This is a genomic window from Acidimicrobiales bacterium, from assembly GCA_035294085.1.
In the GTDB taxonomy this organism is placed as follows: domain Bacteria; phylum Actinomycetota; class Acidimicrobiia; order Acidimicrobiales; family Bog-793; genus DATGLP01.
Window position 1 is genome coordinate 1 of sequence record DATGLP010000007.1, and the last position, 57,671, is coordinate 57,671.

The 57,671-nt window shown below is 71.8% G+C and carries 54 protein-coding genes (1 of these 54 running past the window's edge); 37 read left to right on the top strand and 17 right to left on the bottom strand.

Annotation, left to right across the window (positions count from 1 at the left end; translation table 11 throughout):
• Positions 1-143 (bottom strand): ferredoxin (locus VKV23_02060; protein HLI14822.1); only part of this gene is annotated, 143 nt, incomplete at its 3' end.
• Positions 144-443: 300 nt separating this feature from the next.
• Between VKV23_02060 and arc the strand changes: the two genes are divergently transcribed.
• From arc to VKV23_02135, 15 genes are all read left to right on the top strand, one after another.
• A complete protein-coding gene (arc, locus tag VKV23_02065) occupies positions 444-2,213 on the top strand; it encodes a proteasome ATPase (GenBank protein HLI14823.1) in 1,770 nt (589 codons plus the stop codon).
• Positions 2,214-2,356: 143 nt separating this feature from the next.
• Positions 2,357-3,856, top strand: coding sequence for a depupylase/deamidase Dop (gene dop, locus VKV23_02070; GenBank protein ID HLI14824.1), 1,500 nt, complete (start codon positions 2,357-2,359; stop codon positions 3,854-3,856).
• Positions 3,857-3,875: 19 nt separating this feature from the next.
• A complete protein-coding gene (locus tag VKV23_02075; protein ID HLI14825.1) occupies positions 3,876-4,073 on the top strand; it encodes a ubiquitin-like protein Pup in 198 nt (65 codons plus the stop codon).
• Between the two features lie 13 nt (positions 4,074-4,086).
• Positions 4,087-4,902: a proteasome subunit beta gene (gene prcB, locus VKV23_02080; protein ID HLI14826.1), complete on the top strand. Its 816-nt coding sequence runs from the start codon at positions 4,087-4,089 to the stop codon at positions 4,900-4,902.
• A 2-nt stretch (positions 4,903-4,904) separates the two neighbouring features.
• Entirely contained in the window at positions 4,905-5,597 is a 693-nt protein-coding gene (prcA, locus tag VKV23_02085) for a proteasome subunit alpha (protein HLI14827.1), read from the top strand.
• The gene (acs, locus tag VKV23_02090) at positions 5,594-7,567 is read left to right on the top strand and encodes an acetate--CoA ligase (GenBank protein ID HLI14828.1); all 1,974 of its coding nucleotides are present in this window, start codon (positions 5,594-5,596) and stop codon (positions 7,565-7,567) included. Before prcA ends, acs begins: the two co-directional genes overlap by 4 nt.
• Before the next feature lie 52 nt (positions 7,568-7,619).
• Positions 7,620-8,978: a Pup--protein ligase gene (gene pafA / locus VKV23_02095; protein ID HLI14829.1), complete on the top strand. Its 1,359-nt coding sequence runs from the start codon at positions 7,620-7,622 to the stop codon at positions 8,976-8,978.
• Positions 8,979-9,093: 115 nt separating this feature from the next.
• The gene (locus VKV23_02100) at positions 9,094-9,528 is read left to right on the top strand and encodes a twin-arginine translocase TatA/TatE family subunit (protein ID HLI14830.1); all 435 of its coding nucleotides are present in this window, start codon (positions 9,094-9,096) and stop codon (positions 9,526-9,528) included.
• 33 nt (positions 9,529-9,561) lie between these two features.
• Positions 9,562-10,320 (top strand): twin-arginine translocase subunit TatC, encoded by a 759-nt coding sequence (gene tatC / locus VKV23_02105; protein ID HLI14831.1) that lies wholly within the window; start codon positions 9,562-9,564, stop codon positions 10,318-10,320.
• Entirely contained in the window at positions 10,317-12,431 is a 2,115-nt protein-coding gene (locus tag VKV23_02110; GenBank protein HLI14832.1) for a DEAD/DEAH box helicase, read from the top strand. The genes tatC and VKV23_02110 overlap by 4 nt, the downstream gene beginning before the upstream one ends.
• A 31-nt stretch (positions 12,432-12,462) precedes the next feature.
• Positions 12,463-14,088 carry an FAD-dependent thymidylate synthase gene (locus tag VKV23_02115; protein ID HLI14833.1) on the top strand — a complete coding sequence of 542 codons (1,626 nt, stop codon included), beginning with the start codon at positions 12,463-12,465 and terminating at the stop codon, positions 14,086-14,088.
• Positions 14,089-14,450: 362 nt separating this feature from the next.
• Entirely contained in the window at positions 14,451-14,927 is a 477-nt protein-coding gene (locus VKV23_02120) for a DUF4193 family protein (protein HLI14834.1), read from the top strand.
• Positions 14,927-15,412, top strand: a complete 486-nt coding sequence (locus tag VKV23_02125; GenBank protein ID HLI14835.1) for a hypothetical protein — start codon at positions 14,927-14,929, stop codon at positions 15,410-15,412. The genes VKV23_02120 and VKV23_02125 overlap by 1 nt, the downstream gene beginning before the upstream one ends.
• A 148-nt stretch (positions 15,413-15,560) precedes the next feature.
• Positions 15,561-15,869 (top strand): GNAT family N-acetyltransferase, encoded by a 309-nt coding sequence (locus VKV23_02130; protein ID HLI14836.1) that lies wholly within the window; start codon positions 15,561-15,563, stop codon positions 15,867-15,869.
• Complete coding sequence (locus tag VKV23_02135; protein ID HLI14837.1) at positions 15,866-16,279, top strand: NUDIX domain-containing protein; 414 nt, start codon at positions 15,866-15,868, stop codon at positions 16,277-16,279. The genes VKV23_02130 and VKV23_02135 overlap by 4 nt, the downstream gene beginning before the upstream one ends.
• Here the strand turns inward: VKV23_02135 and VKV23_02140 are convergent.
• Positions 16,214-17,641, bottom strand: a complete 1,428-nt coding sequence (locus VKV23_02140; protein ID HLI14838.1) for a hypothetical protein — start codon at positions 17,639-17,641, stop codon at positions 16,214-16,216. The genes VKV23_02135 and VKV23_02140 overlap by 66 nt on opposite strands.
• 110 nt (positions 17,642-17,751) lie before the next feature.
• Here VKV23_02140 and VKV23_02145 point away from each other — a divergent pair, with 110 nt between their 5' ends.
• The 5 genes from VKV23_02145 (at position 17,752) to VKV23_02165 (ending at position 23,975) form a co-directional block, all read left to right on the top strand.
• Positions 17,752-19,635 (top strand): ABC transporter ATP-binding protein, encoded by a 1,884-nt coding sequence (locus VKV23_02145; GenBank protein ID HLI14839.1) that lies wholly within the window; start codon positions 17,752-17,754, stop codon positions 19,633-19,635.
• A gap of 811 nt (positions 19,636-20,446) precedes the next feature.
• Positions 20,447-20,890, top strand: coding sequence for a pyridoxamine 5'-phosphate oxidase family protein (locus VKV23_02150; protein HLI14840.1), 444 nt, complete (start codon positions 20,447-20,449; stop codon positions 20,888-20,890).
• A gap of 126 nt (positions 20,891-21,016) precedes the next feature.
• Complete coding sequence (locus VKV23_02155; GenBank protein ID HLI14841.1) at positions 21,017-21,487, top strand: Hsp20/alpha crystallin family protein; 471 nt, start codon at positions 21,017-21,019, stop codon at positions 21,485-21,487.
• 144 nt (positions 21,488-21,631) lie between these two features.
• Complete coding sequence (locus VKV23_02160) at positions 21,632-23,434, top strand: MFS transporter (GenBank protein HLI14842.1); 1,803 nt, start codon at positions 21,632-21,634, stop codon at positions 23,432-23,434.
• Positions 23,427-23,975 carry a MerR family transcriptional regulator gene (locus VKV23_02165; protein ID HLI14843.1) on the top strand — a complete coding sequence of 183 codons (549 nt, stop codon included), beginning with the start codon at positions 23,427-23,429 and terminating at the stop codon, positions 23,973-23,975. Before VKV23_02160 ends, VKV23_02165 begins: the two co-directional genes overlap by 8 nt.
• Here VKV23_02165 and VKV23_02170 read toward each other — a convergent pair.
• On the bottom strand, positions 23,942-24,292 hold the full coding sequence (locus VKV23_02170) for a carboxymuconolactone decarboxylase family protein (GenBank protein HLI14844.1): 351 nt from the start codon (positions 24,290-24,292) through the stop codon (positions 23,942-23,944). The genes VKV23_02165 and VKV23_02170 overlap by 34 nt on opposite strands.
• 422 nt (positions 24,293-24,714) lie before the next feature.
• Here VKV23_02170 and VKV23_02175 point away from each other — a divergent pair, with 422 nt between their 5' ends.
• The 5 genes from VKV23_02175 to VKV23_02195 are packed head-to-tail and all read left to right on the top strand — an operon-like array spanning position 24,715 to position 31,311.
• On the top strand, positions 24,715-25,563 hold the full coding sequence (locus VKV23_02175; GenBank protein ID HLI14845.1) for a sigma-70 family RNA polymerase sigma factor: 849 nt from the start codon (positions 24,715-24,717) through the stop codon (positions 25,561-25,563).
• Between the two features lie 56 nt (positions 25,564-25,619).
• Positions 25,620-26,372, top strand: coding sequence for a TetR family transcriptional regulator (locus tag VKV23_02180; protein HLI14846.1), 753 nt, complete (start codon positions 25,620-25,622; stop codon positions 26,370-26,372).
• Entirely contained in the window at positions 26,369-27,970 is a 1,602-nt protein-coding gene (locus VKV23_02185) for an MDR family MFS transporter (protein HLI14847.1), read from the top strand. The genes VKV23_02180 and VKV23_02185 overlap by 4 nt, the downstream gene beginning before the upstream one ends.
• Before the next feature lie 18 nt (positions 27,971-27,988).
• Positions 27,989-30,277 (top strand): MMPL family transporter, encoded by a 2,289-nt coding sequence (locus VKV23_02190; GenBank protein HLI14848.1) that lies wholly within the window; start codon positions 27,989-27,991, stop codon positions 30,275-30,277.
• A gap of 2 nt (positions 30,278-30,279) precedes the next feature.
• A complete protein-coding gene (locus VKV23_02195) occupies positions 30,280-31,311 on the top strand; it encodes an alpha/beta hydrolase-fold protein (protein ID HLI14849.1) in 1,032 nt (343 codons plus the stop codon).
• Here the strand turns inward: VKV23_02195 and VKV23_02200 are convergent.
• The 10 genes from VKV23_02200 to VKV23_02245 all read right to left on the bottom strand — a co-directional run bounded on the left by VKV23_02200 (position 31,260) and on the right by VKV23_02245 (position 38,784).
• Positions 31,260-31,583, bottom strand: a complete 324-nt coding sequence (locus tag VKV23_02200; GenBank protein HLI14850.1) for a hypothetical protein — start codon at positions 31,581-31,583, stop codon at positions 31,260-31,262. The genes VKV23_02195 and VKV23_02200 overlap by 52 nt on opposite strands.
• Before the next feature lie 117 nt (positions 31,584-31,700).
• The gene (locus tag VKV23_02205) at positions 31,701-32,171 is read right to left on the bottom strand and encodes a MerR family transcriptional regulator (GenBank protein ID HLI14851.1); all 471 of its coding nucleotides are present in this window, start codon (positions 32,169-32,171) and stop codon (positions 31,701-31,703) included.
• 113 nt (positions 32,172-32,284) lie between these two features.
• Positions 32,285-32,782 (bottom strand): bifunctional nuclease family protein, encoded by a 498-nt coding sequence (locus VKV23_02210; GenBank protein ID HLI14852.1) that lies wholly within the window; start codon positions 32,780-32,782, stop codon positions 32,285-32,287.
• Between the two features lie 17 nt (positions 32,783-32,799).
• Positions 32,800-33,390: a phosphoribosyltransferase family protein gene (locus tag VKV23_02215; protein ID HLI14853.1), complete on the bottom strand. Its 591-nt coding sequence runs from the start codon at positions 33,388-33,390 to the stop codon at positions 32,800-32,802.
• Positions 33,387-34,283 (bottom strand): MerR family transcriptional regulator, encoded by an 897-nt coding sequence (locus tag VKV23_02220; GenBank protein ID HLI14854.1) that lies wholly within the window; start codon positions 34,281-34,283, stop codon positions 33,387-33,389. The genes VKV23_02215 and VKV23_02220 overlap by 4 nt, the downstream gene beginning before the upstream one ends.
• Positions 34,280-34,750, bottom strand: a complete 471-nt coding sequence (locus VKV23_02225; protein HLI14855.1) for an FHA domain-containing protein — start codon at positions 34,748-34,750, stop codon at positions 34,280-34,282. The genes VKV23_02220 and VKV23_02225 overlap by 4 nt, the downstream gene beginning before the upstream one ends.
• Before the next feature lie 48 nt (positions 34,751-34,798).
• Positions 34,799-35,188 (bottom strand): glycine cleavage system protein GcvH, encoded by a 390-nt coding sequence (gene gcvH, locus VKV23_02230; protein HLI14856.1) that lies wholly within the window; start codon positions 35,186-35,188, stop codon positions 34,799-34,801.
• A gap of 30 nt (positions 35,189-35,218) precedes the next feature.
• The gene (locus tag VKV23_02235; GenBank protein ID HLI14857.1) at positions 35,219-37,711 is read right to left on the bottom strand and encodes a sugar phosphate nucleotidyltransferase; all 2,493 of its coding nucleotides are present in this window, start codon (positions 37,709-37,711) and stop codon (positions 35,219-35,221) included.
• Positions 37,712-37,742: 31 nt separating this feature from the next.
• Positions 37,743-38,378, bottom strand: coding sequence for a CDP-alcohol phosphatidyltransferase family protein (locus tag VKV23_02240; protein HLI14858.1), 636 nt, complete (start codon positions 38,376-38,378; stop codon positions 37,743-37,745).
• 40 nt (positions 38,379-38,418) lie between these two features.
• Complete coding sequence (locus VKV23_02245; protein HLI14859.1) at positions 38,419-38,784, bottom strand: hypothetical protein; 366 nt, start codon at positions 38,782-38,784, stop codon at positions 38,419-38,421.
• Between the two features lie 125 nt (positions 38,785-38,909).
• Here VKV23_02245 and VKV23_02250 point away from each other — a divergent pair, with 125 nt between their 5' ends.
• A complete protein-coding gene (locus VKV23_02250; protein HLI14860.1) occupies positions 38,910-39,065 on the top strand; it encodes a hypothetical protein in 156 nt (51 codons plus the stop codon).
• Positions 39,066-39,077: 12 nt separating this feature from the next.
• Here the strand turns inward: VKV23_02250 and VKV23_02255 are convergent, their stop codons facing one another.
• Positions 39,078-39,218, bottom strand: coding sequence for a hypothetical protein (locus VKV23_02255; GenBank protein ID HLI14861.1), 141 nt, complete (start codon positions 39,216-39,218; stop codon positions 39,078-39,080).
• Positions 39,219-39,365: 147 nt separating this feature from the next.
• On the opposite strand from VKV23_02255, the gene VKV23_02260 reads away from it, so the two are divergent.
• The 4 genes from VKV23_02260 (at position 39,366) to VKV23_02275 (ending at position 43,916) form a co-directional block, all read left to right on the top strand.
• A complete protein-coding gene (locus tag VKV23_02260; GenBank protein ID HLI14862.1) occupies positions 39,366-40,229 on the top strand; it encodes a polysaccharide deacetylase family protein in 864 nt (287 codons plus the stop codon).
• A 159-nt stretch (positions 40,230-40,388) separates the two neighbouring features.
• Positions 40,389-41,885 carry an MmgE/PrpD family protein gene (locus VKV23_02265; GenBank protein HLI14863.1) on the top strand — a complete coding sequence of 499 codons (1,497 nt, stop codon included), beginning with the start codon at positions 40,389-40,391 and terminating at the stop codon, positions 41,883-41,885.
• Entirely contained in the window at positions 41,885-42,793 is a 909-nt protein-coding gene (prpB, locus tag VKV23_02270) for a methylisocitrate lyase (protein HLI14864.1), read from the top strand. Before VKV23_02265 ends, prpB begins: the two co-directional genes overlap by 1 nt.
• A 1-nt stretch (position 42,794) precedes the next feature.
• Positions 42,795-43,916, top strand: a complete 1,122-nt coding sequence (locus tag VKV23_02275; protein ID HLI14865.1) for a bifunctional 2-methylcitrate synthase/citrate synthase — start codon at positions 42,795-42,797, stop codon at positions 43,914-43,916.
• A gap of 96 nt (positions 43,917-44,012) precedes the next feature.
• On the opposite strand, the gene VKV23_02280 is transcribed toward VKV23_02275, so the two are convergent.
• The gene (locus VKV23_02280) at positions 44,013-44,306 is read right to left on the bottom strand and encodes a DUF503 domain-containing protein (GenBank protein HLI14866.1); all 294 of its coding nucleotides are present in this window, start codon (positions 44,304-44,306) and stop codon (positions 44,013-44,015) included.
• A gap of 92 nt (positions 44,307-44,398) precedes the next feature.
• On the bottom strand, positions 44,399-45,514 hold the full coding sequence (locus VKV23_02285) for a HoxN/HupN/NixA family nickel/cobalt transporter (GenBank protein HLI14867.1): 1,116 nt from the start codon (positions 45,512-45,514) through the stop codon (positions 44,399-44,401).
• A gap of 131 nt (positions 45,515-45,645) precedes the next feature.
• Between VKV23_02285 and VKV23_02290 the strand changes: the two genes are divergently transcribed.
• A complete protein-coding gene (locus VKV23_02290) occupies positions 45,646-46,116 on the top strand; it encodes a transcriptional repressor (GenBank protein HLI14868.1) in 471 nt (156 codons plus the stop codon).
• Positions 46,117-46,224: 108 nt separating this feature from the next.
• Here VKV23_02290 and VKV23_02295 read toward each other — a convergent pair whose 3' ends face one another.
• Positions 46,225-46,404, bottom strand: a complete 180-nt coding sequence (locus tag VKV23_02295) for a hypothetical protein (protein ID HLI14869.1) — start codon at positions 46,402-46,404, stop codon at positions 46,225-46,227.
• 580 nt (positions 46,405-46,984) lie between these two features.
• Between VKV23_02295 and VKV23_02300 the strand changes: the two genes are divergently transcribed.
• The 6 genes in view from VKV23_02300 to VKV23_02325 are tightly spaced (at most 19 nt apart) and all read left to right on the top strand, a layout consistent with a single transcriptional unit that may run on beyond the window.
• A complete protein-coding gene (locus VKV23_02300) occupies positions 46,985-50,506 on the top strand; it encodes a helicase-related protein (protein ID HLI14870.1) in 3,522 nt (1,173 codons plus the stop codon).
• Between the two features lie 19 nt (positions 50,507-50,525).
• Complete coding sequence (locus tag VKV23_02305; GenBank protein ID HLI14871.1) at positions 50,526-50,876, top strand: hypothetical protein; 351 nt, start codon at positions 50,526-50,528, stop codon at positions 50,874-50,876.
• A gap of 1 nt (position 50,877) precedes the next feature.
• Complete coding sequence (locus VKV23_02310; GenBank protein HLI14872.1) at positions 50,878-53,601, top strand: DUF1156 domain-containing protein; 2,724 nt, start codon at positions 50,878-50,880, stop codon at positions 53,599-53,601.
• Positions 53,598-53,972: a nucleotidyltransferase domain-containing protein gene (locus VKV23_02315; GenBank protein HLI14873.1), complete on the top strand. Its 375-nt coding sequence runs from the start codon at positions 53,598-53,600 to the stop codon at positions 53,970-53,972. Before VKV23_02310 ends, VKV23_02315 begins: the two co-directional genes overlap by 4 nt.
• A complete protein-coding gene (locus VKV23_02320; protein HLI14874.1) occupies positions 53,956-54,375 on the top strand; it encodes a HEPN domain-containing protein in 420 nt (139 codons plus the stop codon). The genes VKV23_02315 and VKV23_02320 overlap by 17 nt, the downstream gene beginning before the upstream one ends.
• On the top strand, positions 54,362-57,671 hold the 5' portion of the coding sequence (locus VKV23_02325) for a Swt1 family HEPN domain-containing protein (GenBank protein HLI14875.1). Its footprint extends 20 nt past the window's final position; the window shows 3,310 of its 3,330 coding nt (coding positions 1-3,310); the start codon lies at positions 54,362-54,364; its stop codon lies off the right edge, out of view. The genes VKV23_02320 and VKV23_02325 overlap by 14 nt, the downstream gene beginning before the upstream one ends.

Here is a 57,671-nt window from a genome sequence, read left to right on the forward strand (position 1 = left end):
TCGTGGCCGCCTGGGTCGCTGAAGACCTTGTCGCCCTCTTTGACGTAGGACAGGCCGTCGTCGAGCAGAGTGAAGACTGCCGGGGCGATCTCTTCGCAAAGACCGTCGCCGGTGCAGAGATCCTGGTCGATCCAAACCTTCATTGCTCTAGCTTCGCCTCGCAGTCGACTCGGGGGGCTACCGGCACATTGTACCTGGCCCGACCGTACAGACCCCCCAATCTTTGTGTCAATCAGCACATGCAGCCGCGTTGCGGGCCCGCGCCAGGGCACGGTGGGCCCTACAAGTCCCCGTCCCGACCGGCGTTGCGGGACCGCGCCAGGGAACGGTCGGCCATACAAGTCCCCGTCCGACCCGCGTTGCGGGCCCGCGCCGGGGCACGGTCGGCCAGAAAGGTCCCCCTCACGATCCGCGTTGGCGGTATGGTCGGCGCAGAGGTGAACATGAGCGACGTCGAAGGCCCCGAACGGAACCCCGCCGAGCGCCTCGCCCGCATGGAGCTCGCCGAGCTTCGCGAGTACGCCCGGGTGCTGGAGGACGAGCTGGTCTCGATTCGCCGGCGGGTGCAGGACGCGCCCAAGCGGGTGCGGACTCTCGAAGAGAAGCTGCTCGAGACCAAGGGCCAGCTTCAGCAGGCGATATCCCAGAACGAACGGCTGACCTTCACCCTGCGCGAGGCGCGTGAGCACATCGCCGCCTTGCGCGAGGAGGTGGACAAGCTCACCCAGCCCCCGGCCGCCTACGGCACCTTCTTGGGGCGCAACGACGACGGCACGGTGGACGTGTTCTCCGGCGGGCGCAAGATGCGCGTCGCACTGCACCCCGAGCTCGACGGCGAGCAGCTCGCCCGTGGAGCCGAGGTCGTGCTCAACGAATCGCTCAACGTCGTGCTCGCTCGCGGTGCCGAGCGATCCGGCGAGATCGTCACCTTGAAAGAGCAGCTCGACGACGGGCGGGCGGTGATAGTGGGGCGGGCCGACGAGGAAAGGGTCGTGGAGCTCGCCGAGAACCTTGTGGGCGCCCGGCTGCGGGCCGGCGACTCGGTGCTGATGGACACCCGGACCGGGCTTCTCCTGGAGCGCCTCCCGCGCCCGGAGGTGGAGGAGCTCATCCTCGAGGAGGTCCCCGACATCTCCTACGCCGACGTCGGGGGCCTCGACAGCCAGATCGAGGCGATCACCGACGCCGTCGAGCTGCCGTTCCTGCACCGCGAGCTCTTCGTCGAACACAAGCTTCCCGCCCCCAAGGGCATCCTGCTCTACGGGCCCCCAGGGTGCGGGAAGACGCTGATCGCCAAGGCGGTCGCCAACTCGCTCGCCAAGAAGGTGGCCGAGGTGTCGGGCGACAAGGCGGCGCGCAGCTACTTCCTGAACATCAAGGGCCCCGAGCTGCTCAACAAGTACGTGGGCGAGACCGAGAGACAGATCCGCCTGGTGTTCCAGCGGGCGCGGGAGAAGAGCGAGGAGGGCGTGCCCGTCATCGTGTTCTTCGACGAGATGGACTCCCTGTTCCGCACCCGCGGCTCGGGGATCAGCTCGGACATGGAGTCGACCATCGTCCCCCAGCTGCTCGCCGAGATCGACGGGGTCGAGGCGCTGCGCAACGTGATCGTCATCGGCGCCTCGAACCGGGAGGACCTGATCGATCCGGCGATCCTGCGCCCGGGGCGTCTCGACGTGAAGATCAAGATCGAACGTCCCGACCGCGAGGCAGCCCAGCAGATCTTCGCCCGCTATCTCACCTCCGACCTGCCTCTCGACGAGAGCGAGGTCGCCGACCTCGGCGGTGGCGACAGGGACAAGGCGGTGCAGGCGATGATCGAGCGGACCACCGCCGAGATGTACCGCGACGACGAGGCCAACCAGTTCCTGGAGGTGACCTACCAGAACGGCGACAAGGAGGTCATGTACTACAAGGACTTCGCCTCGGGGGCGATGATCGAGAACATCGTCCGGCGGGCGAAGAAGCTGGCGATAAAGCGGGTGATCGCCGGTGGGGCGCCCGGCATCCGCACCCAGGACCTGCTCGACTCGATCCGCCAGGAGTACAAGGAGCACGAGGACCTTCCGAACACGACCAACCCCGACGACTGGGCGAAGATCTCCGGGAAGAAGGGCGAGCGGATCGTCTACATCCGCACGATCATGTCCCAGGGGGACGAGACGACCGGCGGCCGTTCCATAGAGAGGGTCGCCACCGGCCAGTACCTCTGAGATCTTCGGGCGCCGAAGCAACCAGACGGCCGAAGCAGCCAGGCGCCCGAAGCAACCAGGAGGCCGAAAACAGCCAGGCGGCCGAAAACAGCCAGGCGCCCGAAGCAGCCAATTGTGCGGCCGGGCGGGATAACGTCTCGTCAATGGCCATCGTCAAGGTGCTCGGAATGGAGACCGAGTACGGGATCATCATCCGTGGATCGGCCGACCCCAACCCGATCGCCGCGTCCTCGACGCTGATCAACGCGTACGTCGCCGAGCTGTCTCGCCGCGTCGGGTGGGACTTCGAGGACGAGACGCCGGGGCGCGACGCCCGCGGCTTCGCCCGCGAGGGCTCGATGCCGCCCGAGGTGGAGACCCACCTGGTGAACGCCGTGCTCACCAACGGCGCCCGCTACTACGTGGACCACGCCCACCCCGAGTACTCGACTCCTGAGTGCGCCGACGTCATGGACCTCATCCGCTACGACAAGGCGGGGGAGCTGATCCTCGCCGACTCGATCGCGGCCGCCGCCCGCCTCTTGCCGCCCGGCCAGAGCCTGGTGGTGTTGAAGAACAACTCCGACGGCAAGGGCAACTCCTACGGCACCCACGAGAACTACCTGATGGATCGGGCGGTTCCCTTCTCGCGGATCGTCGCCAACGTGATGCCCCATTTCGTGTCCCGCCAGGTCTTCACCGGCGCCGGCAAGGTGGGCTGCGAGGCCCCGTCGGGCTCGAGGTCGGACGTCGCCTTTCAGTTGACGCAGCGGGCCGACTTCTTCGAGGAAGAGGTGGGCCTCGAAACCACCCTGAAGCGGCCGATCGTCAACACCAGGGACGAGCCGCACTGCGACGCCCACAAGTACCGGCGCCTGCACGTCATCGTCGGCGACGCCAATCTCTCCGAGGTGGCGAACTTCCTGAAGGCCGGGACGACGGCGCTGGTGCTGTCGATGATCGAGGACGACTGGTTCGCCGCCGCCAACCGGGATTTCACCATGCAGGCGCCGGTGGCGGCGATGCGCCGGGTGTCCTACGACCTCAGCCTCGCCGAGCCCCTGGAGCTCGCCGACGGCCGGAGGATGACAGCCCTCGAGATACAATGGGAGCACCTGGATCTGGCGAAGAAGTACACGGAGGAGGTGGGCTTCGACTCGGTCGGCGGCCCCGAGGTGGGGTATGAGATCCTGCGCCGATGGGAAGAGACCCTCACCGCCCTCGAGTCGGATCCGATGTCGCTCGCCGAGCAGTTGGACTGGGTGGCCAAGTACCGGCTGCTCAACGGCTACCGGGAGCGCCACGGACTGTCCTGGCAGGACCCCAGGTTGGCTGCCATGGACCTGCAGTACCACGACGTCAACCCGGCCCGCTCCCTCCACGCCCGTCTCGGGACGGAGCGCCTGCTCGACCCCGAGGAGGTCCGTCGGGCGGTCACCGAGCCCCCCGAGACGACCAGGGCCTATTTCCGGGGGAAGTGCCTGCAGCGGTGGGCGTCGGCGATCGCCGCCGCCAACTGGGACTCGATGGTGTTCGACCTGGGGAGCGACCCTCTGCGGCGGGTGCCGATGATGGAACCGCTAAGAGGGACGCGCGCCCACGTCGAAGAATTGCTGTGTAGCGTGTCCAGCCCAGCCGAGCTGCTGGAACGCCTGGGCTCGTAGAGGAAGAGGCGAAGCGCTTATGGCAGAACGAGAACAGATAAAGAAGGCGACACCGTCCAGGACAGAGGAGGAGGCGGTCGAGGACGTCCCCACCTCCAACAAGAAAGCCGAGGAGCTGAAGGCCGAGCTCGATGACCTGCTCGACGAGATCGACGAGGTTCTCGAGGAGAACGCCGAGGAGTTCGTTCGCAGCTACGTCCAGAAGGGCGGCCAGTAACGCCCCGGGTAGGGTGGCGGGCTCGATGAGCCTCCCTGCCTTCGGGCCCGCCGACGACCCGGGCCCCGATTTCGCCGAAGTGCTGCGTCGAACGGGTCTCGACCCGTTCCGCCCTCCCAACGCGTCCCCGCCCGGCCCGCCACCCTTCGAGATCCGCCACGGCACGACGATCGCCGCCCTGCGCTACGCCGACGGGGTGGTCATGGCGGGGGACCGCCGGGCGACGGCCGGCTCGTCCATCGCCCACCGGGCGATGGAGAAGGTCCATCCTGCCGACCGCCACAGCGGGGTGGCCATCGCCGGCGCGGCCGGCCCCGCCATGGAGATGGTGCGGCTGTTCCAGCTTCAGCTCGAGCACTACGAGAAGGTGGAGGGCCAGCCGCTCAGCCTGGAGGGCAAGGCGAACCAGCTGTCGCAGATGGTGCGGGCCAACCTGGGAATGGCCATGCAGGGTTTCGTGGTGGTGCCGCTGTTCGCCGGTTTCGACGTGCGCCGGGGAGTCGGGCGGATCTACTCCTACGACCCGACGGGTGGCCGTTACGAGGAGACGGACTTCGCCGCTGACGGCTCGGGCGGGCGCGACGCCCGGACCACCGTCAAGCTGGGCTGGCGGCCGGACCTGTCGCGCGCCGAGGCGGTCGAGCTCGCGGTGCAGGCGCTCTGGAACGCCGCAGACGAGGATTCGGCCACCGGGGGCCCCGACGCGGTGCGGGGCATCTACCCGTCGGTGGCGACCATAACGGCGGCCGGTTTCGAGTACCTGGCGAACGCGGAGGTGGCCGAGCGCTTCGCCGCCGTGGTGAACAGCGAGGAGGCGCAGCAGCCGTGAGCATGCCGTTCTACGTCGCGCCCGAGCAGTTCATGAAGGACAAGGCGGACTTCGCCCGCAAGAACATCGCTCGGGGGAGGCCGCTGGTGGCGTCGGTGTACGCCGACGGGGTGCTCATCTGCGCCGAGAACCAGTCGAAGAGCCTGCACAAGGTGAGCGAGATCTACGACCGGATCGCCTTCGCCGGGGTCGGCCGCTACAACGAGTTCGACTCGCTGCGGCGCGCCGGAGTGCAGCACGCCGACATCAAGGGCTACCAGTTCAGCCGGGAGGACGTGGACGCCCGCTCGCTCGCCAACCTCTACGCGCAGTACATGGGCAACGTGTTCACCCACGAGCTCAAGCCACTCGAGGTGGAGATCCTCGTCGCCGAGGTGGGAGCGGCGCCCGGAGAGGATCAGCTGTTCCACATCCTCTACGACGGCTCGATCGTCGACGAGGACCGCTTCACGGTCCTGGGCGGCGAGGCCGACGCCATAAGCGGCCGCCTCCAGGAAGGGTTCCGCCCCGACTGGACGCTGGAGGAGGTCGTCCGGCGGGCGGCGAGGGCCCTGTCGGGTGACCGTGAGCCTGTCGCCGGCGACCTCGAGGTCGCCGTGCTGGCCCGCAGCAACGGGCGTCGGGCTTTCCGCCGCCTCGACGACGCCGAGGTCGCCGCCGCCCTGGAGGGATCGGAGGAGGGAGCGAGACGATGAGCAGCCTGGGACCGAACGACTCGCTCGCCGCGTTGCTGCACGAGCAGCGGCGTTTCGACCCCCCGCCGGGTTTCGCCGAGCAGGCGAACGTCGGCGCCGACGTCTATGCCGCCGCCGAGGCGGATCCTCTCGGGTTTTGGGAGGAGCAGGCGAGGGCCCTCGCCTGGGCCGAGCCGTGGGTCCGGGCGCTCGAGTGGGAACCGCCGTACGCCAGGTGGTTCGTGGGCGGCAGGTTGAACGTCGCTTATAACTGCGTGGACCGTCACGTGGCTGCTGGTTTGGGCGGGCGGGTCGCTTTTTATTGGGAGGGGGAGCCGGGCGACACGAGGACGGTCACCTACGCCGATTTGCAGCGCGAGGTGTGCCGGGCGGCGAACGCTTTGCTCGAGATCGGCGTGCGGGCGGGTACGAAGGTGGCCATCTACATGCCGATGATCCCCGAGACGGTGGTGGCGATGCTCGCCTGCGCCCGGCTGGGGGCGCCTCACACGGTGGTTTTCGGCGGGTTCTCCGCCGAGGCGCTTCGCGACCGGATCGTCGATTGCGACGCTCGTTTCGTCGTCACCGCCGACGGGGGGTTCCGCCGGGGGGCGCCTGTGGCTTTGAAGCCGGCGGTCGACGAGGCGCTCGCCTCCTGCCCGGCGGTGTCGAAGGTGGTGGTGGTGCGCCGCACCGGCCAGGAGGTGGGTTGGACCGAGGGCCGCGACCTTTGGTGGCACGACCTGGTGGACCGCCAGGCCGACACCCACGAGGCGGAGGCGTTCGACGCCGAGCACCCCCTTTACATCATGTACACGAGCGGGACGACGGCCAAGCCCAAGGGGATCCTGCACACCTCGGGGGGTTATCTGACCCACTGCTCGGCGACGCATCGCATGGTCTTCGACTTGAAGGCGGACCGCGACGTTTTTTGGACGGCGGCCGACATCGGCTGGGTGACCGGCCACAGCTACATCGTCTACGGGCCGCTCGCCAACGGCGCCACGTCGGTCATGTACGAGGGGACGCCCGACACGCCGGCGAGGGACCGCTGGTGGTCTATCGTCGAGCGCTACGGGGTGAGCATCCTCTACACGGCGCCGACGACGATCCGCACGTTCATGAAATGGGGGGAGGACCTGCCCGCCGCCCACGATTTGGGTTCGCTGCGCCTGCTCGGCTCGGTCGGCGAGCCGATCAACCCGGAGGCGTGGATGTGGTACCGCACCCATATCGGCGGGGGCCGCTGCCCGGTGGTCGACACATGGTGGCAGACCGAGACCGGCGGCATCATGATCTCCCCGCTGCCTGGGGTGACCTCCACCAAGCCGGGGGCGGCGATGAGGCCGCTGCCGGGCATCTCCGCCGACGTGGTGCGCTCCGACGGGACGCCGGTCGGCAACGACGAGGGCGGTTTCTTGGTGGTGACGGCACCTTGGCCGGGGATGCTGCGCGGCATCTGGGGCGACGATGAGCGCTACCGGGCGACTTATTGGTCGCGCTTCGAGGGTGTCTACTTCGCCGGCGACGGCGCCAAGCGCGACGAGGACGGCGACATCTGGCTGCTCGGCCGGGTGGACGACGTGATGAACGTGTCGGGGCACCGCATCTCCACCACCGAGGTGGAGCACGCCCTGGTGGGCCACCCCGCCGTCGCAGAAGCCGCAGTGGTAGGGGCGTCGGACCCGACGACCGGTCAGGCGATCGTCGCCTTTGTCACGGTCAAAGGGGAAGCCGCCGAGGGCAGCGGCCTCGTCGCCGACCTGCGCGACCACGTGGCCAAGGAGATAGGGCCGATCGCCAAGCCCCGTCAAATACTGCTCACGCCTGAGCTGCCAAAGACCAGGAGCGGCAAGATCATGCGCCGCCTGCTTCGCGACGTGGCCGAGAACCGCGAGCTCGGCGACGTCACCACCCTGCTCGACCCGACGGTGGTCAACGCCATCCGCGAGCGGCTGGTCCCCGGAGCCGAGGAGCAAGAGCAGGGCTGAGGAGCCGTCCCTCGCCGCTTGCGCGCGCCGGGAGCGGTAGCGTGCGGCCCGTATGGACCGGCGCATCTTCGGCCTCGAGAACGAGTACGGGGTGACCTGCACCCTTCGCGGTCAGCGCCGGCTGAGCCCCGACGAGGTCGCACGCTATTTGTTCCGCAGGGTGGTCAGCTGGGGCCGGTCGTCCAACGTTTTCCTGGAGAACGGCGCCCGCCTTTACCTCGACGTGGGCAGCCACCCTGAGTACGCCACGCCCGAGTGCGACTCCATCGCCGACCTCGTCGCCCACGACAAGGCGGGGGAGCGGATCCTCGAGCAGCTGGTCGGCTCGGCCGAGGCGCGCCTGCGCGAGGAGGGGATCCGCGGGGTGGTGTTCCTTTTCAAGAACAACACCGACTCGGCGGGCAACTCCTACGGCTGCCACGAGAACTACCTCACGAGCCGCCGCGACGACTTCGGCCACTACGCCCAGGTGCTCATCCCGTTCCTCGTCACACGCCAGATCTACGCCGGCGCGGGCAAGGTGCTGCAGACGGCTCGTGGCGCGATGTACTGCCTGTCCCAGCGCGCGGAGCACATCTGGGAGGGCGTCTCGTCGGCGACCACCCGATCGCGACCGATCATCAACACCCGCGACGAGCCGCACGCCGACGCCGAGCGCTACCGACGCCTGCACGTCATCGTCGGCGACTCGAACATGAGCGAGTACGCCACCTTCTTGAAGGTCGGGGTGACGAGCATCATGCTGCGCATGCTCGAGGACCCGGGCGTCGTGCTGCGCGACATGACGCTCGAGGACCCGGTACGGGCGATCCGTGAGATCAGCCACGACATCACCTGCCGGCGCAAGGTCCGCCTGGCGAACGGGCGCGAGGCGGCGGCGCTCGACATCCAGTCGGAGTACCTCTCGCGGGCGCTGCGCTACGCCGAGCAGCGGGGCTTCAGCGAGGGGGAGCTTCGGGCCCTCGAGATGTGGCGGCACTGCATCGAGACCATCGAGAAGGACCCGCTCGAGCTCGAGCGGGAGTGCGACTGGGTGATGAAGTACCGGCTCGTCGAGGCGTTCCGCGAGCGCCACGGCCTGCCGCTCGGCCACCCGAAGGTCGCCCTGCTGGACCTTCAGTACCACGACGTGAGCCGCACCCGAGGGATCTACTACCGGCTGCAGGGTCGCGGCAGCGCCGAGCGCATCGTGAGCGACGAGGCGATCGAGCGGGCGGTGGACCACCCGCCGGCGACGACGCGGGCGCGCCTTCGGGGGGAGTTCATCCGGCGAGCCAAGGAGCGGCGCAGGGATTTCACGGTCGACTGGGTCCACCTGAAGCTGAACGACCAGACCCAGCGCACGGTGCTCCTCAAGGACCCCTTCCGGGCCCACGACGAGCGCGTCGAGCGGCTCATCGACGCGATGTGACGGCCCGCCGGCGGCGTTGCCACCTGCGAGGGTCCCGCCCGACCGGCGCCCGCCGGGCCACCGGTGGGCCGCCCGCGAGGCGGAAGCGTGGTGCCGGGCTCAGTAGACTCTCGCCGTGGGCAGCCTCGACCCGGCGAAGCTCCTCGTCATCCTCGTCGTGGCGCTCATCGTCGTGGGCCCGGAGCGGCTCCCTCGGCTCGCACGCCAGCTCGGCGCGGCCTGGCACGAGCTGACGAAGGTCCGCGAGCAGGTCCGAGAGGAGGTGCGCGCCGCCCTCCCGAGCGACGCGCTGGCGGGCATCCCGTCGCCCTCGCAGGCCGTCGCCGACCTGTTCACCGGCCTGCGAGGGGAGGGCTGGGCGATCGAGGCGCCCGCGCCCTCGACGTCAGAGGAGGACGACCCGCCGGCCGCATCCGGGTCGGCCGACGACGCCGACGACTTCGCCGCGGAGGGCTCGGACGGGGGTCGGGCGGATCCGGGCACGTGGTGGGAGGCGGTGGTGCCGCCCGGCGCGCCGGGGCCGTACCTCGACGACCCGAGCATGAACTGAGCCGGACCGAGCGTCGGGCCCGGTAGGCAGACGATGGCCGTTCTCGTGCGGAGGCGCTCGGGGCTGCGCCCGTCGCCCGACGCGATGACGCTCGTCGAGCACCTCGGGGAGCTGCGGCGTCGCCTCGTCGTGTGCCTGGTGGCCTTCGTCGTCGCTGCCGTCGCCGCCTACGTGCTCTACCCCGACATCCTCCGCATCCTCGAGCAGCCGTACTGCGCGGCGAAGCACGCCCACGGGGCGGGGTGCGCCCTGCTCGTGACCGGACCGCTCGAGGGCTTCGGCGTGCGGCTCAACGTCACCGGCTACGGCGGGCTGTTCCTCGCCTCCCCGGTGATCCTCTTCCAGCTGTGGCGCTTCGTCACGCCAGGTCTGCGCGCCAACGAGAAGCGCTACGCCATCCCCTTCGTCCTCGCCACGCTCCTCCTGTTCGCGTTCGGCGCCTACGTCGCCTGGCTCACCTTCCCGCACGCGCTCGGCTTCCTGATCGCGGTCTCGGGGCCCGGCATCATGCAGCTGTTCTCCGCGTCCCGCTACCTCCAGCTCGTGCTGGCGCTGATGGCCATCTTCGGCCTGGCCTTCGAGTTCCCCGTCGTCCTCGTAGCGCTGCAGCTCGCCGGCGTGCTGACGCCCGCCCGCCTCGGCCGCTGGCGGCGCGTCGCGATCGTCGTCATCGTCGTCGTCGCGGCGATCGCGACGCCGAGCTCCGACCCCTTCTCGATGCTCGCGATGGCGGTCCCGATGTACCTGTTCTACGAGCTGTCGATCCTCGTCGGCCGGCTGCTCGGGCGTTGACGGGGCACGGCGGGGTCGACCTCGCCCCCGAGGGCATCCGGGAGCGGTTCGTCGCGAGCCTGGCCTTCCCCCTCGACGACTTCCAGCGCCAGGCGCTCGACCTGCTCGACGCCGGCAGGTCGGTGCTCGTCGCGGCGCCGACCGGATCGGGCAAGACCGTCGTGGCGCACTACGCCGTCGCCCGCGCCCTCGACAGGTCGCTGCGGGCCTTCTACACCACGCCGCTCAAGGCGCTCTCGAACCAGAAGTACCGGGAGCTCGCTGGGACCTACGGGCCCGAGCGCGTCGGGCTGCTCACCGGTGACGTGTCGCGCAACGGCGGCGCGCCCGTCGTCGTCATGACGACCGAGGTGCTGCGCAACATGATCTACGCGCGGCCGCACGACCTGCACGACCTCGGCTGCGTCGTCCTCGACGAGGTCCACTACCTCGAGGACCCCTACCGAGGCTCGGTGTGGGAGGAGATCATCCTCGCCGCGCCCGCGGGCGTGGAGCTCGTGTGCCTGTCGGCGACCGTGTCGAACGCCGAGGAGCTCGCCCGGTGGATCACCACGGTGCGCGGGGCCACCGGTGCCGTGATCGAGGAGCGTCGGCCGATCGAGCTCCGCCACCTCTTCGTCGTGGGGCGGCGCGCCGGCGGGCTCCTCGTGCTGCCGACCTTCGTCGACGGCAAGCCGAATCCGGCGGCCGCCGCCCTGGACCGGGACGCACGGCCGGGCGGGACGCGCCGGCGTGGGCCGCGCGGCGCCGCACCCGGCCTGCGCAGGCCGCGCCGGGTCGAGGTGGTCGAGCGGTTCGCGGAGGACGGGCTGCTGCCGGCGATCTACTTCGTGTTCTCCCGGGCCGGCTGCGACGAGGCCGTCCGCCAGTGCCTCGACGCCGGCGTGCGCCTCACGAGCCGGGCCGAGCGCCGGGCCATCCGGGAGGCGGCGGACCGACACGTGGACGTGCTGTCGGACGCGGACCTCGCGGTCCTCGGCTACGGACCGTTCCGCGAGGCGCTCGAGTCCGGCGTCGCCCCGCACCACGCCGGGCTCGTGCCGCCGTTTCGCGAGGTCGTCGAGGAGCTGTTCAACGAGGCGCTCGTGAAGGTCGTCTTCGCGACCGAGACGCTGGCGCTCGGCATCAACATGCCGGCGCGCTCGGTCGTCGTGGAGGCGCTCTCGAAGTTCGGGGGCCACGGCCACGCCGACCTGACGCCGGGGGAGTACACCCAGCTCACCGGGCGTGCCGGGCGGCGTGGCATCGACGAGGTCGGCTACGCCGCCGTGCTGTGGTCGCCGTTCCACAGCTTCGCCGAGGTGGCAGCGCTCGCCTCGGCGCGCAGCCGTGCGCTGCGCTCCTCGTTCCGGCCGACCTACAACATGGCGGTCAACCTCGTCCGGCGCTACGAGCGGCACGAGGCGTTCCGTCTCGTACGCTCCTCCTTCGCCCAGTACCTCAGCGACGCCCCGCTCGAGCGCCAGCTCGAGGGCCGCCTGCGCGTGCTCGAGGCGCGCGGCTACGTCCAGGGATGGGCGGTGACGCCCTGGGGCGAGCGACTGGCCGGGCTCTACCACGACTGCGACCTCCTCGTGGCCGAGGCGATGCGTGCCGGCCTGCTCGACGGCCTGGACGCGCCGAGCCTCGCCGCGCTCGTCTCCCTCGCGACCTTCGAGGCGCGTCGCTCGGCCGCTCGTGCCGAGCTGGCCGGCCTCGGCATCGCGCCGCGAGCCGAGGAGCTGCTGGCCCTCGCCGGCGCGCTGCGCGAGGAGGAGCGGGCGGCGCGCCTGCCGCCCACCCGGTCCCTCGACGCGGGCTTCGCGCGGCTCGCCTTCGAGTGGGCGCGCGGCGCCTCCCTGCGCCACCTGCTGGCTCCCGAGGCCGCCCGACGCCGCGCGCGCCGGGGGAGGACCCAGACGGCGCCGATCTCGCCCGGCGACTTCGTGCGCAACGTGAAGCAGCTCGTGGACCTGCTCCGCCAGATCGCCGTCGTGGCCCACGACGAGCGGTGCGCGCTGACGGCGCGGCGCGCGGCGGACCAGCTGGAACGGGGGGTGGTCGCCGCATCCAGCCGCCTCGAACCGTTCGACGGCGAGCGATCCGACCAGGTGAACGGCAATCCGCCCTAGCGCCAGTGGGTTCTCGTAATCTCGTCCGGGCATGTCCGCCTACGCCGCCGAGACCTTCACCGACGAGGAGCGGGCCGTCCTCCGCCCGTACGTGACCAACCTCGACGGACCGGTGTTCGCGCTCGTGAACCTGCCGGAGGTGGTGAAGGGCGCCCTCTTCGCCCGCTACTCGCGCTCGTCGAAGAGCCTGCGCCGGCTGTTCCTCGACGAGTTCGTGGAGGACCTCGACACGGCCGGCGACGCGTCGGTCGACGCCACGGTCGGGCTGCGGCGTGCCGAGGAGCTGTACCGCCGGGTCTTCGTCGAGTACGGCGACGACTCCGTGGCCCAGCTCGGCGGCGTCCACCTCGCCTGCGAGCAGGCCTCCAACCTCCTCACGAAGATCCTCGAGCGCGGCCGGCTGATGGCCTACCTCGAGCAGTCGACCCGCTACGTGCCCTACGACCGGCGGATGCCGACCGGGCACTACCGCTACCGGCGCGACCCGGAGATCCTCGACTCGCCGCTCGGCGCCCGCTACGTCGGCGAGATGGACCGCATGTTCGACACCTACGGCGCGCTCCTGCCGCGGCTCGAGGCGCACCTCGTGCGGGCGTTCCCGAACCGGCCCGAGGTCCCCGAGCTCGCCTGGCGCGCCTCCGTGCGCGCGCGGGCGCTCGACGTGCTCCGCGGGCTGCTGCCCGCCGGCTCCCTCTCCAACGTCGGGATCTACGGCTCTGGCCAGGCCTACGAGGCGCTCCTCCTGCGGATGCGGGTCCACCCCCTCCCCGAGGCGCGCGCCTACGCCGAGCGCATGCTCGAGGAGCTGCGCAAGGTGATCCCCTCCTTCCTCGAGCGCCTCGATCGGCCCGACCGCGGCGGCGAGTGGAGCGAGTACCTCGCGTCGACCCGTTCCGCCACGCGCGAGGTGGTCGCGCGCCTGTGGCCCGACGACGGGGGCGAGGGGGGGGCGCTGGCGCCCTCGGTCGAGCTCACGGACTTCGACCCCGAGGGGGAGGAGAAGGTCCTCGCGGCGATCTGCTACCCGCTCTCGGGGCGCTCGGACGCGGCCGTCGCCCGGCGGGTGGCCGCCCTCGGGGAGGGCGAGCGCGCCGAGCTGCTCGCCGCCTACGTGGGCGAGCGCCGGAACCGCCGGCACCGCCCCGGCCGGGCCTTCGAGCGGACGTCCTACCGGTTCGACATCGTGTCCGACTACGGCGTCTTCCGGGACCTGCAGCGCCACCGGCTGCTCACGATCGAGTGGCAGCCGCTCGGCACCCGCCTCGGCTACACGGTCCCAGAGCTCGTCGTCGAAGCCGGGCTCGAGCGGCCGTTCGTGGACTCGCTCGAGCGCGCCCGGGAGCTCCACGAGGCCCTCCTCGAGCGCTTCCCCGAGCAGGCCGCCTACGCCGTGCCGCTCGCGTACCACGTCCGCTACTCGATGGAGATGAACGCCCGAGAGGCGATGCACCTCGTGGAGCTGCGCTCCAGTGCCCAGGGGCACCCCGCCTACCGCCGTATCGCACGCGAGATGCACCGCCTCATCGGCGAGGTGGCCGGGCACCGTGGGATCGCGCGGGCGATGCGCTTCGTCGACCACGACGACGCCCCGCTCGGGCGGCTCGACGCCGAGGTCCGCGTCGAGGCCCGTCGGCGATCGGGCGGGGCGGCGCCCTGAGCGAGCGGCCCTTGACGCGCCGGGACCACGCGGTCATCAATGGAGCGTCCCGCACCCGGGCAACCGTCGAGGGGAGCTCCGTCAGCGCTCCTGGTCGTTCCGGCGGGGCAGTTGCGCAGGGCGGGGCCCAGGGAGCCAAGTAGAGAACGTCCGCTGCGGAGGCGGCGCAGGGCGCGCCGGCAGCGCCGGTCGGATGGTACCAACGGCACCCTGGGCCCACCTGCGCGCTGGGCATGGTCGGGCGCAGGATCGGGAATCTTCGCGCCCGTGGCGTCGTTATCGACCTGCCGTATAGTGACCGCGCTCAGGGGGCCGGGACGCACGCCGCCCGGGTCGCACAGCCGAACGTGCGAGGGAGTTTGATGCCGAGCGAGATGGACAGCGAGCTCGACGCCGAGCTCGACGCCGAGGCCGACCTCGAGGACCTCGAGGACGAGCTCCTCGACGAGGAAGACCTCGTCGAGGAGGACGAGCTCGGCCCCGATGACGTCGCCGACGTCGACGAGGACGACGCGAGCCTGCTCGACGCCGTCGACGGCCCGCTCGCGCGCGCCCCGGCCATCGCCGAGGCCGAGGAGGTCGTCGACGAGGACGAGGACGAGCTCGACGACGATGACGTCGAGGCGAGCCTCGACGTCATCTTGAAGGAGCGCCTCGTCGTTCCCGAGGAGGAGGAGGACGAGGAGGAGGAGGCGACGGATGCCGAGGACCGCGTCGACGGCGCGGCGCGGGTGCTCCCGAAGCAGCCCGGCGAGTTCGTCTGCCAGTCGTGCTTCCTCGTGAAGAGCGAGACGCAGCTCGCCGACCGGGCGCGCGGGCTGTGCCGGGACTGCGTGTGATGGCGGGCGAGCGCGGCGAGCGGCCGCTGTTCGAGGAGCTCCTCGACTACGCCGTCTACGCGCCGCTCGGTGCCGCGCTCGCGCTGGCGGACGAGCTGCCGCGCCTCGTCGAACGGGGGCGGGCGCGCCTCGCGGGGAGGGTCTCGACGGCCTCGTTCATCGGGCGCGCCGTCGTCGCGACGGGCCGGCGCCGCGTCGAGGAGGTCCTCGCCGGCCGTCCACCGGTGCGCGGCCCGCGCCGCCCGGCGCCGGCCGACCGGGCGGGCGCGCCCGAGGCGGGCTCGGCGGGCCAGCCGAGCGCCCGCGACCTCGCCATCCCCGGCTACGACACGCTCGCCGCGTCGCAGGTGGTCGCGCGGCTGGCGGGCCTCTCGCGCGAGGAGCTCGAGGCGGTGCGGCGCTACGAGGCGAGCACCCGCCAGCGGCGGACCATCCTCACCCGCATCGAGCAGCTCACCGGCGAGGTGGCCCACGGCACCAGCTGAGGGGCTGTCGTTCCGCTGCGCCGAACCGGCTGACGCCGAGCCGCTCGCCCGCCTCCTCGAGGCGGCGGCCCTCGAGGCCACGGCGTTCGCCCGCCGCACGCGCCGCTCCCGCTCGGCCCGCACGACCTCTGGCGCCTGCCTCGCGACCTTGCTGCGGGACCCGGCGTGGCGAGGCGTCGTCGCTACTCGATCGGGCCGGCTCGTCGGCGCAGCGCTCGCCACCGACGACGGGGCCGAGACAGGGTTCGCACGCGTCGAGGTGCTCTACGTGCTGCCCGGCGAGCGACGCGCCGGCATCGGCCGGCGCCTGCTCGCCGACGTCGTCGCCTGGGCGACGGCGCGAGGTCGGGAGGGCCTCGACGTCGTCACGGCGCCGGGCGACCGGGCGTCGAAGGCGTTCCTCGAGGCGGCGGGGCTGAAGGCCCGCCTCATCGTGATGCATCGGCCCCTCCCGTGAGCGAGTCCGCACCGGGCACCCGCCTCGAGCCGTGCGCCGGCGCGGTCCTCGTCGAGGGGGAGGCCCTCCTGCTCGTGCGGCGGCGGAACCCGCCCGGACGTGGTCGCTGGAGCCTGCCGGGCGGGCGCGTCGAGGCGGGCGAGACGCCGGCGCAGGCGGCGGCCCGGGAGCTGTACGAGGAGACCGGCATCGACGCGGCGATCGGTGACCTGCTCGGCACGGCGGTGCTCGCCGGCCGCTACCTCGTCTACGACTTCGTCGCCACGCGCAGGTCCCCCGGCGAGCCGGTCGCGGGCCACGACGCGAGCGAGGCTCGTTTCGTGCTCCTCCGGGAGCTGGCCAGCCTACCGCTCGCCGAGGGGCTCCTCGACTGGCTCCGCGGGCACGGGCTCGCCGTCGACGGCCCCTGAGGCTGGACCGTGGCCGCGCCCGACGTGCGTCCCGGGGTCGGTCGCCGCCGCGCGGCGGGGCGCGAGGGCCTCGTCGCGGCCGGCGCCGGAGGGCCGCGGCTGCCCCGGCGCGGGGCGCCTGGACGCGCGCGGCGAGCGCCGGGGCGCGCTCGCGACCGGGCGCGGCGGGGGCGGCATCGCAAGCCCGAGCAGGGGAGCGAGGGCGGGGACGCGCCCCGCGGCGAGCGCGGCGGCGCGGCGCACGTCGCCGGTCGGGTCGTCGGGCAGACCCGCCGGCTTGACCGAACGCCGCAGGGGGGAGGCCGCGGCTGCCTCGAGGAGGGCGATCCACCGCTCCGCCGGCGTCGAGGGCGAGAGGGCAGCGGAGGCGGCCTCGGCGAGCGGGGCCACGAGCGCCGCGGGCAGCCGGGTGGAGGGCTCCGGTGGGCGGCCGGCGAGCCGCAGCGCCTGGAGGACACGTCCCTCCTCGAGCGCACGGGCGATGTCGGCCTCCCACGCGGCGCGCAGCTTGGCGCGACGCTCGTCGAGGGCCTCGCGCAGTCGACCGAGCAGGGCGCGTCCGTGCTCGTCGCGCGGCGCCGCGCCGACGACGCTGGCCCGCAGGTCGCGCAGCGTGATGGTGTCGAGGCGGGCGACCGCGGCCTCGGCGCGATCCAGCCAGGTCGCCTGGCGGACGGCGGGGAGGAGCTCCTCCGCCAGCGCGATGATCGCCTCCCCGCCCGGGGACGGCCGCCCCTCGCTGCGCGCGGCGGCCTCCTCCTCGGCGAGGGCGCGCCGTACCGCCGGCAGGCCGCCGTCGGCGAGGCGCTCGGCGATCGGCCGCTGCTCTGGCGGCAGGGAGGCGATGAGCGCGTCCCGGTGCGCGCGAGCCGGCGCGAGGCGCGCCGGCCGGGTGGTACCACCTTCGGCCCGCTCCGGCCGCCGGCGGCCCGTCGGCTCCCGCCGCTCGGCTCGCGCGCCGCGGGCAGGCTCCTCGCCGGGGCCCGTGGCGCGCGCCCGGCGAATCCGCCGCTCGCGGCGCGGCGCGCGGCGCTCGCCGTCCTCGGCGGTGGCCGGTTCGCGCCGGCGGCGATCTCGGCGCTCGAGGAGGGTGGCCGTGACCCGTCCGGAGCCCTCGTGCGCCGGGCGCAGCTCGATCCGGTTCTGCTCCGGCTGGCGCGTCGGCAGCGGGGCGACCGCCGTGACGGCGAGACCCTCGAGCTCGGCCTCGACCTCGGCGCGCAGGACGTCGCCGACGCGCGCGCCCGGCGGGACGAGCCCGGCGTCGAGGCTGCCGCGCGGCTGGAGCGCGCCGGCGGCACGCCAGGTGAACGACCCGTCGGCGCGTCGCGAGGTGAGCTCGATGTCGATGCGTCGTGCCATCCAGCCTCGAAAGCTACCCCGTCCCGTCCAGGCTCGTACCGCCGGCCGTGCGCCGCCCGCCTCGGCGGTAGCCTGCGAGCCGGCGTCGCACGAGGAGGGGCCGGCTCGGCGTGGGCCCAGGAATCTACCGCATGCACCTGCGGGCGCTGACCCGCGACGAGTCCGTGAAGCACCAGCGCGTCGCGCCGGGGACCTGGCGGCGCGTACTCCGCTTCGCCGCGCCCTACCGACGCCTGCTCGCGCTCTTCCTCGTACTCATCGTGGCCGATGCCGTCGTGGGGGTGGCGAACCCCCTCCTGTACCGGATGATCATCAATCGCGGCATCCTGCGGCGCGACGTCGGCCTCGTCGTCGGGGTGGCTGCGGTCGTGGCCGGGCTCGCCCTCCTCGACGCGGCGTTCGGCGTCGCGCAGCGCTACCTGTCGGCGCGCATCGGCGAGGGACTCATCTTCGACCTGCGCTCCCAGGTCTTCGCGCACCTCCAGAAGATGCCGCTCGCCTTCTTCACCCGGGCGCAGACCGGCGCGCTCGTCTCCCGGCTCAACAACGACGTGCTCGGCGCGCAGCAGGCGTTCACGGACACCTTCTCGAACGTGATCGGGAACTTCGTCGGCGTCGCGCTCGTCGTCGCTGCCATGCTCGTGCTCTCGTGGCCGATCACGCTCGCCGCGCTGGCGCTGCTCCCGCTGTTCATCCTCCCGGCTCGCCTCGTGGGACGGCGCCTGCAGAAGATCACCCGCGAGGCCTACGGGCTCAACGCCGAGATGACCTCGATGATGACCGAGCGCTTCAACGTCGCGGGCGCGCTGCTCGTCAAGCTCTTCGGCCGGCCCGGGCGCGAGCGCGCGGACTTCGACCGTCGCGCCGGGCGCGTGCGCGACATCGGCGTCGTGCAGGCGATGTACGGGCGGCTCTTCTTCGCCGCCCTGATGCTCACCGCCTCGCTCGCCACCGCCCTCGTCTACGGCTGGGGCGGCACGCTCGCCATCCGGGGCGCGCTGAACGTCGGCACGGTCGTCGCCCTGGTCGCCTACCTGAACCGCCTCTACGGGCCGCTCACCCAGCTCTCGAACGTACAGGTCGACGTGATGACGGCGCTCGTCTCCTTCGAGCGCGTCTTCGAGGTGCTCGACCTCGAGCCGATGATCGCCGAGCGCCCGGGGGCGCGCGAGCTCGCGCCCGGGCCGGTCCGGCTCGAGCTTCGACACGTCGACTTCGCCTACCCGGGGGCCCAGGAGGTCTCGCTCGCCTCGCTCGAGTCGGTCGCCGTCCTCGAGCGCTCGCCGCGCACCCCGGTCCTCCACGACGTCTCCTTCACCGTCGAGCCCGGCTCGATGGTCGCCCTCGTCGGGCCGACCGGTGCGGGCAAGACGACGATCGGCTACCTCGTCGCTCGCCTGTACGAGGTGGACCGGGGAGCGGTCCTCCTGAACGGGGTGGACGTGCGCGACCTCACGCTCTCCTCGGTGCGTCGCGCCGTCGGCCTCGTCACCCAGGACGCCCACCTCCTCCACGACACGATCCGGGCGAACCTGCTCTACGCCAAGCCGGACGCGACCGAGGAGGAGCTGCGCGACGCGCTGCGCGCCGCCCAGGTGCTCGAGCTCGTGGACTCGCTGCCCGACGGGCTCGACACCTTGGTCGGCGACCGCGGCTACCGGCTCTCGGGCGGGGAGAAGCAGCGCGTCGCGATCGCCCGGCTGCTGCTCAAGTCACCCGCCGTCGTCGTGCTCGACGAGGCGACGGCACACCTCGACTCCGAGTCCGAGGTCGCCGTCCAGCACGCGCTCGACGCGGCCCTCGCCGGCCGCACCTCGCTCGTCATCGCGCACCGCCTCTCGACGGTGCGCGGCGCCGACGAGATCCTCGTCCTCGACGCCGGGCGCATCGTCGAGCGAGGTCGCCACGACGAGCTCCTCGCGCTCGGTGGCCTGTACGCAGACCTGTACCGGACGCAGTTCGCCGAGCCGCCCGCCGTGCCGGTGCGACCGTGAGGCGCAGGGCAGCGCGCCGGCCCGGCGCCGCCTGATCGACCCCGACCGACCACCGCACCCGGTCGGGTGGGGTTGACGCGCCCGGCCCGAGTCGCAACGATAGGGAGCGGTGGCGGAGCGAGCTCCGCCCCGGACAGGAACGGAAGGGAGTCGGCGTGAGAACGTTGGACTCGTCCGAAGGCGCTGGTCCACCGGGCCGGTAGTGCCCGGGCCTCGGCCCGGGCAGAGCCTGCGTCCGGAGGCAGCCGATCAGCGCCGTCTGAGGGGCGGCCGAGGCGCCGCCCGCTTCCTCGGGGTATGCCCGGCAGGTGCAACAGGCCGACCTCCGGACGGTTGTGGCAGACAAGCACGGCCGGAGCTCCGAGCCGGAACAGAACTTCTCGAGATGGGCTGGCGTCTGCCAGCCCATCTTGTTGCCTTCCCGGGCCGTCCTGCGCTCCGCCGGCCCGTGCCATGGTCCGGGGCGTCGCGCCGGCACCGCTCGCCGAGCCGACCGGCCAGGCGCGGTCGATCGCGCAGGCGACGAGCCAGCCCGCGAGCTCGTCGCCGTGCACGAGGGCGGCCTCGGCCGACGCCGGCGCGGCCGCTCGATGTCCGCTTCGCCCCGCGTGCGCTCTCGGCGAGGGCCGCGCTGTCCGTGAACCGTGCTTCCGGCCAGACGGCGAGCGCTACTGCGCTAGCGCCGATAAGCGTCGTTATGTAATGTTTAGTCGCTCGGCCGTCGGTGGCGGTCCGGCTTCGGGCCTTCCGTCTCTAGCGCCCGAGCACGTCTGCGTGCTCGCGTGGGCGTCGGCGAGGAGGGCGGGTTGCGATGCCGGTGCACGAAGCGTGGCTCGAGGAGCTCCCCCCGGACGAGTGCGACGTGCTGCTGCGAGCCGGAAGCGTCGGGCGCGTCGCGTTCGTGGTCGGCGACTTCCCGGTGATCGTGCCAGTGAACTACCAGGTCGTGTCGACGACGCAGGGCGAGCGTCTGGCGCTGCGGACCCGCGAGGGCGGCCTGATCGACGAGGCGCCGATCTCCGTCGCCTTCGAGATCGACGGGATCGACCCCCTGCGACGACAGGGCTGGTCCGTCCTCGTGCGCGGCGCCCTGCGGCACGCCTCGCCCGAGGAGGTCTTGCAGCCGCCCGGGCTCGAGCCGTGGGTCGACGGCCGGCGGGAGGTGATCGTGCTGATCGAGCCCTACAAGGTGACGGGCCGACGTCTCCACGCCGCGTCCAGCGGCTGGCCGTTCCACCTGCGCGCCTACCTGTGATCGGCTCCGCGCCCCACGGCGCGGGCGCGGCGCGCGGCACGTGGGACTTGCGCCCCTAGCGCCGGCGCGAGGCTTCGTGCACGCTCACGGTGAAGCGTCGTGCACGCTGTCTCCGGAAGGAAGGTGATGTCTATGTCACTGGTGAAGCACGAGCGCTCCCGCTACGACCTGATGTCGCGAAGCCGCGACCTGTTCGACCGCTTCTTCGACGACTGGCCCGAGATCTTCCGCCGCCCGATCCTGCTCTGGCCGACCGAGCGGCCGACGATGAACGTGGAGGAGTTCGTCGAGGACGGGACCCTGGTCGTGCGGGCCGAGCTGCCGGGCATCGACCCGGACAAGGACGTCGAGATCGCCATCGCCGACGACACGCTGCGGATCCAGGCCGAGCGCCGGGAGGAGGAGAAGACCGAGGGCCGCGACTACGTCTGCCGGGAGCTGCGCTACGGCTCGTTCAGCCGAGAGCTCCCTCTGCCGTCGGGCGTGTCCGAGTCCGACGTGAAGGCCAGCTACAAGAACGGCGTCCTCGAGGTCCGCGTCCCGGTCCCGAAGGAAGCGGCGAGGGTCGAGAAGAAGATCCCCATCTCCAAGGCCTAGCCCGTGTCGGCCTCCGCCGGGTGCGCGGCGCCCGGCGGAGGCGGTGCACGCGCCGCCCTCAGCTGAACTTGACGTTCACGTAAGGATCGCCGAAGCTGGTAGCGCCGCGTCGCGCGGCGTTCCCAGTGAGGTGATGATCCGCCGATGAGCCTTGCCCGTCGCGTCCTCGTCCCGAGCCCGGCGCCTGGCGCCGACCACGAGCGGTACAAGTGGACGGCGCTCGCCAACACGACGCTCGGGATGCTGATGGCCACCGTCAACAGCTCCATCACGCTCATCGCGATGCCGGACATCTTCCGGGGCATCCGGCTCAACCCGCTGACGCCCGGGAACTCGAGCTACCTGCTGTGGATGCTGATGAGCTTCCTCGTCGTCACGGCGGTGCTCCTCGTGAGCCTCGGCCGGGTCGGTGACATGTTCGGCCGTGTCCGCATCTTCACCCTCGGGTTCGCGACCTTCACCGTCTTCTCGATCCTCCTGTCGGTGACGTGGCTCCACGGCGGCGCTGGCGCGCTGTGGCTGATCGTCATGCGCGTCGGGCAGGGGGTGGGAGGCGCCTTCATCTTCGCCAACTCGGCGCCGATCCTCACCGATGCCTTCCCCATCCACCAGCGAGGCCTGGCACTCGGCGTGAACAGCGTCGCCGGTATCTCCGGCTCCTTCATCGGGCTCGTGCTCGGTGGGCTCCTCGGACCGGTCGAGTGGCACCTCGTGTTCCTCATCTCGGTCCCCTTCGGCCTCCTCGGGACGCTGTGGGCGCTGCTCAAGCTCGAGGACCGCGGGATCCGGACCCCGTCGCGCATCGACTGGTGGGGCAACGGGACCTTCGCCTTCGGCCTCGTCCTCGTCCTCGTCGGCATCACCTACGGCATCGAGCCCTACGGTCGCCACTCGATGGGCTGGACGAACCCGCTCGTGCTCGCCTGCCTCGGCGCCGGCATCGCCCTCCTCGTGGCCTTCGCCGTCGTCGAGCGCCACGTCGACCGGCCGATGCTGAACCTCCGCCTGTTCAAGATCCGCGCCTTCTCCGCGGGCACGCTCGCGACCTTCCTCGCCTCGCTCGGCCGCGGCGGCCTCATGTTCATCCTCATCATGTGGCTCCAGGGGGTGTGGCTCCCCCAGCACGGCTACAGCTTCTCCTCGACGCCGCTGTGGGCGGGGATCTACATGCTCCCGCTCACCGTCGGGTTCCTCCTCGCCGGCCCCCTCGCGGGCGTCCTGTCGGACCGCTTCGGCGCCCGTCCCTTCGCCACGGGCGGCATGGCGGTCGCCGCGCTCAGCTTCGGGCTGCTCGAGGTGCTCCCGGTCAACTTCACCTACCTCCCCTTCGCCCTCCTCATCCTCCTCATGGGGCTCGGGATGGGGATCTTCTCGGCCCCGAACCAGGCCGGGATCATGAACAGCCTCCCGCCGGACCAGCGCGGCGCAGGCGCCGGGGTCGTGATGACGTTCCAGAACTCCGCGATGGTGCTGTCGATCGGCGTGTTCTTCACGCTCGTCATCATCGGGCTCTCCGCGACCCTGCCCCACGCCCTCCTCGCTGGGCTCACGGCCCAGGGCGTGCCACGACCGGTGGCCGCGAAGGTCGCCGCGCTCCCGCCGGTGGGGAGCCTCTTCGCGGCCTTCCTCGGCTACAACCCGATGCAGACCCTGCTCGGCCCGGCGCTCTCCCGGCTGCCGGCAGCGCGTGCCCACTACCTGACCGGCCGCAGCTTCTTCCCCGCGCTGCTCTCCCAGCCGTTCGAGGCCGGGCTCCAGAAGGCCTTCACCTTCGCGCTCGTCGCCTGCCTCGTCGCGGCAGGCGCGTCGTGGCTGCGCGGTCGGCGCTACGTGCACGACCTGCACGCGCTCGTGCACGAGGAGGGCGCGGGACGTGCGCCGGCCGCCGCTCCCGACGCGGCCGAGGGCCAGGTCGAGGCGGCCGGGGGCCGCCGCGGCCGTGCCTGAGCGAGCCGGCGCGGCCTCGGCCGGGGCAGCGCCCGCCTCGCGCGCTCCCGCCGAGCGCGACCCGTCCCACCTCGTCCGCATCGGTGAGGCCGCGCTCGAGACCGGCGTGTCCGAGCGGACCCTGCGCTACTACGAGGAGCTCGGCCTCCTGTCCCCTGCCACCCACCCGCCGGGCCGCAGCCGCCGCTACGGCGCCGAGCAGCTCGCGCGCGTCCGGCGCATCCGAGAGCTGCAGGAGACGATGGGCCTCAACCTCGAGGAGATCCGTCGCCTCCTCGACGCCGAGGCGCGCATCGAGGGGCTGCGGGCCGCCTGGGAGCGCAACGGGGACCCCCGGGCGCGCCTCGCCATCCTCGACGAGGGCCTCGCCGTCAACCTCGCGCTGCGTGCCCGCGTCGAACGCCAGCTCCGCCGCGCGAGCGACCTGCTCGCCCAGATCGACGCTCGCCTCGAGCGGATCGAGGCACTGCGCGCCGAGCTCACCGCTCCCCCGGCGCGCCGCAGCGCTCAGGCGCTGTCGCGCTCCGCGAACTCCCGGTAGGCGGAGAAGGCCCGCGGCCCCCAGACCGTCCCCGGTCCCCCGTTCATCATGACCGCCACCCCGAGCGCCTCGGCGACCTCCGGCGCGCTCGCCCCAGCTCGCGCCGCGCCGCGAGCGTGCGCCACGATGCAGCCGTCGCACTCCCGGCTCACCGCGATGGCGAGCGCGATGAGCTCCTTCGTCTTCCTGCTCAGGGCGCCGTCCGCCATCGCGGCCCGGGCCAGCTGGGCGTACGCGGCGTAGACGGGGCCGATCTCCTCGCGCAGGGCCCGACCCAGGTCCCGCAGCTCGTCCTGCAGCTCATGCGCTCGATGCACGGTGGTCCCTCCTCGCCCGACGCCGAAGCGCCCTCCACGTGGCTGGACGGTAGTAGGGACGCTCGGGCGGCCACGAGTCCGGCGCGCCCGTCGCGCAGGCATGCGCCGCGACGGCGCGGACGCTCTGCCTGATCGGGCAACTCTCGATACCCCTATTGCTTCTATGGAAGTGCAACACCTCCCGACCAATATGTCCGAATCATCACCATCTATTTCCTGGTCGGCAATCCGTATAAGTGCCGACCGTCTGGGCGGCAATGGCGAGCAATTCTCTGTTGCAGAACGCATGTATGGCCACTACCGTCGTGCGCGCTGATCGTGAATGGGACGGAACTCATTGGCTTTCAGCGCGTTACGAGGCATCTGAGGTTTCGACGGGGAGCCAGCGCGATGCGGGCGCCCGGAGTGAGGCGAGGTACATGGTGAGGAGCGGAGCAGCACGTTCCGGTGCTCGCAGCGGCTCTCTGCCCTCGCTGCGGACAGGCAGCGCTCCAGACTGCACCGACCTCTGGCGCCGCTTCTGGGAGCGCCGCGATCGGTCCGCTCGCAACGAGCTCGCGCTGGCCTACGAGCCCCTCGTCCACACGACCGTTCGGCGCCTTCCGGCTCACGTTCGGAACTATTGGGACAAGGAGGACCTCGCCGGCTTCGGCCTTCTCGGCCTCCTCGAGGCGATCGATCGCTGGACGGAAGGCTCCGACGCGAGCCATTTCCCCGCCTACGCCATCCAGCGAATCCGCGGTGCGATATTCGACGAACTACGCCGACTGGACTGGCTGACGCGTGCGGCCCGTCGGCGGGTCGTCACCTACCGCGTCACGATGGAGGCGCTGTCGAGCGAGCTCGGCCGGGTGCCGGACGCGGCAGAGGTGCTGGAGGGAATGGGCGTCGACGCCGACGCCGGCGCCGAGCTCCTGCGCGACGTCCAGGCCTCGCAGCTGCTCCACCTCGAGCACGCCGCGGGCGACCCCGACGCCGAGGAGCCGCAGGCGCTCATCGACCTCATCACCGCGGACGCGGAGAGCGAGCCGGAGCCGCAGCTGCTTGCCGCCGAGCAGATCGCCGAGATCCGCCGGGCCGTCACGAGCCTCCCCGAGCGCCAGCGCACGGTGGTCCTCCTCCACTTCCTCGGCGGCCTCACCCAGGCGCAGATCGGCCGGCTCCTCGGCGTCAGCAACTCGCGGGTCTGCCAGATCGAGGCGAGCGCCATCGAGACGCTGCGAAAGGTCCTCGCCGCGCCGACGAACCCGACGCCGAGCCGCTGCAGCTGAGCCGCCGGGGCGCCGGAGCGCGATCTTGCGCTCCGTGCAAGGTTATAGTGCGTGTAATGACCACGGAAGCGCTCAGCGGCCCGGCCGCGCCCCGCCCCGAGCACGCCGGCCGGAGGGATCGAAAGAAGCTCGCGACCCGCCAGGCGCTGGTGCTCGCAGCGCTCGAGCTCGTCGCGCAGCGCGGCTTCTCGCACGTCACCGTGGAGGACATCGCGGCGGCGGCCGACGTGTCGACACGGACCTTCTTCAACTACTTCCCCTCGAAGGAGGCGGCCATCATCGGCGAGGGGCCCGAGGAGCTCGAGGCGCTGCGCGCGGACCTGCTCGCCCAGCCGGACGAGCTGCCGCCGCTCGAGGCGCTGCGCGCGACGATGCTCTCGGCGATCGACCGGCGCGAGCGCGAGGCCGAAGCGTTCGGCCCCGGGCGGCCCGCCTGGCTGCACCGCTGCCAGCTCGTCAACAGCGAACCGGTACTCCGGGCCGCGCTCGCCGCGCACGGCGCCGCGGTCGAGCGGATCCTGACCTCGGCGCTCGCCAGCCGTCTCGGCGTCGACCCCGAGGCGGACCCCTACCCAGCCGTGGCGGTCCTCGCCGCGACCGGGGCGACGCGGGCGGCGGTCATGTTCTGGGGCAGGACCGGCGGGCGGGTGCCGATCCGCCAGGTCGTCGAGGCCGCCTTCGACCTCCTCGCGGCGGGCCTCGCCGACCACGGGCGCGCCGGGCGGGCGCGTGCGGCGCAACGAGGCCGGGGTGCGCGCCGTGCGCAGCTCGCCTCGCCGGCACCGGCGTCGAGGGAGGCGACGCGATGAGCGCTCGCGGCGTTGGCAGCGCGGTCCGCCCGACGGGCGGTGAGCTCACGCACCGGCGGATCCTCGTCATCATCGGCGCCCTCATGCTCGGCATGCTCCTCGCCGCGCTGGACCAGACCATCGTCTCCACCGCGCTGCCGACCATCGTCGGCGACCTGAACGGCGCGGCCCACATCGCGTGGGTCGTCACCGCCTACCTCCTCGCCTCGACCGCGTCGACGCCGCTGTGGGGCAAGCTCGGTGACCTCTACGGCCGGAAGGTCTTCTTCCAGGCCGCGATCGTCCTCTTCCTGATCGGCTCCGCGCTGTCGGGGCTGAGCACGAGCCTGCTCGAGCTCATCGTCTTCCGCGCGCTCCAGGGGCTCGGCGCGGGCGGCCTCATGGTCGGGGCGCAGGCCATCGTCGGGGACGTCGTGCCGCCGCGCGACCGAGGCCGCTACCAGGGGCTGTTCGGCGCGGTCTTCGGCGTCGCGAGCATCGTCGGGCCGCTGCTCGGGGGGGTGTTCGTCGACGACCTGTCCTGGCGGTGGATCTTCTACATCAACGTCCCCGTCGGCCTCGCCGCGCTCGTGGTGGTCGCGAGCGCCGTCCCCGGCCACCTCGGGCGCGTCGAGCACGTGATCGACTACCTCGGCGCCGGGCTCCTCGCCCTCGCGACGACCGCCTTCGTCCTGCTCACGAGCCTCGGCGGCGTCACCTACCCGTGGTCCTCGGCGCCCATCTACCTCCTCGGTGTGCTCGGCGCGGCGCTGCTCGCCGCGTTCCTCCTCGCCGAGCGCCGCTCGCGCGAGCCCGTGCTGCCGCTCCACCTCTTCGGCAACCAGACCTTCGCGGTGGCGAACCTCATCAGCTTCATCGTCGGCTTCGCCATGTTCGGTGCGATCGTCTTCCTGCCGATCTTCTTCCAGGTCGTGCGAGGGGTGAGCCCGACCGCGTCGGGCATCCGCCTGCTCCCGTTGATGGCCGGCGTGCTGTCGGTGTCGATCCTCGCGGGCCAGGTGATCAGCCGGACGGGCCGGTACCGGTTCTTCCCGATCGCGGGCACCGCCGTGATGTCGCTCGGGCTGTACCTCGTCTCGCGCTACTCGCCGACGACGAGCACCCTCGAGGAGACGCTCTTCATGGTCGTCCTCGGGATGGGGCTCGGGGCGGTGATGCAGGTCCTCGTCATCGTCGTGCAGAACGCCGTGGCGCACCGCGACCTCGGCGTCGCCACCTCCGCAGCGACCTTCTTCCGTTCGATCGGCGGCTGCTTCGGGACGGCGGTCTTCGGCGCCGTGTTCGCCAACACCCTCGTCGCTCGCCTCGCGCGTGCGCTGCGCGGCCTCCCGGTCACCCATCAGCTCGCCACCGCCCAGATCACCCCGGGGCTCCTGCGGACGCTCCCGCCCGGCGTGCGCCACGGGGTGGTCACCGCCTACGCGGGCTCGATCGAGGAGGTGTTCGTCGTCGCCGTCCCGATCGCCGCGCTCGCCTTCGTCGGTTCCTGGCTCATCCCCCACGTCGAGCTGCGCCGCAGCTGGACGGCCCCGCCGTCGGAGGAGTCGCCGGGTCGCGTCGAGGTGCCGAGCGCGACGGCGGCCGCCGAGCTCGGCTGACGCGCGCCGCCTCCCCCGGTGACCGACCGGATCTTCGCCTCGCTCGGCAGGGCCACCGTCCGATTCCGCTGGGTGATCCTGCTCGCCTGGCTCGCCGCGGCGCTGGTGTGCTCGCGGGCGCTGCCGAGCCTCGGCAGCGAGGTCAACAACTCCAACAGCCAGTTCCTGCCGGCGAACGCGCCGAGCACGGTCGCGGCCAACCTCGCCATTCCACTCCTCGGCGACCAGAACCACTACAGCCAGGTCATCGTGGTCGCCGTGCGCCGCGGCGCTCGGCTCGGCGTGGCGGACGCCGCTGCGCTGGCGCGCGAGGTCGTCGCGGCGCGTCGGCTCCCCGAGGTCGTCGCGGCGCGCGCGCTCGGCGTCTCCCCCGACGGCCACGCCGCCCAGCTGTTCGTCAACGCCCACATCAACCAGGTCGACATCAGCGGCGAGAAGCGGCTCATCGACGGCCTCGAGCGCACCTTCCGTGCGATCCACCCGCCGCCGGGGCTCGAGCTCCACGTCGCCGGGCCGGTCGCCTCCAACGTGGCCAACCAGGAGCGCTCCATCGCGGCCGGCAACCGCACCCAGGTGCTCTCCGTCGTCTTCATCGTCGTCCTGCTCCTCGTCATCTTCCGCTCGCTCCTCGCGCCGCTCGTGACCTTGCTCCCGGCGGGCCTCGCGCTGGTGGTCGCGGACCGCGTCATCGGCGAGCTCGGCGCGCACGGCCTGCAGATCTCGGAGATCACCCAGCTCCTGCTCATCGTCCTCGTGCTCGGTGCCGGCACCGACTACGGGCTGTTCCTCGTCTTTCGCGTACGTGAGGAGCTGCGCGGCGGTCGGCCTCGTCGGGAGGCGGTTGCGCACGCCGTCGAGCGCGTCGGCGAGTCGATCACCGCGTCGGCCGCGACGGTGATCTTCGCGCTGCTCAGCCTCCTGCTCGCGACCTTCGGCATCTACAAGGACCTCGGCATCCCCCTCGCCGTCGGCATCGGCGTGATGCTGGCGGCCGGCCTCACCCTCCTCCCCGCCCTGCTCGCACTGCTCGGCCGGGCGGCCTTCTGGCCCTCGCGCGTCGACCCCGGCGAGCGGGGCGAGCCGTGGTGGGGCACCGTCGCGCGTCGCGTGCTGCGTCGGCCGGCGTGGGCGCTCGCGACCGGCGTCCTCGCCTTCGGGGGGCTCGCGCTCGGCGCCCTCTCCTACCGCTCAGGTGGCTTCGGCGGCGCGGTCGGTGCCCCGGCCGGCAGCGACGCCGCGATCGGCAACGCGCTCATCGCCCGGTACTTCCCGGAGGCGAGCGCCAACCCGACGAACCTCATCCTGCGCTTCGCCACGCCGGTGTGGGACCACCCGCGCTCACTCGCCGTCGCCGAACGCGTGCTGCGTGACTCCGGTCAGTTCTCGACGCTCGACGCGCCGCTCGACCCGACCGGCGACCCGATCCCCGCCGCCACCTACGCCCGCCTCCACGAGCTCCTCGGCCCGCCGGGCGCCCTCCCTGAGCTACCCCCTCGCTCGGCGCGCTCGATCCCCGTCGCCCTCTACAACGCGTATCGCGCCACGGCGCTCTTCGTCTCTGCCGACGGCCGCACGGTGCAGTTCGAGGCGAGCCTCGCCGCAGGCGATCCGCAGTCGACGGCCGCGCTGCACGCCGTCCCGGCCGTGCGCGCCGCGACCGCCGCCGCGGCGCGCGCGGCAGGCGCCACGGCGAGCGGGGTGGCGGGCGTCGCGGCCGCCCTCGCGGACGTCGCCGCGACCTCGGACCGGGACCTCGTCCACATCATCCCGATCGCGATCCTCGCGATCGGGATCCTCCTCGCCCTCGTGCTGCGCAGCGCGGTCGCGCCCTTCTACCTCATCGTGTCGGTCGCCCTCTCCTACCTCGCCGCGCTCGGACTGTCGAGCATCATCTTCATCGACCTGCGGGGCGACGCGGGCCTCACCTTCGTGCTGCCCTTCCTCATGTTCATCTTCCTCCTCGCCCTCGGCGAGGACTACAACATCCTCGTCATGACGCGCATTCGCGAGGAGGCCCGGCGGCGCGGGCTCTCGAGCGCCGTCGCCCAGGCCGTGGCTCGCACGGGTCCGACGATCACGTCAGCCGGCCTCGTGCTCGCCGGCACCTTCGCCGTGCTCGGCGTCGCCGGGCGATCCGGGCCGGGCGGCGCGCAGATCGAGGCCATCGGCTTCGGGCTGGCGATCGGCGTCCTCATGGACACCTTCGTCGTGCGCACGCTGCTCGTCCCGGCCACCGTGACCCTCCTCGGCCGGGCCAACTGGTGGCCGTCGCGCCTGCACCGGGCCGTCGACGAGGCCGGCACCTGAGCATGCGACCCTGGGATCTCGAGCTCGCCGGGCGCATCGAGGCGCGTGAGATCGACAGCCCGGCGCTCGCCGGGAACCCCCTCGGCGACCCGACGCGCCGCCCGCTGTGGGTCTACCTCCCACCCGGCTACGACGACGAGCCGGACCGCCGCTACCCCACGATCTACGTCCTGCAGGGCTTCGGCGGCTACGTGACGCGCTGGGCGCTGCGGCCTGGACCGTTCTCCCCCGCGACGCCCGAGGCGCTCGACGCCGTGTTCGCCGGCGGTGCGCCGCCGTGCATCGTCGTCTACGTCGACGCCTTCACGGCCCTCGGCGGGAGCCAGTTCGTCGACTCCCCCGCCACCGGGAACTACGCCACCTACCTGTGCGAGGACGTCGTCGGGTTCGTCGACGCCGCCTACCGTACCCTGGCCTCGCCCCGCCACCGGGCCCTGCAGGGCAAGTCGAGCGGCGGCTTCGGGGCCATGGTGAACGCCATGACCCGGCCCGACGTCTTCGGCGCGTTCGCGTCGCACGCTGGAGATGCCGGGTACGAGCACTGCTACCTCCCCGAGATCCGCGACGCGTACCGCGCGCTGCGAGACCACTACGACCGCTCCTACGACGCCTTCTTCGCCGACCTCGCCGCGCGGCCGCTCGAGCGGCGGCCCTACGACCACGTCCTCGTCTCGTGCTACGCGGTGGCGGCCTGCTTCTCGCCGGCGCCCGACGGCGGCGTCGAGCTGCCCTTCGATCCGGCCACCGGGCGGCTGCGCGCCGAGGTGTGGGAGCGGTGGTTGGCCTGGGACCCGGTGCGCATGGTGCGGGGGCACGCCGAGGCGCTGCGCGGCGCGCGGGCGATCTGGATCGACGCCGGGCGGGCCGACGACTACGGACTCGACCTCGGGGCGGAGGCGCTCGTCGACGAGCTGCGGTTAATCGGCGTGGAGGACGTCGCCTTCGAGCTCTTCGAGGGGACCCACAGCGGCATCGACCACCGCTACCCGCTCGCCGCGGCGTACCTCGCCGAGGCGATGCGCCCCGAGGCCTGAGCGGGCTCGCGCTCGACGGCGGGCGCGGGCGCGAGGCTCGTGGGCCTGCCGTCGCGCGCCATGAGCCGATCGAAGTCGCGCCGGTAGAGGAGCTTGACGCGCACGTCCGGGTGGAGCTCGCGCAGCCGGCGCACCTTGCGGTTCTTCCGGGTCACGAGGTCCTGGCGCAGGGTCGTGAGCTCGAGGAAGAGGTCGTGTTCGGGAAGGTAGAAGTCGGGGCGGAAGGCCGCGGTCGGCCGGCCTGCGCTGTCCCAGGCGAGGACGAAGGTCACCGGCTCGTACTCCCACGCGACGCCGTAGAAGTCGAGGAGCGCGGCGAGCTGGCGCTCCGAGTCGTGCGCGAAGGCGACCGCTCGGGCCGTGCGCGCGCCCGTCTCCGGCAGGGTCGCCTAGCCCTCCTGCGCGAGAGCGTCCGTCCCGGCGCCGGCGACCGCAGCGTCGCCGATGCGGCGGATCGCGGCCTCGACCTCGTCGACGAGGCCGCCGAGGGGGACGATGTTCAGGACGCCCTGCCGGCCGCGCAGCAGGTCGACGATCTCCTCGCCGGTCCGGGCGAGCACGTAGCCCTCGCCCGCGAGGACGAGGTTCGCTGAGGCGATGTCCTCGCCGGCGTCGCGCAGGCACGCGACGGCTCGCCTCGCCTGCTGCAGCTTCACCCCGGCGTCGAGGAGCTGCTTGATCACCTTCAGCTCGACGACGTCACGGAACGAGTAGCGGCGCTGCGTGCCGCTGCCCCGAGCGTCTGCGAGCGACGGGCGCAGCAGCCCCGTCCGGGCCCAGTAGTCGAGCTGCCGGTAGGTGATGCCGACGATCTTGCAGACCTGTGGGCCCCGGTAGCCGGTCTCGGCGGTGGTCGCCAACGCACGTCCCTCCACGGTCGGCCGGCGGCCCTGCTGGCTACCGGTCACGAGAGCGTAACTACGCCCGTGTAACGACGTTACGGCAGCCCGCGACGGCGGTCAACGACGGCCGGCTACTCCGTGAAGTCCTCCGGACGGACCTCCTCAAGGAACGCCCGGAACTCGCCGACGATCTCCTCCGCCGGGGGGCTGGTCTCCTCGTCGGGCTCCTCGTCGTCGGTCTCGATGATCACACCGGCAGCGTCCATCAGCTCGTCCGCGACGTACAGCCGGGCGTTCGTGCGCACGGCGAGCGCGATCGCGTCGGACGGGCGCGAGGAGACCTCGACGGAGCGCGAGCCCACCTGGAGGTGGATCTCGGCGAAGAACGTCGACTCGCGAAGCTCGGTGACGACGACGCTCTCGACGCTCGCGCCGAGCGCCTCGAGGAGGTTCTTCATGAGGTCGTGCGTCATCGGTCGAGGTACGTCGATGCCCTGGAGCGCGAAGGCGATGGCCGTCGCCTCCGGCGCGCCGATGAAGATGGGCAGCGAGCGCGGGCCCTCGGCCTCCTGCAGCAGGACGACTGGCGTGTTGGACTGCAGATCGACACGGACAGCGGCGAGGTGCACCTCCACAGTGCTCGAACTTACCGCTTGGGCGCCCTCGCGTGTCCCGCGACGCCAGGGAAGAGCGCAGCCTCGAGCGCCTCGAGCTCGTCCTGCTCGGGCGCGGAGCGGAGCGCGTAGATCGCGTCCAGGTTCCGCAGCCGGCCAGCGAGGTCGAAGCCGTAGCCGACGAGGAAGTCCTCCGGCGCCGTGGCGCCGACGTAGGCGAGCTCCACGGGAACGATGCGGCGCGAGGGCCGCTCGAGGAGCGCGCAGACCCGCAGCGAGCGCGGTCCGCGCTGGCGCAGGAGCCCGACGAGGAAGCTCGTCGTCAGGCCCGTGTCGACGACGTGCTCCACGAGGACGACGTCGCGTCCCGCGAGGTCGAGGTCGAGATCCTTGAGCAGACGCGCGCGCGGCGCACCCGTGGCGAAGGAGGTCACGGCGAGGAAGTCGACCTCGCAGGGCACGCGCAGGGCGCGGACGAGGTCGGCGAGGAAGCAGAGGCTCCCGTTCAGGACCCCGATCACGGTGACGCCGTCAGGGTGGTCCGCCGAGATCTCGGCACCGAGACGCGCGGTGACGGCGGCGAGCTCGGCCCCGGAGAGGAAGCGCTCGACCTGTCCGCTCACCCGCCGGTGACCTGGCCGAGGGCCCGGCGCAGGAAGACGCCCTCGAGCTCGATCGCGAGCGAGGCGAGCTCGTCCGCCTCGGCGAGGGCGCGCCGGCGCGACTCAGGGTTGCGCTGGCGCAGCAGGGGCAGCACGACCTGGCCGATGAGGCTCGCCTGCCGCTCGGCCGCGTGCTTGAGCGCCCGCAGGTGGCGCGCCTCGATCCCGTAGCGTCGGAATGCCGCCGCGAGGCGCGCGACGGCGAGCGCGTCCGCGCCGAAGCAGCGAACCCCGGCGATGTCCCGCCCGGCGATCAGTCCGAAGCTCTCCAGCTCCGTGACGAGGCTCCGGTCGGCGCCTGCGGCCTCGGCGAGCTCGTCCGCGGTGAGGCTCGCGCTCCCCTCCTCCGGCGCCCCGCTCGTCGCCGACCTGCCCGGCGCCGACGCGGAGGGCTCCGGCCCGTGGCCGGCGGCGCCCCCCTGCCCCTCGGGGTCTCGCGTGCGCGAGGAGGCCTCCTCGCGCACGGTGCCGTTGCGACGTGGCGCACGAGCGGCGTCTCCCGCCGGCGCGCGGCGCCCCGCGGGCGCGTCGGGCCCGGCGGTGGCCGCTTCGGTCTCGAACAGCCGGCCGGCCACGAAGGCGAGCTCCCCCCCCTGCTCGAGGCGGCCCTTGATCACCTTGAGGGGGAGGAAGTGCTCGCGCTGCTGGCGCAGGATCCACGCGAGGCGCTCGACGTCGGCCTCGTAGAACTTCCGGTAGCCCGACGGCGTCCGCTCCGGGTGGATGAGCCCACGGCTCTCGAGGAAGCGGATCTTCGAGATCGTGATGTCCGGGAACTCCTGCGCCAGCAGGTCGAGCACCTCTCGGATCGAGAGGTGGTCGCGACCCTCGGGCGTGTGCTGCGGCCGCCTCATGCGGTGCGCGGCGCCAGGAAGAGCAGCTTGAACTTGCCGATCTGGACCTCGTCCCCACTCGAGAGGACGGCGTCGTCGATCCGCTCGCGGTTGACGTAGGTGCCGTTCAGCGAGCCGACGTCCCGGACCCGGTAGGCACCGGGCTCCCGCAGGAACTCGGCGTGGCGACGAGACACCGTGATGTCGTCGAGGAAGATGTCGCTGTCGGGATGCCGACCGGCGCGCGTGACGTCCTTGTCGAGCACGAAGCGGGCCCCGGTCGCCGGCCCGCGCTTGACGACGAGCAGGCCGGCTCCCTCGGCCAGCTCGCCGACGTTCAGCCCGACCTCCTCCTCGCCGAGCTCGCCGAGCGCGTCCTCGGGGACGAACGTCACGGTGGTGTCCGTCGTCGCTGCGAGCGCGGCACCGCAGGACGAGCAGAAGTTCACGCCCGGGGGGTTGCGGTGCCCGCAGTTGTGACAGAACACGGCGACAACGGTAGCCGGTCGCCTCGCGGCGCGCCCCGGAGGAAGCCCTCAGGAGGTCGTGAGGGCGACGTAGGCCGCGGCGCCGAGGAGGTCGTCGGCCTCGGCCGGGTCGCTCGCCTCGAGGACGCACAGCCACCCCTCCCCGTAGGGGTCGCGGTTCAGCTGCTCGGGCGCCTCCGACAGGGCGTGGTTGACCTCGACGACGACGCCCGAGACCGGCGCGTAGACCTCGGAGACCGACTTCGTCGACTCGACCTCGCCGAGCATCGCGCCCTTCTCCACGCGGGTGCCGACGGCGGGGAGCTCGACGAAGACGACGTCACCGAGCGCCTCCTGCGCGAAGTCGGTGATCCCGACGCGGGCGCGGCGCCCGTCGATCTCGACCCACTCGTGGTCGCTCGTGTAGCGCAGGTGCTCGGGCACGTCCACGGGCGACATGGTAGCCAGCCGCGCCGGCGCGAGACGGGGTCACAGCTCGCCGAGGAGGGCCTCGATCGCCGCGACGGCCCGTCCGGCACGCGCCCTGGCGGCGTCCGCACTGTCGCCCTCGGCGAAGACGTGGGTGAGGGGCTCCTCGGGATCGGGGACGACGAGCGTCCAGCCGGCCGCGTCGATGACCTTCACGCCGTCGACGAGCACCACGTCGTCGCCCCGGGCCTGCTCGAGGACGGCGCGCATGACGCTGCCCTTGTGGTCGAAGGGCGTGTGCACGTCCTCCTCCACGATCCACACCGGCGGCAGGCAGGCCACCACGTCGGACAGGCGCACGTCGCTGCGCGCCAGGAGCTCGAGGAGGTGGACGAGCGCGGCGACCGCGTCGAGGGCGGGGAGGAAGCACGGGAAGGCGAACCCGCCGGCGGTGTCGGCGGCGAGGTCGGCGTCCGTCGTGGCGGCGAGCTCGAGCAGGTTGGAGGTGCCGAGCTTGGTCCAGACCACCTCCGCCCCGAGGTCGGCGCACAGCTCGTTGAGCCGCCAGGTGGCGTTCACGGGTACGGCGAGCTTCGCGCCGGTGATCGAGGAGCCGACGAGCCGGGCGAAGCCGAGGAGGGCCTCGGCGTCGCGCAGCACCCGGCCCGAGTCGTCGACGAGGGTGAGCTGCTCGCCGTCCGCACCGATCACCGCACCGAGGTGGGCGCCCGACGAGCGGACCAGCTCGGCGAGCCGCTCGGCGTGCGCCCAGCGCTCGAAGCCGAGCAGGCCCTCGGTCGACACGAGGGGATTCACCGCCAGGACCTCGGCGCCGAGCTTGGCGAGCACGCTCGGCATGACGAGGCTCGACGTCCCGTAGGCGTAGTCGAGGACCAGCTTGAAGCGCGCTCGGCGGATGGCCTCCGCGTCGACGTCGGCGAGCAGGCTCGCGGTGTACAGCTCGACCGTGCGCGGCGGGAAGTCGATGTCCCCGATCTCTCCGGCCAGCACCCGCCGGGCCTCCTCCCGGTAGAAGATCCGCTCGATCTTGCGCTGTGTCGCCTCGTCGATGTCCAGGCCCTGGGCGTCGAGGAAGCGGATCACGACGGACTGGGGGTCGTCGGCGACGAGCCGCACGCTGACACCGCCCTGGCTGGAGCCGGTCCGCACGTGGAACCGGGTGACCGGCATGCTCGCCGCCTCCAGGTCCTCGACGTTGAGACCCGCCGCGTTGAGCCCCACCATCGCGGCGCGCTTGAGGACGCGCGCCGCGCGCGACGAGTCGCGCGAGGTCGTCACCGTCGCCCCCTTCGGCAGCATCGAGGCGTAGGCGAGGGCCACCCGCACCGCGAGCTCGGGCGACAGGTCGACGTTGGCCAGGCCGACGAGGCCGAGCCGACCGAACAGGGCGCGGCTCGCTCGCGACTCCCAGATGATCGACGAGGTGACGGTCGCGTTCGCCTCGACGAGCTTGTGCGGGTAGATCTTCACCCCCGGCGTGACGACCGCCTGGCGACCGATCCGACAGTGGTCGCCGATGACCGCACCCTCCTCGATGTGCACCCCCTGGCGCAGCTCGCTCGAACGCCCCACGACGACCCCCCGGAGCATCGAGCCGGCGCCGACGTAGCAGTTGTCGTGGACGACGGAGCGCTCGATCTCCGCCCCGTCGCCGACTCGGACGTTGGCGCCGAGGACGCTGTAGGCGCCGACGCGCGCGCCCGGCCCGACGCGGCAGTTGTCCCCGATGAGCGCCGGGCCGACGATCGTGGCCGTCGGGTCGACCTCCGCGCCCGTCCCGACCCACACGCCGGGGCGGAGGGGGAAGCCCTCGATGCCGAGTGCGACCTTGCCGTCGAGCACGTCCTCGTGGGCCCGGAGGTAGGCCTCCAGGGTGCCGACGTCCTCCCAGTAGCGCTCCGTCCGACAGCCGTAGATCGGGCGCCCCGCCCCGAGCAGGAGCGGGAAGACCTCCGCCGAGAAGTCGACGGGACGCCCCGGCGCGATGAAGTCGAGGACCTCGGGCTCGAGGACGTAGATCCCGGTGTTGATCGTGTCGGAGAACACCTGGCCCCAGCCGGGCTTCTCGAGGAAGCGCTCGATGCGCCCCTTCTCGTCGGTGATGACGATGCCGAACTCGAGCGGGTTCTCCATCGACTTGAGCGCGAGCGTGGCGACCGCGCCGCTGCGCTCGTGGAAGGCGACGAGCTCGGTGAGGTCGATGTCGGTGAGGACGTCGCCCGAGATGACGAGGAAGCGGTCGTCGAGCACCTCTCGGGCGTTGAGGACCGAGCCGGCGGTGCCGAGCGGCGTCTGCTCGGTGGCGTAGCTGATGCGCACGCCGAACTCCGAGCCGTCCCCGAAGTAGGTGCGGATGGTGTTGGCGAGGAAGGCGACCGTCATGACGATCTCGTCGAAGCCGTGCGCCCGCAGCAGCGCCACGATGTGCTCGGCCATCGGCCGGTTCGCCATCGGGAGCATCGGCTTCGGCTGGCTCGTCGTCAGCGGGCGCAGGCGCGTGCCCTCCCCACCGGCCATGATGACCGCCTTCATCCGCACCTCCTCCCGACGGGCCCGTGCCAGCTCACGGAGAGCAGGCTCGAACGTTCCTCGCAGCCGAACCTAGCGGCCGGCCGGCCCGCGCCAGCACGAGGGCGCGCCGCGCCCGCGGCACGTAGGCGAGCGCAGCGAGCGCGGAGCACGCGAGGGCCGGCCAGACGAGGACCCACCCCGCCTCGGCGAGCGCGTGGGCGGCGGCGCCGGGGGCGTCACCGAGCAGGAGGAGCGGGAACGCGCACATCAGCCCGAACGTGCCCGCCTTGCCGACGAAGAGCACGTCGATGCGCGGCGCTCCCCTGGCGGCGAGGGCGAGCGCGGCGAGCGCGACGACGGCCTCGCGTCCGAAGACCACCCCGGCGAGCCACGGCGGCGACGCGCCGTAGACGGTGATGGCGACGACGGAGGCAGCGATGACGGCGCGATCGACGCTCGGGTCGAGCACCTTGCCGAGCTCGCTCACCTGGTCGAAGCGGCGGGCGAGGTAGCCGTCGAGGAAGTCGGTGCCGCCGGCGGCCGCGAGGAGCGCCACCGCAACGACGCGGCTGTGGGCCGCGAAGAGGGCCGCGAGGGCCGCCCCGAGGATGGCCAGGCGGGCCACCGTCAGCCCGTTGGGCAGCGTGGCGATCCTGCGCGCCCGAGCCTCGAACGAACCCGCCGCCACGGCGGCAGTCTAGGGTGCGGCCGCCCTGCGGCTCGTCCGCCTAGCGTCCGCGCAGCACGTTGCGGAGCACGAGCGCCAGGACGGTCACGAGCGCGCCCGCCGTCGTCACGGTGCGCACCCGCTGGGCGCTCGACCCGGCGCGCACGAGCGCCTCCGTGAGCACGGCGGCCTCCCCCTCGCTCGGCGGTGGCTGGAGCCGGCCCACGACGGCTGCGGCGGTCGCTGCGTCGGGGCGCCGGTGGAGGAAGGCGGCCTGCGCCACCTCGAACTGGGCCGCGCGACGAAACTCGCTGGCGAGCGCCTCGACATCGCGTCCCCGCAGCGGCCCGCCGTCGTCGGCCGCCTGGAGCTGGGCGTCCCACCAGCGCTGCAGGTAGCGGCCGAAGCGCTTCGTCGGATCCCGCACGCCGGGAAGTCTAGGCCGAGCTCGACCCCTCGGCGGGCGCCGCTCGGGCGACCTTCGTCGCGCCCGAGCGGCGGTCTCGCGTCCGGGTAGCCTGCCGCGGACCGGCGAGCCGGGGAGGAGGTGGGATGGCGGACCAAGAGGCGCTGCTCGAGGCGATCAGCGAGCGGCTGATCCAGCACCTCGAGCAGGGAGCGACGAGCGACACGATCCTCAAGCTGGCCGAAGCCTGGGCCTGGGTGCGCGCGCCCGCGCAGCCGCACGGCGGCCACGCGCCGGGCTAGGCGGGCCCACTCCTACGGGCCGTCGCGGCGTGCCTCCTGGGCACGTCCGCAGCGGCTGCACCACGCGATCGCGGCCCGCTCGTCGGCTGGGTGGACGAGCGCGCCGCACGCGGCGCAGCGCCAGATCGTCGGAGAGTTCGTCTGCTGGCTCATCGAGCCAACGATTCAACCACGCCGACGCTCGGCACGCGCGTCCCGCGCCCGCGGTAGGAAGGTCCAGCGCCGAGATGATGTTCCGCTCGACCAGCCGGGTGAGAATCGGCGCGGCCGGGGTGTGCCCCCAGCCAGGGAGGGGCGAGGGTGCAGCGCCTGCGACAAGACGAGCGAGTGCCCGCGACGGCGCGCACGGCCCAGGCTGGTCCGGCGGCGATCCCGATCCTCCTGTACCACGCGATCAGCGACGAGCCACCCCCGTGGCTTCGCCACTGGACCGTTGCGCCGCAGGCGTTCGCCGCGCACCTCGATGCCGCCGCCGAGGCCGGGTGCACGCCGCTCACGGTGTCCGGTCTCGTCGACGCCCTCGACGCGGGCACCCTACCGGCGCGACCCGTGGTCGTGACCTTCGACGACGGCTACGCGGACTTCCTCGCCGAGGCGGTGCCGGCGCTCGTGGCGCGCGACGTCCCGGCGACCCTCTACGTCACGACCGGCGCCCTCGTCGGCGCACCCCGCCCGGCCGCGACGCGCCACGAGGGCGCGGCGATGCTGCGCTTCGCCGACCTCGCCCGGCTCGAGGGCCTCGGCATCGAGGTCGGCCCCCACACGCACACCCACCCGCAGCTCGATGCCGTCTCCCGCGCTCGGGCGGCCGCGGAGATCGCCCTCTCGAAGGAGCTCGTCGAGGACGCGCTCGGGCATCGCGTGCGGACGTTCGCGTACCCGCACGGCTACTCCGATCGCGCCGTGCGCCTCCTCGTCGAGCAGGCTGGCTTCCACGCCGCGTGCGGCGTGCGCGAGGCCCTGTCGAGCGCCGGCGACGACCGCTTCAACCTCGCTCGCCTCACGGTCCACGACGACACGCCCCTCGACGCCGTCCGCGCCTGGCTCACCGGTCGCGGCGCGCGGCTCGCGCCCCGCCGCGACCCGTGGCGCACGAGGGCCTGGCGCTGGTACCGCCGGGCCCAGGCGAGCGCGCGCCGGCCGGGCGAGCGCGCGGCGCGCTAGGCCGTCTGGGAGCAGACCGGGGACCCCCCTTCGATCGCCCGGCGCCCCGACGGCCGCGGCGCGGTCGACAGAGCGCGGTGGTTCTTGCAAGGATGCGCCCATGACCGCGCGCCTGGCGCCCGGGAGGGGCCGGACCCATCATCCGCCCGAGGGCCGCGAGTGATCGAGCACGAGGTCCGCACCCACCCGAGTGCCGATCGGCTCGAGCGGGAGGCGCAGCTCGCCTGGAAGCTCGCCGAGGTCGCAGCCGACCCCGTGGCGCTCGACGACGACGTGGTGGAGATGGTCATCAGCCGCGTCATCGACAACGCCGGCGTCGCGGCCGCGGCGATCCGGCGGCGACCGGTGGCCGTCGCCCGCGACCAGGCGAGGGCGCACCCCTACGTGCCGGGCTCGACCGTCTACGGCCTGCCCCGCTCGCTTCGCGTCTCGCCGGAGTGGGCGGCGTGGGCGAACGCGGTGGCCGTGCGCGAGCTCGACTTCCACGACACCTTCCTCGGCGCGGAGTACTCCCACCCGGGGGACAACATCGCGCCGCTCGTCGCCGTCGCGCAGCACCGGGGACGCTCCGGGCGCGACCTCGTGCGCGCCATCGCCACGGCCTACGAGGTGCAGATCGACCTCTCGAGGGGCATCTCACTGCATGCCCACAAGATCGACCACGTCGCCCACCTCGGGCCCTCCGTGGCCGCTGGCCTCGGGACCCTCTTGCACCTCGACGTCCCGGTTACCTACCAGGCGATCCAGCAGGCCCTCCACGTGACGACCGCCACCCGCCAGTCCCGCAAGGGCGAGATCTCCTCCTGGAAGGCCTACGCGCCTGCGTTCGCCGCGAAGATGGGCGTGGAGGCGATCGATCGGGCCATGCGCGGCGAAGGGGCTCCCTCCCCCATCTACGAGGGCGAGGACGGGATCATCGCCTGGCTCCTCGATGGCCCGAGCGCGACCTACCGCGTCCCGCTCCCCGACCGGGGCGAGCCGAAGCGAGCCATCCTGTCGAGCTACACGAAGGAGTACGCGGCCGAGTACCAGGCGCAGGCGCTCATCGACCTCGCGAAGCGCCTGCGTGCACGCATCGTCGACCTCGGCGCGATCCGCAGGGTGACGATCCACACGAGCCACCACACCCACGTCGTGATCGGCACGGGCTCGAACGACCCGCAGAAGTTCGACCCGCAGGCCTCCCGGGAGACCCTCGACCACTCGGCGATGTACATCTTCGCCGTGGCGCTCGAGGACGGCTCGTGGCACCACGAGCGGTCCTACGCGCCCGAGCGCGCCGCACGACCGTCCACCGTCGCCCTCTGGCGCAAGGTCTCGACGGTCGAGGACCCGGAGTGGACCCGCCGCTACCATGCCGCGGGCAGCGAGCAGGCGTTCGGCGGGCGCGTCGTCGTCGAGCTCGACGACGGCACGACCCTCGAGGACGAGCTCGCCGTGGCCGACGCGCACCCGCTCGGCCGACGGCCCTTCGGCCGAGCGGAGTACCGAGCGAAGTTCGCCTCGCTCACCGAGGAGGTCCTGGACGCCGAGGAGGCACGTCGCTTCCTGGCGCTCGCGGAGCGCCTCTACGAGGCGCCGGCGGCCGACCTCGAGGGCCTCACGTTCACCGTCGCGGGGCTCGAAGCCGACCCGCCCACCGAGGGGCTGTTCTGATGCTCGGCGCGGCCTCCCCGGTCGAGGCGCGCCGGGAGGCGCTGCGGCGAGGGCTTCGCGAGGGCAGGCTGCTGCGCTTCCCGGGCGCCTTCAACGCGCTCGCCGCGATGCTCATCGAGCAGTCCGGCTTCGACGGCGTGTACCTCTCCGGGGCGGTCGTCGCCGCCTCGCTCGGCCTGCCGGACGTCGGCCTCACGACCTTGAGCGAGGTGGCAGGTCGTGCCCGCGAGGTGGCGCGTGTGACGAACCTCCCGACGTTCGTCGACATCGACACGGGCTTCGGCGAGCCGATGAACGTCGCGCGCGCCGTGCAGCTGCTCGAGGAGGCCGGGGCTGCCGCCTGCCACCTCGAGGACCAGGTCAACCCGAAGCGCTGCGGTCATCTCGACGGCAAGGAGGTCGTCACGACCGAGGAGATGGTCCGCCGGATCAAGGCGGCGGTCCTCGCCCGGCGCGACGAGAACTTCGTCATCTGCGCGAGGACCGACGCCCGGACCGTCGAAGGCCTCGATGCCGCCATCGAGCGGGCGAAGGCCTACGTCGACGCCGGCGCGGACATGATCTTCCCGGAGGCCCTCGCGGACGAGTCCGAGTTCGAGGCGTTCCGGCGGGCCATCGGCGTGCCGATCCTGGCGAACATGACCGAGTTCGGCAAGTCCCCGCTCCTCGACGCCGGGCGGCTCGCGCAGCTCGGGGTCAACGTCGTCATCTACCCGGTCACCCTCCTCCGCCTGGCGATGGCTGCGGCCGAGCACGGCCTTCGGGTGCTGGCGGAGGAGGGCAGCCAGCGCAGCCTCGTCGACCGGATGCAGACACGGGCCCGCCTCTACGAGCTCGTCGACTACGCGGGCTACCGCGCCTTCGACTCGTCGGTCTTCGACTTCTCCCTCGACCAGCAAGGAGGATGACGTGGCCGGAACGCCCGAGGAGATCCGACGCGGCCTCGTCGGCGTGGTCGCCGACACGACGTCGATCTCGATGGTCAACGAGGCGACCAACTCCCTCCTCTACCGCGGCTACCCGGTGCAGGAGCTCGCGCAGCGGTGCAGCTTCGAGGAGGTGGCCTACCTCATCTGGCACGGCGACCTCCCCAGCTCCGAGGCCCGCCGAGAGCTGGAGGCGGCCGAGCGCGCGCAGCGCGCCGTCCCGGGAGAGCTCGCCACGGTCCTCGCGTCGCTGCCGCGAAGCTGCCACCCGATGGACGTCCTGCGCACCGCGGTGAGCTACCTCGGTGCCACCGACCCGAACGAGGCCGACGCGTCCCGGGAGTCCAACCTCGCGAAGGCGGTGTCGCTCTGGGCGAAGCTCCCGACCATCGTCGCCGCCGAGCAGCGCCGCCGGCACGACGAGGCCCCGATCCCGCCCGACCCGTCGCTGTCGTTCGCCGAGAACTTCTTCCACATGTGCTTCGGGGCCGTCCCGGATCCCGAGACAGTCCGCGCGTTCGAGGTGTCGCTGGTCCTGTACGCCGAGCACAGCTTCAACGCGTCCACCTTCACGGCCCGGGTGATCACCTCGACCCTCTCCGACATCTACTCAGCGGTCACCGGTGCCATCGGCGCGCTCAAGGGTCCGCTGCACGGTGGCGCCAACGAGGCGGTGATGGCGATGCTCCTCGAGATCGAGGATCCCGCCGCCGCACAGGCCTGGCTCAAGCAGGCCCTCGCCGAGGGGCGCAAGATCATGGGGTTCGGCCACCGCGTCTACAAGCACGGGGATTCGAGGGTGCCCACGATGCGGCGTGCCTTCGAGGACCTCGCCCGCAGGGCGGGCGCGACCAGGCTGTGGACCCTCTACGAGAACCTCGAGGCGGCGATGCTCGCCGAGAAGGGGATCCACCCGAACCTCGACTACCCGACCGGCCCCGCCTACTACCTCATGGGCTTCGACATCCCGACATTCACGCCGATCTTCGTCATGAGCCGCATCACCGGCTGGACCGCCCACGTCATGGAGCAGCTCGAGGCGAACAGCCTCATCCGGCCGCTCAGCGCGTACGTCGGGCCCGCCGAGCGCTCGGTCCCGAGCTGAGGACCCCTCGGCCACGGCGGTGGGGCGCGCCCGAGCCGCTGGCCCGCTGCGCCGGACGCGGGCAGGCGGGCCCTGGCCCGCGCCGGTGGCGCCCGCTCAGTGGTCCGTCTCGAGCCAGAAGCGGTCGCAGGACAGCACGTCGAGGTCCGGGTGGGACCAGACGAAGCGCTCCACCGCGTCGAGTGTCTCCTCGACGCGGGTGGTGCTGGAGGCGACTGCGGCGAACCCGAGCTCGGCCCGCTGCCAGAGCCCGTGACCCCCGAGCTCGGCTGCGGCCACGCCGAAGCGGCGGCGAGACCGATCGAGCAGGCGGTCGACGACCATCCGCTTGTCCTTGAGCGACGACGAGCTCACGACGCGGACGTCCATCACGAGCGCGGCCACCGGCACGAGAACAGCCTGCCGCAACCATGCCGTGTCCTGCCGTGCGGCGGCGATCGGAGCTGGCGCACGACGCGCCGAGCGGTGCGCGCCGGCGAGGTTCAGCCGACCGGGGCGCTGCCGGCACCCGAGCGCTCCCCCGCCGGCTGCGCGCGGGCAGCCGCAGCCTCCCAGCGTGCCTCGATCCGCCCGAATCGCCAGACGGCGAGGGCGATCGCCCAGGTCACGACGAAGAGGCCGACGATGAAGAAGCCCGCCTTGTTGATGTCGAAGCCGGCGACGAAGCGCCACAGCGCGCCGTTCAGGCTGAACTCGCCCTGGAAGACCGAGAGCAGCTCGATCGTCCCGATGGCGAACGCGACCACGACCGACAGCGTCGTGATGGCGATGTTGTAGAAGACCTTGCGCACCGGCTTCGAGAAGGCCCAGCCGTACGCGAAGTTCATGAACGAGCCGTCGAGCGTGTCGAAGAGGCTCATCCCGGCGGCGAAGAGCACCGGGAGCGAGAGGATCGCCCAGAAGGGCAGCCCGCTCGCCACCGCCGAGCCGGAGAGGACGAGGAGCGCAACCTCGGTCGCGGTGTCGAAGCCGAGGCCGAAGAGGACGCCGATCGGGTACATCTTCCACGGCGCGTCGATGCGCCGGGCGAGGGGTCCGAAGAACCGGTTCATGAGACCCCGGCTGTCCAGCTGGCGCTCGAGCTCGTCCTCGTCGTAGTAGCCGCGTCGCAGGTCCCGAAAGGCGCGCACGATCGAGACGAGGATCACGACGTTCAGCGCCGCGATGAGGTAGAGGAAGCCGCCGGAGACGCTCGTGCCGATGATCCCCGTGAGGTGGTGGAGCTGGGAGCTCGAGGAGCGCACCTGGCTGTTGAGGGCGCGGATCCCGAAGTTCAGGAGGACGGCGAGGAGGAAGACGATCGTCGAGTGCCCGAGCGAGAAGAAGAATCCGACGCTGAGCGGCCGCTTCCCGTCGGCCATGAGCTTGCGCGTCGTGTTGTCGATGGCCGAGATGTGATCGGCGTCGAAGGCGTGGCGCATGCCGAGCGTGTAGGCGAGCAGCCCGGTGCCGAGACCGAACGTCTGCAGGCCGCTCAGCCGGTAGCGGTGGGGTAGCGCCGCGATGAGGAGGACGAACCCGAGCGCGTGGAGCCCGATGACCGTCGCGGCCATGCCGCCGGCACGTCGCCACTCGCTCGGGGTCAGGGCAGCGCGCACGCGCCTGTAGTGACCTCGCACCATCGACCCGACCCCTCCGCCTCCGCCTCCCGCCCGACCATCCTGCACTAGATGCGAACTGGGCGCAAGAGCACCCTGCAGGCATTCTAGCTGCGCTATCCTCGGTGCCGATGGTGCCCGTGGGCCGCAGCGCGAACGGCGAGGTCGCCGACGGCGCGGCGGAGGCCGTCCTCCGGCGCCTACGGGAGAGCGGCGCGCGGATCACGACCTGCAGGCGCCAGCTCGTGCGCCGGCTCGTCGCGAGCAGCGAGCACCGGACCGCCGAGGAGCTGGCCAAGGAGGTGCAGGCACTCGTGCCGGACGTGCACCTCTCGACGATCTACCGCAACCTCGAGGAGTTCGAGCGCCTCGGCATCGTCATCCACTGCCACCTCGGCCACGGACCGGCGACCTACCACCTGACGACGCAGGCGCACGGCCACCTCGTGTGCGAGCGCTGCGGCACGACGTTCGAGGCTCCGGAGGAGCTCTTCAGCGAGCTGACGCGGCGCGCGCAGGAGCGCTTCGGCTTCGCCGTGGACACGCGGCACTTCGCCGTCCACGGCATCTGCGCGGCGTGCTCCGCAGCACGAGCCGGCTGACTCCTGCCCGGGACGCGACGCCGGCGACCGGGCGAGCGGCCGAGCCTCGGTGCGCCTCGAGCGCCGGGGCGCGGGGCCAGGTGGGGCCGGTCCCCGAGGACCGGCGGGTTACTTCGAGAGGCCGAAGCCCCGCAGCAGGGAGCGTGTGAACCGCCCCGAGGTGCGGTAGACCTTCCGGCGCACCACGCGCTTCGCGTAGGCGCCGGGACCGCGCGACGCTGCCCTGAGATTGTTGCTCGCCCGAGCGAGGCTGTAGAGGGTGCTCGTGACGCTCCTTCGACGTGACATCTGGTGCCCCCAGGTCCGGCCTCGTGTACTGAACCTGTCGAGCGTGGTGCACCTACCGCTGGGTAGGCAGCACCGTGGACGCAGGTTCTTCCAGTATGCTAAAAGTCGGATGTATCGCCTGGCATCACGGCCTGGCGAGCGTTGTTGCCCGCGCAGGACGGGACCGCGATCTTCAGGGGGGACCGTGTCCGGCTGCAGGAGGCCCCGAAGGGCCACCTCGCCGGAGCGATCTCGAGGATGTTGACTGGACCCTTCAGCTCAGACCGCAACCCTCGGCTGCGTTCGTCGGGGTGTACGGATTCGTCCGCAACGACCGTACGCAAGCCCCTGGAATCTTGATTGGCCGCGATCCTGGCAACGTGGGCCTTCCTCGAACCGTGGCCAATCGAGCACGAGCTCGTGCAGCCACGGTGCTGGTCGCTCCGGGAGACGTGCATGTCCCGCGCCTCGTCGGCAGCCTCCTGGCGGGCCCCCACGTGCCCAACCCCCCGGAAGCCGCTCTCCCGTCACAGGGACCTGCGACGATGGTGCCGATGCCGCACCTCCCCCGCCGCCAGCCCTCACCGGCGGTGAGGCGCGCGTGAGCGCCCGACTGGAGGATCTGGTTCCCGGCGCGGTCATCGGAGGGATCCTGCCTGCCCGGGACGTCACCGCCGTGGCGCTGTCCTGGCACGGCTCCTCGGCCGTCACCCTCACCTACCGCGACCCCGACGGCCGGGTCGGCGAGCGTCTCCTCTACCGCTCCGACGAGCAGGCCCTCGCTGTCCGTGGCACCGGTTCGCGCTTTCGGTTCGACGCGGACGGCGAGCTGTTCACCTTGGTCTCCGAGGCCCGGCGGATCCGCCTGGCCCACCTCTTCGATCCGCTGCTCGCCGTGCACCTCTCCCTCGTCGAGCCGCTCCCGCACCAGATCCGCGCCGTCTACGGCGAGCTGCTCCCCCGCCAGCCGCTTCGTTTCGTGCTCGCGGATGACCCCGGGGCCGGCAAGACCATCATGGCCGGGCTCTACATCAAAGAGCTCCTGCTGCGTTCCGACGTGGCCCGCTGCCTCGTCGTGGCGCCCGGCGGGCTCGTCGCCCAGTGGCAGGACGAGCTGGCGGAGAAGTTCGGCCTCGACTTCGAGATCCTGACCCGGGACGCGATCGAGGCGAGCCGTACCGGCAACCCGCTCGCCGAGCGCGATCTCGTCATCGCCCGCCTCGACCACCTGTCGCGCAACGACGACATCCAGGAACGCCTCAAGGCGACCGAGTGGGACCTGGTCGTCGTCGACGAGGCGCACCGCATGTCCGCCCACTACGAAGGCGACGACGTGCGCGAGACCCGCCGCTACCGCCTCGGCAAGCTACTCGCTTCCACCACCCGCCACCTGCTGCTGCTCACCGCCACGCCGCATGCCGGCAAGGACGAGGACTTCCAGCTGTTCTTGGCCCTCCTGGACGCGGACCGCTTCGAAGGCCGGCGACGCTCGGCATCGGGACAGATCGACGCCACCGACCTGATGCGCCGGATGGTCAAGGAGAAGCTCCTTCGCTTCGACGGACGCCCCCTCTTCCCCGAGCGCCGTGCCTACACCGTCCCCTTCGAGCTCTCCGCGGCCGAGCAGGACCTCTACGAGGCGGTCACCACGTACGTGCGCGAGGAGATGAACCGCGCCGAGCGGCTCGCGTCGGGGCGACGCACCGTCGTCGGCTTCGCCCTCACCGTCCTCCAACGCCGCCTCGCGTCATCTCCCGAGGCGATCTACCAGTCCCTCGCTCGGCGCCGCAAGCGCCTCGAGGACCACCTGGCCGAGCTGCGCGCGCGAAGCGCCGGGTTCCTCGAGCCCGGCACCGGTGCCGAGCTCGCGCGTCTCGGACTGGGCGTCGAGGACCTCGACGCCGCCTCGTTCGACGACGGCGACCTCGACGCGGCGGAGCTCGAAGAGGCCGAGGAGCGCCTCGTCGATGAAGCGTCAGCTGCCGAGACGGCGGCCGAGCTCGAGGCCGAAATCGCGACGCTCGCCCATCTCGAGTCCCTCGCCCGAGGCGTGCTCGCCGCAGGCGATGACCGCAAGTGGACCGAGCTCGCGGGGCTGCTCGCCGAGGGCCAGGAGATGTTCAGCGCCTCGGGTGCCCGGCGCAAGCTCCTGATCTTCACCGAGCACCGCGACACCCTCAACTACCTGGTGCGCCGACTCGAAGGCTTCCTCGGCCGTCCCGAGGCGGTGGCCTCCATCCACGGTGGGATGCGCCGCGAGCAGCGCCGGGCGGCCCAGGAGGCCTTCACCTCCGATCCCGACTGCGTCGTGCTCGTCGCCACCGACGCAGCAGGCGAAGGCATCAACCTCCAGCGCGCCCATCTCGTCGTCAACTACGACCTCCCCTGGAACCCGAACCGCATCGAGCAGCGCTTCGGGCGGGTGCATCGCATCGGCCAGGAAGAGGTCTGCCACATGTGGAACCTCGTGGCGGCCGGTACGCGTGAGGGCCAGGTGTACGAGCTGCTGCTCCGCAAGCTCGACGAGCAGCGCCAGGCGCTCGGTGGCCAGGTCTTCGACGTGCTCGGCCGAGCCATGCCAGGTCGCACCCTCCGAGATCTCTTGATCGAGGCCATCCGCTACGGGGAGCGGCCCGACGTGCGAGCGCACCTCCAAGAGGTCATTGACGCGCACGTCGGCGAGGGGATCGGCGAGCTGATCGCCGAGGAAGCCCTCGCCTCCGAGGTGCTCTCCGAAGCCGATCTCACCCGCCTACGACTCCAGATGGAAGAGGCCGCGGCTCGTCGGCTCCAACCGCACTACGTGCACGCCTTCTTCGAGCGGGCGCTCAGCGCGCTCGGCGGGCGCCTCGTCGAGCGCGAACCGGAGCGCTACGAGGTCACCCACGTCCCCGCCGAGGTGCGCTCGGCGACGGTGCGTTCGGGCCGGTCGGTGCTGCGACGCTACGAGCGGATCTGTTTCGACAAGGCGCTCATCCACCAGCCTGGCCGTCCCCCTGCCGAGCTCGTGGCGCCCGGTCACCCCCTCTTGGATGCCGTCGTCGCTCTCACCATCGAACGCCACGGCTCGCTCCTGTCGTCGGGCGCGGTGCTCATCGACGACGCCGACCCGTCCGAGATCCCCCGGGTGCTCTGCTACCTGGAGCACACGATCACCGACGCACGTCCCGGCCCCGGCGAGGCCGACCACGTCGTGTCCAGGCGCTTCGAGTTCGTGAGCATCGATCGAGCGGGCACGGGCTCGCCGGGCGGATGGGCGCCGTACCTCGACTACCGTGCCGCCAGCCCCGACGAGCTCGCGATTACCAAGCGCATCCTCGCGGAGGACTGGCTGTCCGCGCCGGATCTCGAACGACGCGCGCTCGACTACGCCATCGAGCACATCGTCCCGGCACACCTCGCCGAGGTGAGCGCCCGGGTCGACGAACGCGTCGAGCGGACGATGGCGGCCGTACGGGCCAGGCTCACCCGAGAGATCAACTACTGGGACCAGCGCGCCGCCGTGCTCAAGGAACAGGCCGCCCAGGGCCGCCAGCCGAAGATGAACCCCGAGCGCGCCCAAGCCCGCGCGGATGAGCTCGCCGGTCGCCTGGAACGCCGGCTCGCCGAGCTCGAAGAAGAACGCCGGCTCCAAGCCCTGCCGCCCGTGCTCGTCGGGGCCGCACTCGTCATCCCCGCCGGCCTCCTCGCCGCGCTCGGCGACCCCGGCGCGGCGAGCACCAGCCATCTCGCACGCGAGACTCGGGCGATCGAGGAGCGGGCGATGCGCGCTGTGCTCGAGGTGGAGGCTCGGCTCGGGCGGCATGCCGAGGCGATGCCGCACGCCAACCCGGGCTTCGACATCCGCTCCATCGACACCGGCGGCCATCTGCTGCTCATCGAGGTCAAGGGCCGCATCGAAGGCTCCACCACCGTCAGTGTCACCCGAAACGAGATCCTCACCGGTCTCAACGCCGCTGACCACTACCTCCTGGCGCTCGTCGAGGTCCGCGGCGACGACACCTGCGAGGTCCGCTACCTGTACAACCCGTTCGCCGGAAAGTCGCGCCAGCTCCACTTCGCGGAACGCTCCACCACCTTCGACTGGGAGATGCTCTGGGACGTCGCGGAGGCGCCACGATGAGGTACCCAAGGAGGCCACGGTGATCGCCCAGGCCCAACGGCTGGCGCTCCAACAGTTCATCCGCGCCAAGCAGCTCGAGTGGCGCCAGGTCGGCTCCACTCGCCGGTGGGACACCGAGTCCCTCGCTAACGAGATCGCCACCGACGCCCGCTCTGCTCAGGTACAGCTGTGCGGCTTTTGGTACGGACCGACGGCGACCGAGATGCGCGAGATCCTCTCTCCCGTCTTCGCCTACCTCGGCTCTGGACCCGACCTCGCCCTCGTCAGCGCCGCCGTGGCGCTCGCCTGCCACAAGCGCCGGGTCCCGACCAACCCACTCGTGGCGATCGCCGATGCCATGGCAAGCACCTTGACGAAGGCGCAGAGCTGAGATGGCGCACGACGACATCCCTCGCCGCAAGCTCATCGAGGTCGCGCTCCCCCTCGAAGCGATCAACCGCGAGGCTGCACGAGAGAAGTCGATCCGCCACGGGCACCCCTCGACGCTGCATCTGTGGTGGGCACGCCGACCTCTCGCGGCGTGCCGGGCCGTGCTCTTCGCCCAGCTCGTCGACGACCCCTCTGCGCATCCCGATCGCTTCCCGACCGAGGAAGCCCAAGACCAGGAACGCCAGCGGCTCTTCCGACTGATCGAACGGCTCGTCCCCTGGGAAGCCACGCAGGACGAGAAGGTCCTCGAGGAGGCCCGCGAGGAGATCCGACGCTCCTGCGGGGACGATCTCCTTGAGGTCCTCGACCCGTTCTGCGGCGGTGGGTCGATCCCCCTCGAAGCACAACGCCTCGGCCTCGTCGCGCATGGAAGCGACTTGAACCCGGTCGCCGTGCTCATCACGAAGGCGCTCATCGAGCTGCCTTCCCGCTTCGCCAACCGCCCACCGGTCCACCCCAGGGATGGGGACGGGCGCCTCGCCGTCCGATCTTGGCTCGGCGCCCAGGGCCTCGCCGAGGACGTCCGCTACTACGGCGCCTGGATGCGCGAGGAAGCGGAGCGGCGCATCGGCCACCTCTACCCTCTGGCGACCCTCCCCGACGGGCGCAAGGCCACCGTCATCGCCTGGATCTGGGCCCGCACGGTCACCTGCCCCAACCCAGCTTGTAGAGCCACGATGCCGCTCGTCCGCTCCTTCTGGCTCGGCAAGAAGAAGGGCAAGGAAGCCTGGGTCCAACCGGTGGTCGAGGACGGCGGGGTGCGCTTTGAGATCGGCCATGGCCGCGCAAGCCCGCCTATCGAACGCACGGTGTCACGGACGGGGGCTACCTGCCTGGTGTGCAACACCCCGGTTCCCCTCGCCTACATCCGGACCGAGGGAAAGGCCGGACGAATGGGCGCCCAGCTCATGGCCATCGTGGCCGAAGGGAACCGTGAGCGCCTCTACCTTCCGCCCGACCCCGAGCACGAGAAAGCCGCCGACGTGCCGCGTCCCGAGGGTGTGCCAGAGACGGAGATTCCATATAACCCGCGGTACCTCACCGCTCCCAACTATGGCATGACCCACCATGCTGATCTCTTCACCAACCGGCAGCTCACTGCGCTCGTCACCTTCTCGGATTTGGTCGCCGAAGCGCGGCAGCGCGTGATCGAGGACGGAGGTGCGCCGGAGTACGCGGATGCGGTCGCAACGTACCTGGCGTTCGTCGTGAGCCGCAGCGTGGACTATTCGTCCATTCTCTGCTCATGGCACTCGCCGGGCGAAAAAATGAGAAACACGTTCGCCCGCCAAGCACTTCCCATGGTCTGGGACTACGCCGAGGCCAACCTCTTCAGTGACTCGACCGGGAATATCTCCGGCGCACTCGAATGGGTGGCGGAGGTGATCGACGGTGTGCCAACGACTGCTCTTGGTTCGGCCGCGCAGTGCGATGCAACTGCTCAGGCATCCATGCCAGTGCAGCGGCTGGCGATCTCCACCGACCCCCCCTATTACGACAACATCGGGTATGCCGATCTCGCCGACTTCTTCTACGTCTGGCTCCGACGGTCGCTCGCACCGGCGTATCCTGCCTTCTTTTCCACCGTGCTCACGCCGAAGGCCGCTGAGCTCGTGGCCGATCCGTTCCGAAGTGATGGCGACAAGGACAAGTCCGAACAGCACTTCGAGACGGGATTCGAGAAGGCGTTCACCAACCTGTGGAACGCGGCTCACCCGGATATCCCATTGACGGTCTTCTATGCGTTTAAACAGTCCGAGCACGACGACAGAGGCGTCGCTTCTACCGGTTGGGAGACCATGTTGGCCGGCCTCCTTCGCGCCGGCTTCACCGTTACCGCAACCTGGCCAATGCGGACGGAGCTCGGCAATCGTATGCGCAACCAGGCGAGCAATGCACTTGCTTCGTCGATCGTCCTAGCCTGCCGTCCGCGAAGTGAGACAGCTGGCATCACGGATCGCAGAGGCTTCCTCGCCGCGCTCCACGCGGAGCTGCCGAGGGCTCTCCGCGACCTTCAGCAGGGAAATATCGCACCCGTCGACCTCGCCCAGGCGGCGATCGGCCCAGGGATGGCGGTGTTCTCCCGTTACACCAAGGTGGTCGAGCCCACCGGTGAGCCGATGCCTGTACGGAGTGCGCTCGCGCTCATCAACCAGGTGCTCGACGAGGTCCTCGCCGAGCAAGAGGGGGAGTTCGACGCGGATACCCGCTTTGCCATCAAGTGGTTCGAGCAGTACGGCTTCGACGAGGCGGGCTACGACCCGGCCGAAGGTCTCGCTCGGGCGATGAATGTGTCCGTGAAAGGGTTGGAGGACGCGGGCATCCTCGTCGCCCGAGCCGGCCGGGTACGCCTGCTGCACCGAAGCGAGCTGGACCCTGACTGGGACCCGGCGACCGACACCCGAATGGCGGTGTGGGAGGTGACCCAGCAGCTCGTGCGAGCGCTCTGGGACGAGGGCAGCGAGGCGAGGACCGGCGAGCTCGTCCGCCGTCTCGGTGGAGTTGGCGAGGTGGCCCGGGATCTCGCCTACCGCCTCTATTCGATCTGCGAGCGACGCGGCTGGGCGGACGATGCGCTCGGGTTCAACGCGCTCGTCACTTCGTGGCCGGAGATCGCCCGTCGGGCCGCGTCGGCGACATCGGTCCAGCCGGAGCTTGGCCAATGAGCCCCGTCGCCTACGAGGTGCGAGGCGGCAAGGCCATCTACGACGGCCGGACGCTTGTCGAATGGGTACCCGAGATCGTCGATGCGCTCGTGGCAGCCTGCGACCCCGAAGAAGTCCTTCTCTTCGGGTCCGTGGCGCGAGGCGACGACGGCCCGGATTCGGACCTCGATCTGATGGTGGTGTGCTCCTCCATCGACTACACCAGGCGCCACGCGCTCGAGGCGCAGCTCTATGCCGCGATTGGCGGCCGTGTGCCGGTCCAGCTCTTCGTCACCGACCGCCGTGAGTGCGAACGCCGCCGCGACGTGGTCGGCTCGATGCACTACTGGCCGCTCCGGGAAGGACGGGTCGTCTATGCCCGAGCTGCCTGACAACAACTACGAGGAGGCCCGCCGCTGGCTCCAGAACGTGGAGGACGACCTCCACGCCATGCGTGCCGTTGTCCGTGACTCCGCGTCCCCCCGTCGGATGGTGTGTTTCCTCTCCCACCTCGTGGTCGAAAAGGCCTTGAAGGCCACGCTTATCGATGCCGGCGTCCCGTTCCAGAAGACCCACAACCTGCTCGTCTTGCACGACTCGTGTCTCGAGCGAGAACGCCTGGTGAACTTGGAGCGCCCGTTGCTCGCACAGTGCAACCCCTGGGCGCTCGACGGGCGCTACGCCGATGACCTCGCCGATGCGGACGCCGAAGTCGCCAGCCGACTGGCGGGGTTTGCCGAGCAGATGGTGAGCGAGGTTCGCCGAGAGCTGGGAGCAGACCGTGGCAGTCTCTAACCGCGAGCGCGTCGGCCGGGCCTTCGAGGCACTCGCCGAGGGCCTCGGCCCCTTCGTCGATCGTCAAATGGCTTCGGTGCACGGAGAGGCCTGGCTGGAGAGCTTCGTCGAATCCGGGCCGCGAAGCTCAGCTCCCGGTTCGCTTCGAGCCCCGGCCTTCTTGCTGAAGGTGATGGCGGAGGCGTGGGACTCGGCGTTCCGCACCCATCTCACCCGGTCAGACCGCAACGTGGTCTTCGAGCTTCGCGATGTGCGCAACCGCTGGGCTCACAACGAAGCGTTCAACGCTGACGACACCTACCGGGCCCTCGATTCGATCGAACGGCTCCTCGTTGCCGTCGACGCGAAGGAGGCGGATGCCGTCGGGCGCGCGAAGACCGAGCTGATGCGGCTTCGCTACGAGGCCGACGTCCGCAAGGCTGCCGCCCCGGTAGCGACGACGAGCGGCGCGCTGTCTGGGCTTCGCCCGTGGCGGGAGGTGATCGTCCCCCACGACGACGTCGCGCAGGGCCGCTACGGACTCGCCGAGTTCGCCGCCGACCTCCACCAGGTGGCAACCCGCTCTGGCCGGGCAGAGTACGCCGATCCGGTCGAGTTCTTCCGCCGCACGTACCTGACCGAAGGGCTTCGGCAACTCCTCTCCGAGGCCGCCAAGCGGCTCGCGGGAATCGGCGGCGTGCCGGTCGTCGATCTGCAGACAACCTTCGGGGGCGGCAAGACCCACACCCTGATCGCCCTGTGGCACCTGTGCTCAGGCGTCCCGCTCTCCGAACTCCCCGAGGAGGTCCAGGAGCTGGTCCGCGCGGCCGGGGTCGACACGTTCCCGAAGGTGCGACGCGCCGCGCTGGTCGGCACCCGGATCGCGCCGGGGCAGGTATCGGTGAAGCCCGACGGCACCGAGGTGGCGACGCTCTGGGGTGAGCTTGCATGGCAGCTGGCCGGAAAGGACGGCTACGAGCTCGTCGCCGAAGCCGACCGAACGGGCACGAGCCCAGCCGGCGCGCTGGCGGAGCTGTTCGAGGCCGTTGCGCCATGCCTTGTCCTCGTCGACGAGTGGGTCGCCTACGCCCGCCAGCTCTACGCCACCGACGAGCATCTCGTAGGGGGCAGCTTCGAAGCCCACATGAGCTTCGCCCAGGCGCTCACCGAGGCGGCACGCTCGGCCGACCAGGCGCTCCTCGTCGTGAGCCTGCCCGCCTCGGTCTCGAGCGATCCCTCGTCCGCTGCGCCAGGAAGCGGCGGTTCGAGCGTCGAGCTCGGCGGTCCCGGGGGCGCGGAGGCGCTTCGCCGGCTGCGCAGCGTGATCGGTCGCGTGGAGTCCTCCTGGCGCCCCGCCTCGGCCGAGGAGGGGTTCGAGATCGTCCGCCGGCGCCTGTTCCGACCCATCGACCCCGCGGCCCTCGTCTACCGGGATGCAACGGCGCGGGCCTTCGCCGAGTCGTACCGGGCCCAAGCCTCGGAGTTCCCCGCCGAGTGCCGCGAGGCCGCGTACGAGCGGCGGCTTCGCGCCGCGTACCCGATCCACCCCGAGCTGTTCGACCGGCTCTACGAGGACTGGTCGACCCTAGAGCGCTTCCAGCGCACCCGGGGCGTGCTCCGGCTCATGGCCCAGGTGGTCGGGGCGCTGTGGCGCGGCGGGGACCAGTCGCCGCTCATCTTGCCCGGGACGATCCCCCTCGACGATGCCCCGGTCGCCTCCGAGCTCGCACGGAACCTGGAGGACTCCTGGAAGCCGGTGATGGACGCGGACGTCGACGGCCCGGCGTCGCTCCCGGCCCAGCTCGACGCCACCTACCCGAACCTCGGCCGCTACGGCGCCACGCGCAAGGTCGCTCGGGCCGTGTTCTTGGGCTCGGCTCCGACGGTGCACTCGCCCCATCGCGGGATCGAGGCCGCGCGGGTCCGGCTCGGCTGCGCGGCACCCGGTGAGGCGGTCGCCACCTACGCCGACGCGCTCGCCCGCCTGTCGGATCAGGCCACCTACCTCTACGTCGATCGCGACCGCTACTGGTACGGGTTGTCGCCCTCCGTCGCCCGCATGGCTCGCGACCGGGCCGAGCGGTGGCTTGCCACTGGGATCGCCGAGGTCGACGCGGCGCTCTGCGAGCGGATCCGCCGCCAGCGGGACCGCGGAGAGCTCGCCGGGGTGCACGTCGCGCCCCAGTCCTCTGCCGACGTCGATGACGACGATCAGGTCCGTCTCATCGTGCTCCCCCCCGAGGCCGCCCATGTGGCCAAGACCGAGGACTCCCCGGCACTCGGCGCGGCACGGGAGATCCTCGAGCAGCGAGGCAGCGCGCCGCGTCTCTACCGCAACATGGTGGTGTTCCTCGCCGCGGATCACCGCCGGGTCGATGACCTGCGCCAGGGCATGGCGGAGGCGCTCGCCTGGGGATCGATCGCCGCTGAGTCCGACGAGCTGGGTCTCGGCGCCCAGCAAGCCGCCCAGGCGGCGACCAAGGCACAGGAGGCCGAGGCCACGGTCGAACGTCGCCTGGCAGAGACCTACACCTGGGCGCTCGTGCCCACCCAGCCAGAGCCGACTGGGCCGATCGTCTTCGACCCGGTCCGCATCGAAGGCCAAGGCACCCTCGCCGCTCGCACGGCACGTCGCCTCATCGACAAGGGGCATCTCAACGTCGTCTACGCCCCCTCGCTACTGCGCACCCTCGTGCTCGGCGGCCCCCTCGCCTCCCTTTGGGAGAGCGGGCACGTCTCGGTGGGTGAGCTCTGGGAGGCGCTCGCCCGCTACCCGTACCTGCCACGCCTCCGGGATCGCCTCGTGCTCGAGCGCTCCGTGCAAGATGGCCCCGCCGGGTTCGCCTGGACCGAAGAGGGCTTCGCCCTCGCCGAAGGCTACGACACGGTAAGCGGCCGGTACCTCGGGCTCGTCGTCGGGCCTGGAGGTTCGAGCGGCACGTCGCCGTCCACGCTGCTCGTGCGGCCAGAGGTGGCCATGGCCCAGCTGCGGGTTCAGGAACAGGCGACCAGCCAGTCGGCGGCGGACGCCGGCACGACGGAGACGACGAGCGCCACGCGAGCGCCGACTGACGCATTGGGCACGTCGGCCGCAACCCCTAGTAGGCCACGACGCTTCCACGGCAGCGTCGTGCTGCGCTCCGAACGGCTCAATCTCGAGTTCGGCAGAGTGGTCCAAGAGGTCGTCCAGCACTTCGTCGACTCCGCAGCCACCGTCGAAGTGACCGTCGAGATTTCCGCCAGTTCCGAAGGCGGCTTCGACGAAGCGATCATCCGGACGGTTACCGAGAACGCCCGAACCCTGCACTTCAGGGAGC

Excerpts from the sequence above, each read along its gene's own strand:
- VKV23_02320 (HLI14874.1), top strand. The coding sequence starts at position 53,956 with ATGCCCGAGCTGCCTGACAACAACTACGAGGAGGCCCGCCGCTGGCTC.
- prcA (HLI14827.1), top strand. The coding sequence starts at position 4,905 with ATGCCGTTCTACGTCGCGCCCGAGCAGTTCATGAAGGACAAGGCGGAC.
- tatC (HLI14831.1), top strand. The coding sequence starts at position 9,562 with ATGGCCGTTCTCGTGCGGAGGCGCTCGGGGCTGCGCCCGTCGCCCGAC.
- VKV23_02150 (HLI14840.1), top strand. The coding sequence starts at position 20,447 with ATGCCGGTGCACGAAGCGTGGCTCGAGGAGCTCCCCCCGGACGAGTGC.
- VKV23_02315 (HLI14873.1), top strand. The coding sequence starts at position 53,598 with ATGAGCCCCGTCGCCTACGAGGTGCGAGGCGGCAAGGCCATCTACGAC.
- VKV23_02185 (HLI14847.1), top strand. The coding sequence starts at position 26,369 with ATGAGCGCTCGCGGCGTTGGCAGCGCGGTCCGCCCGACGGGCGGTGAG.
- VKV23_02235 (HLI14857.1), bottom strand. The coding sequence starts at position 37,711 with ATGAAGGCGGTCATCATGGCCGGTGGGGAGGGCACGCGCCTGCGCCCG.
- VKV23_02195 (HLI14849.1), top strand. The coding sequence starts at position 30,280 with ATGCGACCCTGGGATCTCGAGCTCGCCGGGCGCATCGAGGCGCGTGAG.
- pafA (HLI14829.1), top strand. The coding sequence starts at position 7,620 with ATGGACCGGCGCATCTTCGGCCTCGAGAACGAGTACGGGGTGACCTGC.
- VKV23_02140 (HLI14838.1), bottom strand. The coding sequence starts at position 17,641 with ATGGCACGACGCATCGACATCGAGCTCACCTCGCGACGCGCCGACGGG.
- arc (HLI14823.1), top strand. The coding sequence starts at position 444 with ATGAGCGACGTCGAAGGCCCCGAACGGAACCCCGCCGAGCGCCTCGCC.
- acs (HLI14828.1), top strand. The coding sequence starts at position 5,594 with ATGAGCAGCCTGGGACCGAACGACTCGCTCGCCGCGTTGCTGCACGAG.
- VKV23_02075 (HLI14825.1), top strand. The coding sequence starts at position 3,876 with ATGGCAGAACGAGAACAGATAAAGAAGGCGACACCGTCCAGGACAGAG.
- VKV23_02295 (HLI14869.1), bottom strand. The coding sequence starts at position 46,404 with ATGTCACGTCGAAGGAGCGTCACGAGCACCCTCTACAGCCTCGCTCGG.
- VKV23_02180 (HLI14846.1), top strand. The coding sequence starts at position 25,620 with ATGACCACGGAAGCGCTCAGCGGCCCGGCCGCGCCCCGCCCCGAGCAC.
- VKV23_02290 (HLI14868.1), top strand. The coding sequence starts at position 45,646 with ATGGTGCCCGTGGGCCGCAGCGCGAACGGCGAGGTCGCCGACGGCGCG.
- gcvH (HLI14856.1), bottom strand. The coding sequence starts at position 35,188 with ATGTCGCCCGTGGACGTGCCCGAGCACCTGCGCTACACGAGCGACCAC.
- VKV23_02255 (HLI14861.1), bottom strand. The coding sequence starts at position 39,218 with ATGAGCCAGCAGACGAACTCTCCGACGATCTGGCGCTGCGCCGCGTGC.
- VKV23_02125 (HLI14835.1), top strand. The coding sequence starts at position 14,927 with ATGGCGGGCGAGCGCGGCGAGCGGCCGCTGTTCGAGGAGCTCCTCGAC.
- VKV23_02155 (HLI14841.1), top strand. The coding sequence starts at position 21,017 with ATGTCTATGTCACTGGTGAAGCACGAGCGCTCCCGCTACGACCTGATG.
- VKV23_02220 (HLI14854.1), bottom strand. The coding sequence starts at position 34,283 with ATGAGGCGGCCGCAGCACACGCCCGAGGGTCGCGACCACCTCTCGATC.
- dop (HLI14824.1), top strand. The coding sequence starts at position 2,357 with ATGGCCATCGTCAAGGTGCTCGGAATGGAGACCGAGTACGGGATCATC.
- VKV23_02160 (HLI14842.1), top strand. The coding sequence starts at position 21,632 with ATGAGCCTTGCCCGTCGCGTCCTCGTCCCGAGCCCGGCGCCTGGCGCC.
- VKV23_02115 (HLI14833.1), top strand. The coding sequence starts at position 12,463 with ATGTCCGCCTACGCCGCCGAGACCTTCACCGACGAGGAGCGGGCCGTC.
- VKV23_02120 (HLI14834.1), top strand. The coding sequence starts at position 14,451 with ATGCCGAGCGAGATGGACAGCGAGCTCGACGCCGAGCTCGACGCCGAG.
- VKV23_02310 (HLI14872.1), top strand. The coding sequence starts at position 50,878 with ATGGCGCACGACGACATCCCTCGCCGCAAGCTCATCGAGGTCGCGCTC.
- prpB (HLI14864.1), top strand. The coding sequence starts at position 41,885 with ATGCTCGGCGCGGCCTCCCCGGTCGAGGCGCGCCGGGAGGCGCTGCGG.
- VKV23_02250 (HLI14860.1), top strand. The coding sequence starts at position 38,910 with ATGGCGGACCAAGAGGCGCTGCTCGAGGCGATCAGCGAGCGGCTGATC.